This is a genomic window from Nocardioides eburneiflavus, assembly GCF_004785795.1.
Classification (GTDB): Bacteria; Actinomycetota; Actinomycetes; order Propionibacteriales; family Nocardioidaceae; genus Nocardioides; species Nocardioides eburneiflavus.
Window position 1 is genome coordinate 169,377 of sequence record NZ_SRRO01000001.1, and the last position, 56,367, is coordinate 225,743.

Annotated in this window: 54 protein-coding genes (2 of these 54 running past the window's edge); 19 read left to right on the forward strand and 35 right to left on the reverse strand. The window is 71.3% G+C overall.

The window, feature by feature from the left end; all coding sequences use genetic code 11:
* Window positions 1-595: the 5' portion of a sulfate ABC transporter substrate-binding protein gene (locus EXE59_RS00820; protein ID WP_135837205.1), read on the reverse strand. 443 nt of this gene lie to the left of the window's left edge; only the first 595 of its 1,038 coding nucleotides appear in the window; it begins with the start codon at window positions 593-595; its stop codon lies off the left edge, out of view.
* Between the two features lie 232 nt (window positions 596-827).
* Between EXE59_RS00820 and EXE59_RS00825 the strand changes: the two genes are divergently transcribed.
* Both EXE59_RS00825 and EXE59_RS00830 read left to right on the forward strand, forming a co-directional pair.
* The gene (locus tag EXE59_RS00825; RefSeq protein WP_210428839.1) at window positions 828-2,753 is read left to right on the forward strand and encodes a 2-oxoacid:acceptor oxidoreductase subunit alpha; all 1,926 of its coding nucleotides are present in this window, start codon (window positions 828-830) and stop codon (window positions 2,751-2,753) included.
* The gene (locus tag EXE59_RS00830) at window positions 2,753-3,886 is read left to right on the forward strand and encodes a 2-oxoacid:ferredoxin oxidoreductase subunit beta (RefSeq protein WP_135837206.1); all 1,134 of its coding nucleotides are present in this window, start codon (window positions 2,753-2,755) and stop codon (window positions 3,884-3,886) included. Before EXE59_RS00825 ends, EXE59_RS00830 begins: the two co-directional genes overlap by 1 nt.
* Before the next feature lie 28 nt (window positions 3,887-3,914).
* On the opposite strand, the gene EXE59_RS00835 is transcribed toward EXE59_RS00830, so the two are convergent.
* On the reverse strand, window positions 3,915-4,322 hold the full coding sequence (locus tag EXE59_RS00835; protein ID WP_135837207.1) for a hypothetical protein: 408 nt from the start codon (window positions 4,320-4,322) through the stop codon (window positions 3,915-3,917).
* 102 nt (window positions 4,323-4,424) lie between these two features.
* On the opposite strand from EXE59_RS00835, the gene rarD reads away from it, so the two are divergent.
* The 4 genes from rarD to EXE59_RS00855 all read left to right on the forward strand — a co-directional run bounded on the left by rarD (window position 4,425) and on the right by EXE59_RS00855 (window position 9,383).
* Window positions 4,425-5,333 (forward strand): EamA family transporter RarD, encoded by a 909-nt coding sequence (gene rarD / locus EXE59_RS00840; protein ID WP_135837208.1) that lies wholly within the window; start codon window positions 4,425-4,427, stop codon window positions 5,331-5,333.
* Window positions 5,334-5,596: 263 nt separating this feature from the next.
* Entirely contained in the window at window positions 5,597-7,000 is a 1,404-nt protein-coding gene (locus tag EXE59_RS00845) for an HNH endonuclease signature motif containing protein (RefSeq protein WP_135837209.1), read from the forward strand.
* Window positions 7,001-7,306: 306 nt separating this feature from the next.
* Window positions 7,307-7,726 carry a PPOX class F420-dependent oxidoreductase gene (locus EXE59_RS00850; protein WP_135837210.1) on the forward strand — a complete coding sequence of 140 codons (420 nt, stop codon included), beginning with the start codon at window positions 7,307-7,309 and terminating at the stop codon, window positions 7,724-7,726.
* 322 nt (window positions 7,727-8,048) lie between these two features.
* The gene (locus EXE59_RS00855) at window positions 8,049-9,383 is read left to right on the forward strand and encodes a phospholipase D-like domain-containing protein (protein WP_135837211.1); all 1,335 of its coding nucleotides are present in this window, start codon (window positions 8,049-8,051) and stop codon (window positions 9,381-9,383) included.
* A gap of 24 nt (window positions 9,384-9,407) precedes the next feature.
* Here EXE59_RS00855 and EXE59_RS00860 read toward each other — a convergent pair whose 3' ends face one another.
* From EXE59_RS00860 to EXE59_RS00935, 16 genes are all read right to left on the reverse strand, one after another.
* Complete coding sequence (locus tag EXE59_RS00860) at window positions 9,408-10,406, reverse strand: polyprenyl synthetase family protein (RefSeq protein ID WP_246056406.1); 999 nt, start codon at window positions 10,404-10,406, stop codon at window positions 9,408-9,410.
* The gene (gene nuoN, locus EXE59_RS00865; RefSeq protein WP_135837212.1) at window positions 10,403-11,995 is read right to left on the reverse strand and encodes an NADH-quinone oxidoreductase subunit NuoN; all 1,593 of its coding nucleotides are present in this window, start codon (window positions 11,993-11,995) and stop codon (window positions 10,403-10,405) included. The genes EXE59_RS00860 and nuoN overlap by 4 nt, the downstream gene beginning before the upstream one ends.
* Window positions 11,992-13,479: an NADH-quinone oxidoreductase subunit M gene (locus EXE59_RS00870; protein WP_135837213.1), complete on the reverse strand. Its 1,488-nt coding sequence runs from the start codon at window positions 13,477-13,479 to the stop codon at window positions 11,992-11,994. Before EXE59_RS00870 ends, nuoN begins: the two co-directional genes overlap by 4 nt.
* Window positions 13,476-15,386, reverse strand: coding sequence for an NADH-quinone oxidoreductase subunit L (nuoL, locus tag EXE59_RS00875; RefSeq protein ID WP_135841031.1), 1,911 nt, complete (start codon window positions 15,384-15,386; stop codon window positions 13,476-13,478). Before nuoL ends, EXE59_RS00870 begins: the two co-directional genes overlap by 4 nt.
* Before the next feature lie 94 nt (window positions 15,387-15,480).
* Window positions 15,481-15,774, reverse strand: coding sequence for an NADH-quinone oxidoreductase subunit NuoK (gene nuoK, locus EXE59_RS00880; RefSeq protein WP_135837214.1), 294 nt, complete (start codon window positions 15,772-15,774; stop codon window positions 15,481-15,483).
* Window positions 15,771-16,640: an NADH-quinone oxidoreductase subunit J gene (locus EXE59_RS00885; RefSeq protein WP_135837215.1), complete on the reverse strand. Its 870-nt coding sequence runs from the start codon at window positions 16,638-16,640 to the stop codon at window positions 15,771-15,773. Before EXE59_RS00885 ends, nuoK begins: the two co-directional genes overlap by 4 nt.
* The gene (gene nuoI / locus EXE59_RS00890) at window positions 16,637-17,206 is read right to left on the reverse strand and encodes an NADH-quinone oxidoreductase subunit NuoI (RefSeq protein WP_135837216.1); all 570 of its coding nucleotides are present in this window, start codon (window positions 17,204-17,206) and stop codon (window positions 16,637-16,639) included. Before nuoI ends, EXE59_RS00885 begins: the two co-directional genes overlap by 4 nt.
* Window positions 17,199-18,539 (reverse strand): NADH-quinone oxidoreductase subunit NuoH, encoded by a 1,341-nt coding sequence (gene nuoH / locus EXE59_RS00895; protein ID WP_425464528.1) that lies wholly within the window; start codon window positions 18,537-18,539, stop codon window positions 17,199-17,201. Before nuoH ends, nuoI begins: the two co-directional genes overlap by 8 nt.
* 14 nt (window positions 18,540-18,553) lie before the next feature.
* On the reverse strand, window positions 18,554-21,001 hold the full coding sequence (locus EXE59_RS00900) for an NADH-quinone oxidoreductase subunit G (protein WP_135837218.1): 2,448 nt from the start codon (window positions 20,999-21,001) through the stop codon (window positions 18,554-18,556).
* Window positions 20,998-22,305 (reverse strand): NADH-quinone oxidoreductase subunit NuoF, encoded by a 1,308-nt coding sequence (gene nuoF / locus EXE59_RS00905; RefSeq protein ID WP_135837219.1) that lies wholly within the window; start codon window positions 22,303-22,305, stop codon window positions 20,998-21,000. Before nuoF ends, EXE59_RS00900 begins: the two co-directional genes overlap by 4 nt.
* The gene (gene nuoE, locus EXE59_RS00910; RefSeq protein ID WP_135837220.1) at window positions 22,302-22,949 is read right to left on the reverse strand and encodes an NADH-quinone oxidoreductase subunit NuoE; all 648 of its coding nucleotides are present in this window, start codon (window positions 22,947-22,949) and stop codon (window positions 22,302-22,304) included. Before nuoE ends, nuoF begins: the two co-directional genes overlap by 4 nt.
* A complete protein-coding gene (locus tag EXE59_RS00915) occupies window positions 22,946-24,286 on the reverse strand; it encodes an NADH-quinone oxidoreductase subunit D (RefSeq protein WP_135837221.1) in 1,341 nt (446 codons plus the stop codon). The genes nuoE and EXE59_RS00915 overlap by 4 nt, the downstream gene beginning before the upstream one ends.
* On the reverse strand, window positions 24,286-25,092 hold the full coding sequence (locus EXE59_RS00920) for an NADH-quinone oxidoreductase subunit C (protein ID WP_135837222.1): 807 nt from the start codon (window positions 25,090-25,092) through the stop codon (window positions 24,286-24,288). The genes EXE59_RS00915 and EXE59_RS00920 overlap by 1 nt, the downstream gene beginning before the upstream one ends.
* Entirely contained in the window at window positions 25,089-25,643 is a 555-nt protein-coding gene (locus EXE59_RS00925; RefSeq protein ID WP_135837223.1) for a NuoB/complex I 20 kDa subunit family protein, read from the reverse strand. The genes EXE59_RS00920 and EXE59_RS00925 overlap by 4 nt, the downstream gene beginning before the upstream one ends.
* A 5-nt stretch (window positions 25,644-25,648) precedes the next feature.
* Window positions 25,649-26,008: an NADH-quinone oxidoreductase subunit A gene (locus EXE59_RS00930; protein ID WP_135837224.1), complete on the reverse strand. Its 360-nt coding sequence runs from the start codon at window positions 26,006-26,008 to the stop codon at window positions 25,649-25,651.
* Window positions 26,009-26,215: 207 nt separating this feature from the next.
* Window positions 26,216-26,905: a demethylmenaquinone methyltransferase gene (locus tag EXE59_RS00935; protein WP_135837225.1), complete on the reverse strand. Its 690-nt coding sequence runs from the start codon at window positions 26,903-26,905 to the stop codon at window positions 26,216-26,218.
* Between the two features lie 101 nt (window positions 26,906-27,006).
* On the opposite strand from EXE59_RS00935, the gene EXE59_RS00940 reads away from it, so the two are divergent.
* Complete coding sequence (locus EXE59_RS00940) at window positions 27,007-28,014, forward strand: L,D-transpeptidase family protein (RefSeq protein ID WP_168218350.1); 1,008 nt, start codon at window positions 27,007-27,009, stop codon at window positions 28,012-28,014.
* 9 nt (window positions 28,015-28,023) lie between these two features.
* Here the strand turns inward: EXE59_RS00940 and EXE59_RS00945 are convergent, their stop codons facing one another.
* A complete protein-coding gene (locus EXE59_RS00945; RefSeq protein ID WP_168218351.1) occupies window positions 28,024-29,211 on the reverse strand; it encodes an AMP-binding protein in 1,188 nt (395 codons plus the stop codon).
* Between the two features lie 118 nt (window positions 29,212-29,329).
* Here EXE59_RS00945 and EXE59_RS00950 point away from each other — a divergent pair, with 118 nt between their 5' ends.
* Window positions 29,330-30,583 carry an isochorismate synthase gene (locus tag EXE59_RS00950; protein WP_135837228.1) on the forward strand — a complete coding sequence of 418 codons (1,254 nt, stop codon included), beginning with the start codon at window positions 29,330-29,332 and terminating at the stop codon, window positions 30,581-30,583.
* 1 nt (window position 30,584) lies between these two features.
* Here EXE59_RS00950 and EXE59_RS00955 read toward each other — a convergent pair whose 3' ends face one another.
* Window positions 30,585-31,220: an MBL fold metallo-hydrolase gene (locus tag EXE59_RS00955; RefSeq protein ID WP_135837229.1), complete on the reverse strand. Its 636-nt coding sequence runs from the start codon at window positions 31,218-31,220 to the stop codon at window positions 30,585-30,587.
* A 135-nt stretch (window positions 31,221-31,355) separates the two neighbouring features.
* On the opposite strand from EXE59_RS00955, the gene EXE59_RS00960 reads away from it, so the two are divergent.
* Complete coding sequence (locus tag EXE59_RS00960; RefSeq protein WP_135837230.1) at window positions 31,356-32,561, forward strand: glycoside hydrolase family 16 protein; 1,206 nt, start codon at window positions 31,356-31,358, stop codon at window positions 32,559-32,561.
* 45 nt (window positions 32,562-32,606) lie between these two features.
* Here the strand turns inward: EXE59_RS00960 and menD are convergent, their stop codons facing one another.
* Genes menD through EXE59_RS00975 form a run of 3 tightly spaced genes read right to left on the reverse strand, consistent with a single transcriptional unit; the run spans window position 32,607 to window position 36,177 of the window.
* Window positions 32,607-34,211, reverse strand: a complete 1,605-nt coding sequence (gene menD / locus EXE59_RS00965) for a 2-succinyl-5-enolpyruvyl-6-hydroxy-3-cyclohexene-1-carboxylic-acid synthase (RefSeq protein ID WP_135837231.1) — start codon at window positions 34,209-34,211, stop codon at window positions 32,607-32,609.
* Window positions 34,208-35,158: an o-succinylbenzoate synthase gene (locus EXE59_RS00970; RefSeq protein ID WP_135837232.1), complete on the reverse strand. Its 951-nt coding sequence runs from the start codon at window positions 35,156-35,158 to the stop codon at window positions 34,208-34,210. Before EXE59_RS00970 ends, menD begins: the two co-directional genes overlap by 4 nt.
* Window positions 35,158-36,177: an AMP-binding protein gene (locus EXE59_RS00975; RefSeq protein ID WP_246056408.1), complete on the reverse strand. Its 1,020-nt coding sequence runs from the start codon at window positions 36,175-36,177 to the stop codon at window positions 35,158-35,160. The genes EXE59_RS00970 and EXE59_RS00975 overlap by 1 nt, the downstream gene beginning before the upstream one ends.
* Before the next feature lie 110 nt (window positions 36,178-36,287).
* On the opposite strand from EXE59_RS00975, the gene EXE59_RS00980 reads away from it, so the two are divergent.
* The 4 genes from EXE59_RS00980 to EXE59_RS00995 all read left to right on the forward strand — a co-directional run bounded on the left by EXE59_RS00980 (window position 36,288) and on the right by EXE59_RS00995 (window position 37,715).
* A complete protein-coding gene (locus tag EXE59_RS00980; protein WP_135837233.1) occupies window positions 36,288-36,575 on the forward strand; it encodes a DUF1330 domain-containing protein in 288 nt (95 codons plus the stop codon).
* A 4-nt stretch (window positions 36,576-36,579) separates the two neighbouring features.
* Window positions 36,580-36,762: a hypothetical protein gene (locus tag EXE59_RS00985; protein WP_135837234.1), complete on the forward strand. Its 183-nt coding sequence runs from the start codon at window positions 36,580-36,582 to the stop codon at window positions 36,760-36,762.
* 134 nt (window positions 36,763-36,896) lie between these two features.
* Window positions 36,897-37,532: a sigma-70 family RNA polymerase sigma factor gene (locus tag EXE59_RS00990; protein WP_135837235.1), complete on the forward strand. Its 636-nt coding sequence runs from the start codon at window positions 36,897-36,899 to the stop codon at window positions 37,530-37,532.
* A gap of 6 nt (window positions 37,533-37,538) precedes the next feature.
* On the forward strand, window positions 37,539-37,715 hold the full coding sequence (locus EXE59_RS00995) for a sigma-70 family RNA polymerase sigma factor (RefSeq protein ID WP_135837236.1): 177 nt from the start codon (window positions 37,539-37,541) through the stop codon (window positions 37,713-37,715).
* A 72-nt stretch (window positions 37,716-37,787) separates the two neighbouring features.
* Here the strand turns inward: EXE59_RS00995 and EXE59_RS01000 are convergent, their stop codons facing one another.
* A complete protein-coding gene (locus EXE59_RS01000; protein ID WP_135837237.1) occupies window positions 37,788-38,063 on the reverse strand; it encodes a hypothetical protein in 276 nt (91 codons plus the stop codon).
* A gap of 136 nt (window positions 38,064-38,199) precedes the next feature.
* Between EXE59_RS01000 and EXE59_RS01005 the strand changes: the two genes are divergently transcribed.
* Window positions 38,200-39,546, forward strand: a complete 1,347-nt coding sequence (locus tag EXE59_RS01005) for an IS256 family transposase (protein WP_425464498.1) — start codon at window positions 38,200-38,202, stop codon at window positions 39,544-39,546.
* A 63-nt stretch (window positions 39,547-39,609) separates the two neighbouring features.
* On the opposite strand, the gene EXE59_RS01010 is transcribed toward EXE59_RS01005, so the two are convergent.
* A complete protein-coding gene (locus tag EXE59_RS01010) occupies window positions 39,610-41,148 on the reverse strand; it encodes an HNH endonuclease signature motif containing protein (protein WP_135837238.1) in 1,539 nt (512 codons plus the stop codon).
* A gap of 305 nt (window positions 41,149-41,453) precedes the next feature.
* Between EXE59_RS01010 and EXE59_RS01015 the strand changes: the two genes are divergently transcribed.
* The 3 genes from EXE59_RS01015 (at window position 41,454) to EXE59_RS01025 (ending at window position 44,997) form a co-directional block, all read left to right on the forward strand.
* The gene (locus EXE59_RS01015) at window positions 41,454-42,809 is read left to right on the forward strand and encodes an MFS transporter (protein ID WP_135837239.1); all 1,356 of its coding nucleotides are present in this window, start codon (window positions 41,454-41,456) and stop codon (window positions 42,807-42,809) included.
* Window positions 42,793-43,668, forward strand: a complete 876-nt coding sequence (locus EXE59_RS01020) for a 1,4-dihydroxy-2-naphthoate polyprenyltransferase (RefSeq protein ID WP_135837240.1) — start codon at window positions 42,793-42,795, stop codon at window positions 43,666-43,668. The genes EXE59_RS01015 and EXE59_RS01020 overlap by 17 nt, the downstream gene beginning before the upstream one ends.
* Before the next feature lie 72 nt (window positions 43,669-43,740).
* Complete coding sequence (locus EXE59_RS01025; protein ID WP_135837241.1) at window positions 43,741-44,997, forward strand: GNAT family N-acetyltransferase; 1,257 nt, start codon at window positions 43,741-43,743, stop codon at window positions 44,995-44,997.
* Here EXE59_RS01025 and EXE59_RS01030 read toward each other — a convergent pair.
* Together EXE59_RS01030 and EXE59_RS01035 are read right to left on the reverse strand one after the other, a co-directional pair.
* On the reverse strand, window positions 44,984-46,069 hold the full coding sequence (locus EXE59_RS01030; RefSeq protein WP_135837242.1) for a DNA glycosylase AlkZ-like family protein: 1,086 nt from the start codon (window positions 46,067-46,069) through the stop codon (window positions 44,984-44,986). The genes EXE59_RS01025 and EXE59_RS01030 overlap by 14 nt on opposite strands.
* Before the next feature lie 16 nt (window positions 46,070-46,085).
* Complete coding sequence (locus EXE59_RS01035; protein WP_135837243.1) at window positions 46,086-46,349, reverse strand: DUF4229 domain-containing protein; 264 nt, start codon at window positions 46,347-46,349, stop codon at window positions 46,086-46,088.
* A 36-nt stretch (window positions 46,350-46,385) separates the two neighbouring features.
* On the opposite strand from EXE59_RS01035, the gene EXE59_RS23555 reads away from it, so the two are divergent.
* A complete protein-coding gene (locus EXE59_RS23555; protein WP_168218353.1) occupies window positions 46,386-46,562 on the forward strand; it encodes a hypothetical protein in 177 nt (58 codons plus the stop codon).
* Here the strand turns inward: EXE59_RS23555 and ccsB are convergent.
* The 6 genes from ccsB to hemL are packed head-to-tail and all read right to left on the reverse strand — an operon-like array spanning window position 46,479 to window position 52,441.
* Complete coding sequence (gene ccsB / locus EXE59_RS01040) at window positions 46,479-47,498, reverse strand: c-type cytochrome biogenesis protein CcsB (protein ID WP_246056409.1); 1,020 nt, start codon at window positions 47,496-47,498, stop codon at window positions 46,479-46,481. The genes EXE59_RS23555 and ccsB overlap by 84 nt on opposite strands.
* Window positions 47,495-49,126, reverse strand: a complete 1,632-nt coding sequence (gene resB / locus EXE59_RS01045) for a cytochrome c biogenesis protein ResB (protein WP_246056411.1) — start codon at window positions 49,124-49,126, stop codon at window positions 47,495-47,497. The genes ccsB and resB overlap by 4 nt, the downstream gene beginning before the upstream one ends.
* Window positions 49,123-49,872 carry a cytochrome c biogenesis CcdA family protein gene (locus EXE59_RS01050; RefSeq protein WP_135837244.1) on the reverse strand — a complete coding sequence of 250 codons (750 nt, stop codon included), beginning with the start codon at window positions 49,870-49,872 and terminating at the stop codon, window positions 49,123-49,125. Before EXE59_RS01050 ends, resB begins: the two co-directional genes overlap by 4 nt.
* Entirely contained in the window at window positions 49,865-50,431 is a 567-nt protein-coding gene (locus tag EXE59_RS01055) for a TlpA family protein disulfide reductase (RefSeq protein ID WP_135837245.1), read from the reverse strand. The genes EXE59_RS01050 and EXE59_RS01055 overlap by 8 nt, the downstream gene beginning before the upstream one ends.
* Before the next feature lie 2 nt (window positions 50,432-50,433).
* Window positions 50,434-51,111, reverse strand: coding sequence for a histidine phosphatase family protein (locus EXE59_RS01060; RefSeq protein ID WP_135837246.1), 678 nt, complete (start codon window positions 51,109-51,111; stop codon window positions 50,434-50,436).
* Between the two features lies 1 nt (window position 51,112).
* Window positions 51,113-52,441, reverse strand: a complete 1,329-nt coding sequence (gene hemL / locus EXE59_RS01065) for a glutamate-1-semialdehyde 2,1-aminomutase (RefSeq protein WP_425464499.1) — start codon at window positions 52,439-52,441, stop codon at window positions 51,113-51,115.
* Window positions 52,442-52,673: 232 nt separating this feature from the next.
* Between hemL and EXE59_RS01070 the strand changes: the two genes are divergently transcribed.
* Entirely contained in the window at window positions 52,674-53,804 is a 1,131-nt protein-coding gene (locus EXE59_RS01070; RefSeq protein WP_246056413.1) for a lytic transglycosylase domain-containing protein, read from the forward strand.
* 68 nt (window positions 53,805-53,872) lie between these two features.
* Here the strand turns inward: EXE59_RS01070 and hemB are convergent, their stop codons facing one another.
* Window positions 53,873-54,868, reverse strand: coding sequence for a porphobilinogen synthase (gene hemB / locus EXE59_RS01075; protein ID WP_135837248.1), 996 nt, complete (start codon window positions 54,866-54,868; stop codon window positions 53,873-53,875).
* A 42-nt stretch (window positions 54,869-54,910) separates the two neighbouring features.
* A protein-coding gene (locus tag EXE59_RS01080) for a bifunctional uroporphyrinogen-III C-methyltransferase/uroporphyrinogen-III synthase (RefSeq protein WP_135837249.1) crosses the window boundary here: on the reverse strand, window positions 54,911-56,367 show its 3' portion. 211 nt of this gene lie beyond the right edge of the window; 1,457 of the gene's 1,668 nt are visible here — the last part of the coding sequence; its start codon lies beyond the right edge, outside the window; its stop codon occupies window positions 54,911-54,913.

Consider the following 56,367-nt stretch of genomic DNA (forward strand, 5'->3'; position numbering starts at 1 on the left):
TCGGCAGCGACACGACGTTCTTGAAGAACTTGTCGACGTACTCGGTCGCCTCCTCCTCCGTGCCACCGTCGCTGATCACCTGGCCGTAGGCCGCGAGCGCGTTCCAGCGCGCCGCGCCGGAGGACGCGGGGTTGGGGGTGACGATCTCGACACCCGGCTTCACCAGGTCGGCCCAGGTCTTGATGTTCTTGGGGTTGCCGTCGCGGACACCGAAGACCACGACGGAGCGCGAGACGACGCCCTTGTTCTCACCGGCGTCCCAGTCGTCGGCCACGAGACCCTCGTCGACGAGACGGGTCACGTCGGTGGGCACCGAGAAGTGGACGTAGTCGGCCTTCAGCCCCGCGGCGACGGCGCGGCTCTGGTCGCCCGACGGGCCGTAGGAGGTCTGGAACTCCACACCCTCGCCCTCGGGGGTCTTGGTGAACTCGGCGGCGATGTTCTTGTTGGCGGCCTCGGGGACGGCGAAGCCGACGATGCTGATGGTCTCGGCCGCGTCGGAGTCACTGCTGCTGGCACCACCGGGCGCGCAGGCCGACAGGGCCAGTGCTCCGACGAGTGCGGCCGCGAGAGCGGCACGTGAACGGATCTGCATGGGGGGATCTCGACTTTCTGGATCGGTCTGTGCAATGTCGAGCAACATACATGACTTTATAGACGACAGTGACATTGACCGCGGTTCGGTCGCGTGTCGTGGATCACGCCCCTGCGTGAGCACCCGGCAGGAGGCGTCCATCACGTGGGGAGCGGGGTCCCGAGGCCCGCCGCGCGGCTAGTGTTGGTGGTTGGGAGAGGACTCTCGAGACACGTAGGAAGCAGGGCAAGAGGTGACCCAACCCGTCAAGCAGGTCAAGCAGCTCGACCGCGTCATCATCCGGTTCGCGGGCGACTCCGGCGACGGCATGCAGCTCACCGGTGACCGGTTCACCCAGGAGACCGCGGCCTTCGGCAACGACCTGGTGACGCTGCCCAACTTCCCCGCCGAGATCCGCGCCCCGCAGGGCACGTTGCCCGGCGTCTCGTCCTTCCAGGTGCACTTCGCCGACCACGACATCCTCACCGCGGGCGACGCCCCCGACGTGCTCGTCGCGATGAACCCGGCGGCGCTGCGCGCCAACCTCGGCGACCTGCACAAGGGCGCCACCATCATCGTCGACACCCACGACTTCACCGCGCGGAACCTGACGAAGGCCGGCTACACCGAGAGCCCGCTCGACGGCGACAGCCTCAGCGAGTACGCCCTGCACACCGTGGACCTCACCGGCATGACCGTCGAGGCGGTCAAGGAGTTCGGCCTCTCCCGCAAGGACGCGTCGCGGGCCAAGAACATGTTCGCCCTCGGACTGCTGTCCTGGATGTACGGGCGCCCCACCGACCCGACGACCGCCTTCCTGTCCAAGCGGTTCGCGAAGGTGCCCGACATCCGCGACGCCAACCTGGCGGCCTTCAAGGCCGGCTGGAACTTCGGCGAGACGACCGAGGCCTTCGCGGTCCAGTACGAGATCAAGCCGGCCGTCATGCCCCCCGGCACCTACCGCAACATCACCGGCAACCTCGCGCTGGCGTACGGCCTCGTCGCCGGCGGCGTGCAGTCCGGCCTCCCGGTGTTCCTCGGGACCTACCCGATCACCCCGGCCTCCGACATCCTCCACGAGCTGTCGAGGCACAAGTCGTTCGGCGTGATGACCTTCCAGGCGGAGGACGAGATCGCCGGCGTGGGTGCCGCGATCGGCGCGTCGTACGCCGGCCACCTCGGCGTGACGTCCACGTCGGGTCCGGGCGTGGCGCTGAAGTCCGAGGCGATCGGCCTCGCGGTGATGACCGAGCTCCCGCTCGTCGTCATCGACGTCCAGCGGGGAGGGCCATCGACCGGCCTGCCCACCAAGACCGAGCAGGCCGACCTGCTCCAGGCGATGTTCGGCCGCAACGGCGAGGCGCCGGTGCCGATCGTCGCGCCCCAGTCGCCGGGCGACTGCTTCGCCGCCGCCGTCGAGGCCACCCGGATCGCGGTCACCTACCGCACGCCGGTCCTGCTGCTGTCGGACGGCTACCTCGCCAACGGCTCCGAGCCGTGGCGGGTGCCGACGATCGACGAGCTGCCGGTCATCGACCCGGCCTTCGCCACGGAGAAGAACCACGGCTCTGGCGACGACGCTGAGTTCTGGCCCTACCTGCGCGACGACACGACCCTCGCACGTCCGTGGGCGATCCCGGGCACCCCCGGCCTCGAGCACCGCATCGGCGGCCTCGAGAAGGGCGACGGGCACGGCAACATCTCCTACGACCCGGCCAACCACGACTTCATGGTCCGTACCCGTCAGGCCAAGGTGGACCGGATCGCCGAGTCGATCCCGCTCGTCGAGGTCGACGACCCGTCCGGCGAGGCGAAGGTCCTCGTGCTGGGCTGGGGGTCGACCTACGGCCCGATCGGCGCCGGCGTACGCCGCGTGCGCAAGGCCGGCTACCACGTGGCGCAGGCGCACCTGCGCCACCTCAACCCGTTCCCGAGCAACCTCGGCGAGGTCCTCAAGGGCTACGACAAGGTGCTCGTGCCCGAGATGAACCTCGGCCAGCTCTCCCTGCTGCTGCGCGCGAAGTACCTCGTCGACGCCGTCGGCTACAACCACGTCCGCGGACTGCCCCTCAAGGCCACCGAGCTCGCCCACGCCATCGGCGAGCTGGTCGGACAGGCCGAGGGCATCGACGTCGAGCTCGGCGTGTGGGGCGAGCCCACCCAGAAGGAGCACATCTGATGAGCATCCCGACCGACCTGGGCCTGCCGGGCGTGCGTTCCGGCACCGAGGGCGTCCCGACCCTGCCCGAGGGAGCCCCGGCGCAGACCGGCAAGGACTTCACCTCCGACCAGGAGGTCCGCTGGTGCCCCGGGTGCGGTGACTACGCCGTGCTCAAGGCCGTCCAGTCCTTCCTGCCCGACCTCGGGCTGCGCCGCGAGAACATCGTCTTCGTCTCCGGCATCGGCTGCTCGTCGCGGTTCCCCTACTACCTCGACACCTACGGCATGCACTCGATCCACGGCCGTGCGCCGTCCATCGCGACCGGCATCGCCACGGCTCGCGAGGACCTCTCGGTGTGGGTGGTCACCGGTGACGGCGACGCGCTGTCGATCGGCGGCAACCACCTGATCCACGCGCTGCGGCGCAACGTCAACATGACGATCCTGCTCTTCAACAACCGGATCTACGGGCTCACCAAGGGCCAGTACTCCCCCACGTCGGAGACCGGCAAGGTCACCAAGTCGACGCCGATGGGCTCGCTCGACCACCCGTTCAACCCGGTGTCGCTCGCGCTCGGCGCCGAGGCCTCGTTCGTGGCTCGCACCATCGACTCCGACCGCAAGCACCTCACCGGCGTGCTCGCCGCGGCCGCGGCCCACCGAGGAACGTCGCTGGTGGAGATCTACCAGAACTGCCCGATCTTCAACGACGGCGCGTTCGACGCGATCAAGTCGCCCGAGACCAAGGCTGACGCGATCATCCCGCTCGTGCACGGGGAGCCCGTCACCTTCGGCACCGCCCTCGAGGACGGGCGTGGCGCCAAGGCGCTGGTGCGCGACACCGCGACGGGTGGCGTGAAGGTCGTCGCGACCGCCGACGTCGCGGCCGCGGACATCCTCGTCCACGACGCGCACAACCCCGACCCGTCCAACGCGTTCGCGATCTCACGCCTCACCGCGGCGGACTACCTCGACCAGTCGCCGATCGGGATCTTCCGCCAGGTCGAGCGCCCGACGTACGACGACGCCGCGCGCGAGCAGGTGACGGCCTCCGCCCCGGCACCCTCCGCCCCTGGAGATGACGACACCGCCGACCGCGCCGCACGACTGGCGGCGCTGATCGGCGGTGGCGACACCTGGACGGTCATCTGACCGCCCAGGTGCAGGCTCCGGCTGTCGGTCAGTCGAAGTAGAGCGTCCAGACCTTGCCCATGGTGGTGGCGTAGCCGTAGGAGTTCTCCACCTTCGAGCGCCACTTCCAGCGCCCGCGCTCGGGGGCGTAGATCCGCGTCTTGAACACGCCCGCCTCGTCGGTCTTGATCTTCTTGACGACCTTCCACTTGCAGGTGCCGCACTTCTTCTTGAGGATCTTCACCTTCTCGTTGGCGTAGGGCACCACCGTGCCGTCGGCCAGCGGCTGCATCACGGTGCCCTTGAGCTTGAAGGCGTTGTAGGAGACCTGCTTGGTGTCCGGCGGGACCTCGTCGATGATGCGCTTGGGGTGCGAGGCGCTCGCGCTCGCGCTGAGCACGCCAGCGACGAGCAGTGCGGCGACCAGGGCCGCCAGGACGGTGCGGAGTGTCCGCATGGTTGATTCCCCCTCGAGAAACGGTGATGTGACTGACCTGTCGGGGTTCCCCACCCCGAGACCGCACCATCGTAGGCGACAGCCCGCACCTAGACTCCCGGAGTGCCAGATAGCCGTCGCGGACTGATCTTCGGAGCGGCGGCGTACACGCTGTGGGGCACCTTCCCGCGCTACTGGACGCTGCTGGAGCCGGGCGGCGCGATCGAGATCCTGGCGCACCGCATCGTCTGGTCGGTGCTGACGATGGCGGTGATACTCGTGCTCGCGCGGCGGGTGCGCCACGTCCGTGCCCTGCTGCGCGACCGCCGCCGGCTGCTCCTGATCGCCTGCGCGGCCGTCGTGATCACCGTCAACTGGGGTGGCTACATCTGGGGCGTCAACAACGGCCGCGTCGTCGAGACGTCGCTGGGCTACTTCATCAACCCGCTCGTGACGGTGCTGATGGGCGTGCTGGTCCTCGGCGAGCGCCTGCGTCGCCTGCAGTGGGTCGCGATGGCCATCGCCTTCGTCGCGGTCGTCGTCCTCACTCTCGACTACGGCCGGCCGCCGTGGGTGGCCCTCCTCCTCGCCTTCTCGTTCGGCACCTACGGCCTGCTCAAGAAGCAGGCCGGCGTCGGTGCGGTCGAGAGCATCACCGTGGAGACGATGGTCATGGCGCCGTTCGCCGCGGCGTACCTCGGCTGGCTCGTGGCGGCAGGGCAGTCCAACTTCGGTACGCACGGAGTCGGGCATGCCTTCCTGCTGACCACGACCGGCATCATCACCGCGGTGCCCCTGATGCTCTTCGGCGCCGCCGCGATCCGCGTCTCGATGGTCTCGCTCGGGCTCCTGCAGTACCTCGCGCCGACGATCCAGTTCGCCCTCGGCCTGCTCGTCTTCCGCGAGGACATGCCCGCCAGCCGCTGGATCGGCTTCGGCCTGGTGTGGGTCGCGCTGACGATCTTCACCGTCGAGGCCGTCAACCACCGTCGCCGGCAGCTGCGGCTGGTGGCGCAGGCCAGCGCGGCCTGAGCACGCCCCCGTCGCTGGTCGAGCAGGGCGGCCGCTGGTCGAGCAGGGCGGCCGCTGGTCGAGCAGGTCGCGCACCGACCGTGTCGAAACCCCCTCCAAGCCGGTGGTCGAGGTGCGAGCCCTTCGAGACGCCTCGTCCCTCAGCTCCTCAGGATGAACTCCGCGAGCCTCGAAACCACGTTCAACCTCGTGGGCCACGCGCTCGTCCACAGCCTTCGCCAGAGCCGTGGTGACTGTCGGTGGGCTCCCCTAGGATCGAACACATGATCGACGAACTGGCTGCCGAGGCACGAGGGGTCGCGGACGACCTCTCACCCGCCGACCTGCTCGCCACGATCAAGGCCTCCCGTGACGTCGAGAACTCCGAGGCCGCCCGCCAGCTCGCTCTCGCTGCCCGCTGGGCCGACCTGCACCCGCCGGAGTCGATCCACGACGCGGCGTCGTTCACGGTGCCGGGGTCCCAGCACGAGGAGCCCATCGCGGGTGAGGGTGCTCCGCTGGTGGCGGAGTTCTGTTGCGCCGAGCTCGGCACCGTCCTCGGGATCACGTCGACGGCGGCGAAGAAGCTCATCGGCCACGCCCTCGAGCTCCGTCACCGCCTGCCGCGGTTGTGGGAGCAGGTCCACGCCGGGCAGGTGCCCGCTTGGCGGGCGAGGCTCGTCGCGGACACCACGATCCACTCCTCGCCCGCATTGACTCGTGAGGCGGCGGGGTTCGTCGACGCGCAGGTCGCGGCCGTCGCCGGACGCATCGGCACCGCGCAGCTCGACCGCCTCGTCGCCGAGACCATCAGGCGCTACGACCTCGCGGTCGCCGACCCCACGAAGGATCCCGAGGACGGCTACCTGCACGTCGACCCACGTCACGTCACCGTGGACACCGAGGACGTGCACTACGCCGGCACGATGCGGATCGAGGCCGAGGTCGACATCGCCGACGCCCTCGACCTCGACCGCGCCCTCGCCCACAAGGCTGAGGAACAGAAGGCCCTCGGATCCCTGCTGCCGCTCGACGCCCGACGCGCCAAGGCCCTCGGGGACCTCGCACGGACCCAGACTGCTCTGGATCTTGCCGGCGGCGACGCCGACGAGCCGGACCTGCCGGCCGCGCGTGCGGTCGTGATCCACGCCCACGTCGACGCCTCCGTCTCCGGAGACACCACGGTCTTCGGTCCCACGGGCCGGATGGAGAACGGGCAACGCCTCGTCCTGCTCGAACAGGTCCAGTCCTGGTGCGCCGACTCGCGGACCCGGGTCACCATCACGCCCGTCATCGACCTCAACACCACGCTGACCGCGCAGACGCGGAAGGTCCCGGCGACGATCCGCGAACAAGTGATCCTGAGAGATCGCACGTGCGTGTTCCCGTTCTGCTCCCGACCTGCCCGGCGCTGCGACGTCGACCACATCATCCCGTGGGACGACGACGCCCACGCCGAGGGCAGACCCCAACCCGGCCCGACGACCACGAGCAACCTGGCCTGCCTGTGCCGGTTCCACCACCGCCTCAAGACCCACTCCGCCTGGCGCTACGCCATGGTCGCGCCCGGGGTGTTCGAGTGGACCTCACCCCACGGCCACCGCTACCGCCGCGACCACACCGGCACCACCGACCTCGACCCACCCGGCATCGCACGACCCGGCATCCCACGACCCCGCCGACGATGACCCCGCCCCACACCCCGTCACACCTACCACGTGGCGGGGCCACAGGGACGTCCTGGCGAGAACAGCGCGCCGTGCAGCGGCGGCGCCCCCGTCCAGGGTCGACCCAGGCGTCCAGCTGCCCTCCGGCCCGACGCACTTCTGCGAACCGCCCTCAACGCGGCAGACGCCATTGGATCCGGCCGGGGCCTACGTTCACTCGCTCAGAAGGCTGTCCGCCTCGCCGAGGGGATCGAGGCCGACCGACCACGTGGAGGTGGAGCTGCAGGTGCGCGGCTGAGTTCTCGACCGCCGCGGCAAGATGTCGGCATGGAGATCGCAGACGCCCTCGCCGCCGTACGCCGCAACCACCAGGCAGTCCTGGTCACCATCAAGCGGGACGGCAAGCCGCAGCTGTCCAACGTCCTCGCCGGCGTCGGTGACGACGACGTGATCCGGGTGTCGATCACCACCAGCCGTGCGAAGTACGCCAACCTGCGGCGCACGCCCTGGGCGGCGGTGCACGTCGACGGTGACAGCTTCTGGTCCTATGCGGTCGTCGAGGGCGACGTCAGCCTCTCCGAGGTCGCCGCCCACCCGCACGACGCGGCGACCGACGAGCTGGTCGAGCTCTACCGCTCTCTGGCGGGAGAGCACGACGACTGGGAGGACTACCGCGCCGCGATGGTCCGTGACGGGCGCGTCGTCGTGAGGGTCACGCCCACACACGCCTACGGCCTGCTGCGCTGATGCTGAGCTCCCGGCCAGTCGACTCAGTGGTCACCGCCGCCTAGGGGCGCACCAGGAGACCCCGGGTACGGGACTGCCCGCAGTGGGCGGTCGTGCCCGACCACGGCGCGCATGGGTCGGCAGACCCACGTGCGCCCGGGACCATCAGGACCGGGACGACCCGACGACCCGTCCGCGGCCGTCTGCTCGGGCTGGGTGCCCGGGCGCGTCCGGAGAGTCCCGCGGCGGCTGAGACCGCGTGCTCGGGTGGAGGGACACGCGGCGGCGCGACGGTCGATCCAGGAGGCGGGAAGCTCCCGCCGCACGGGATCGGGTGATCGAGATGCGGACCTCACTTCTGGCGGCGACCATCGCGGTGGGGCTGGCGACGGCGTTGGCGACGCCCGCGCTGGGCGCGGCACTCGGGGGCGACCCCGTCAGCTCGTCGACGATGACCACGCGCGCCGCCGCCCAGGTGTCGGCCGCACCAGACGCACCGGCCGCACCGGCCGCGGAGCCCCCGGCGGCCTCCGTCATCTTCAACGACCCGACCGGCGACCGGGCCGCGCAGAACCGCATCGCCGACCACATCCGCCGCGCCATCGAAGCCACCCCGCGCCACGGCACGATCCGGATGGCGGCGTACAGCTTCGACCGTCCCGACATCGCCGACGCCCTCGCCAAGGCGTGCACGCAGCGCCAGGTCACCGTCCAGGTCGTCCTCAACGACAACTTCGTGTCCGGCTCGTCCCGCGAGCTGCGGCGGCTCCTGGGTGCGGACGCGCTGTCGAGCCGCGCCGCCTGCGACCCCGGCAGCGAGGCCGGACCGGGCGCGGCGCCGAGCTTCGTCAAGGTCTGCCACGCCAGCTGTCGGCTCGGCGACCGCGGGAACCAGCACATGAAGGTCTACCTGTTCTCCTCCAGCGGCGACCAGCCGCACGTGGTGATGCTGGGGTCCGCCAACCTGACCGGCTACGCCGCAGGGGTCCACTGGAACGACCTCGTCACCCTCACCGGCAGCCAGCAGCTGTACGACGACTACGGCCGGGTCTTCGACGAGCTCGCCGCCGACCGCCACGTCGAGGCGCCCGAGGTGCGGGTGACGCACGGCGACGTCACGACGAGCGTCGCCGCGGGAGCGTCAGCCACCCCCGACTCGGACGCCGTCGCCGAGCGCCTCGCAGGCGTCACCTGCGACGCGCTGCCGGGCACCGGGGAAGCCGGCCGGACCGTCGTCCGGATCAGCATGTACGGGTGGCGCGGCCAGCGTGGCCTCGACCTGGCGCAGGGGGTGGGCCGGCTGAGTCGTGCAGGATGCCGGGTCCAGGCCCTGGTGAGTGCAGCCGGGCCGGACGTCGTGGAGACGCTGCTGCGCGCCGGCGTCCGCGTCCGGAGCGCCTCCCTCGATGTCGACGGGAACGTCGCGACCGGGTTCGAGGACTCCGGCTGGGAGCACTTCGTCCACGAGAAGTGGATGTCGGTCGACGGCACCTGGGACGGCACGGCCACCCGAGCCGTGTGGACCGGCTCCGAGAACTGGTCCGACGTCTCCCTGCTCAACGACGAGCTGGTCGTCATGATCCCACGGCCCCGGATCCACGACGCGTACGTCGCGCACTTCGACACCGTCTGGAGCGGGCACTCGCGGGAGCTGGCGCCGGCACCCCAGCAGGTGTGAGCCGACGCCGCGAGCCGGCGTGGGTCAGGCCGTCCGGGTCGCCACGATGTCGGCGAAGGACTCGAGCGCCTCCCGGACGGGACCGGGGTCGAGGGCCTCGAGCAGCTTCTTGGCGCGGGCGGCCTCGGCGAGCACGTGGTTGCGCGCCCGGTCCATCGCGGGGTGCGTACGCATCAGCTCGAGCGCCTCGGCGTGCTCGGCGTCGTCGGTGAGCGGGCGACCGAGCAAGGACAGGAGGCGCGCGTCGGCCGGGTCGGTCGAGGCCTGCGCCATGAGGACCGGGAGGGTCGGCACACCCTCGCGGAGGTCCGTGCCGGGGGTCTTGCCGGACGCGTCGGACTCCGCCGCGATGTCGAGGATGTCGTCGGTCAGCTGGAAGGCCGACCCGACGATCTCGCCGTAGGCGCTGAGCGCCTCGACGACCTCGGGCCGCGCACCGCTGAACATCGCGCCGTAGCGCGCCGAGGTCGCGATGAGCGACCCGGTCTTGCCGGCGACCACGTCGAGGTAGTGCGCGAGCGGGTCCTCGCCGGGCCCGGGCGGGACCGTCTCCATGATCTGGCCCTCGACGAGGCGCGTGAAGGTCTGCGCCTGGATGCGTACGGCCTCCGGGCCGAGGTCGGCGGTGAGCTCCGAGGAGCGGCCGAACAGGAAGTCGCCGGTGAGGATCGCGACGTTGTTGCCCCAGCGGGCGTTGCCGGTGGGCGCACCGCGGCGCAGGTCGGCCTCGTCCATGACGTCGTCGTGGTAGAGCGAGGCGACGTGGGTGAGCTCGACGACGCAGGCCGCGGTGTGCACCTCGTCGGCGTCCGGGTCGGGCCCGGTCTCAGCCGCCAGCAGCACCAGCAGCGGGCGGAACCGCTTGCCGCCGGCCATCATGAGGTGGGTCGCGGCCTCGGAGACGAAGTCCGCACGCCCCCGGCAGTGCCCGGCGAGCAGCTCCTCGATGCGTGCCAGCCGCTCGACCAGCCGCTGCTCGAGAGCGGGGTCGACGACAGGCATGGCGAGGGGAGAGTCGGTCACCTGATGAATTCTCCCGCAACCGCCGCCAGGTCGAGCACCGGCCCCGGCAGCACACCGAGGACAAGGGTCACCGCCGCACCGACGGCGATGGTCGTCGCGGTCAGCACGGACGGGTACGCGACGCTCGGGCCGGCCCCGACGGGCTCGTCGAAGTACATGACCTTGATGACCCGGATGTAGAGGAACGCGGCGATGATGCTGGCGAGCACCGCCGCCACGACCACCGGCCAGGCGCCCGCGGCCAGCGCCACGGAGAACACCGCGAGCTTGCCGACGAACCCGGACGTGAGCGGGATGCCCGCCATCGCGAGGAGGAAGAACGCGAACACGGCCGCCACCACGGGCGACTCCTTGCCCAGGCCGGCCCAGCGGTCGATGGCGGTGGTCTCGCCACCGCCGTCGCGCACGAGGCCGACGACCGCGAAGGCGCCGATCGTCGCGAAGCCGTAGGTGGCGAGGTAGAACAGCACCGCCTGCACCGACGAGATCTCGCCGATGGCCAGCTGCTCGGAGGCCTGCACGCCCAGCACGCCGGTGAGGATGAAGCCGGTGTGCGCCACCGAGGAGTAGGCCAGCAGCCGCTTGATGTCGCTCTGCGTGATCGCGAGGGCGGCGCCGACGAGCATCGACAGGATCGCGATGATCCACAGCATCGGCTGCCACGACCAGCGATCGGCGCCGAGTGCGACGTAGAACAGGCGCATGATCGCCCCGAAGGCCGCGACCTTGGTGCCGGCGGCCATGAAGGCCGTGACCGGGGTCGGGGCACCCTGGTAGACGTCGGGGGTCCACGCCTGGAACGGCACGGCACCGACCTTGAAGAGCAGGCCGACCGACAGCAGCCCGGTGCCGATCAGCAGCAGGCTCGAGCTGCCCACGTCGTTGCGCACGGCCTCGTTGATCGCGGCGAAGTCCATGGAGCCCGCGAAGCCGTAGAGCAACGCCGCGCCGTAGAGGAAGAAGCCGGAGGAGAACGCGCCCAGCAGGAAGTACTTGAGCGCCGCCTCCTGGCTGAGCAGGCGGCGACGCCTCGCCAGGCCGCTGAGCAGGTAGAGGGGCAGCGACAGGATCTCGAGGCCGACGAACATGGTCAGCAGGTCGTTGGCGGCCGGGAACAGCATCATGCCGAACACCGCGAACATCATGAGCGGGTAGACCTCGGTGTGCTCCCGGTTGGCCGCGATCGACGCGGTCTCCGCATCGGTGCCCGGCACGGCGGCTGCCTGGCCGGCGAAGGCCGAGACGCCACCGTCGAGGTGGCGCTCGGCGAAGAGCAGGACCCCGGCGATCGACAGCGCGAGGACGAGGCCCCAGATGAACAGGCTCGGCCCGTCGACGGCGATGGTGCCGCCGACCGCGAGGATGCCGCGGGCGGCGCCCTCGTCGTACGTCTGCACGTCCTGGGCGACCAGCACCACGCCGACGAGGGCGAGGACGAGGCCGCCGATCGCGAGGACCACCTGCACGGGGTAGCGCAGCGTGCGCGGCAGGAACGCCTCCACGACCACACCGAGGCAGGCGACGCCGAAGACGACCAGCAACGGCCAGATCTCGAAGTACTCGATGCTGGGCTTCACGAACTCGGTCACTGGGGACCACCCTCCTGGCCGATGCCCACCGCCGCGAGGGAGTCGTGGACGAACGGGTTGATGACGTCGAGCAGCGGCATCGGGTAGAAGCCGAAGAGCACGAGCGCGAGCAGCAGCGGCGCGACGATGCCGACCTCACGCCGGTCGAGGTCGGCCACCGGGGCGACGCCGTCGCGGCCCGAGCCGGTCATGGTGCGCTGGTACATCCAGAGCGCGTAGAACGCGGCCAGGACGATGGCCAGCACGGCGACCGAGCCGACCAGCCAGTGGTGGTCGAAGGCCGCGATGATGACGAGCATCTCGGAGACGAACGGCGAGAGGCCGGGCAGTCCGCACGCGGCGAGGCCGGCGACCAGGAAGAAGCCCGCCAGCACCGGGGCGCTCTTCTCGACGCCCGCCATCTGGCGGATCGACGCCGTCCCCGTCCGGTGGATCAGGAACCCGGCGACCAGGAACATCAGCGCGGTCGCGATGCCGTGGTTGACCATGTAGAGGATGGCGCCGGAGCTGCCCGTCGGGCTGAACACGAAGATGCCCAGCACGATGAAGCCGAAGTGAGACAGCGACGTCAGGCCGATCAGGCGCAGGACGTCGTCCTGGCCGATCGCGACGAGTGCGCCGTAGATGATCGAGACGAGCGCGAGCACCACCACGACCGGCGTCGCCCACTGCGAGGCGTCGGGCAGCAGGCCGAGGCAGAACCGCAGCATGCCGAACGTGCCGATCTTGTCGAGGATGCAGACCAGCAGCACCGAGGTGCCGGTGGTCGCCTTCTCCGTGGTGTCGGCCAGCCAGGTGTGCACCGGGAACATCGGCGCCTTGATCGCGAAGGCGATGAAGAAGCCGACGAACAGCCAGCGCTGCGTGGTCTCGTCGATGTCGAGCGCTGCGAGGTCGCTGATCAGGAAGCTCGGGGTGCCGGCGTCGGCCGAGACGACGTAGAGGCCGATGACCGAGGCGAGCATGATGAGCCCGCCGGCGAGCTGGTAGATCAGGAACTTGGTCGCCGCCCGCCCCCGACCGGCCCGGCCGAAGCCGCCGATGAGGAAGTAGGCCGGGATGAGCGTGGCCTCGAAGACGACGTAGAAGAGCAGCACGTCAGTGGCGGTGAAGACCGCCAGCGACATCGCCTCGAGCGCGAGGGTCCAGGCGAAGAACGCCTTGACGCCCCTGTTGCCCTCCGCGTCGGCCTCCCGCGAGCTGGCGAGCATGACGATCGGCACGAGGACGACGGTGAGCAGCACCATCAGCAGGCCGAGGCCGTCGACGCCGAGGGCGTAGTGGACGCCGAGCGACTCGATCCACGTGCGGGTCTCCTCGAGCTGCATCCCCCCGCCCACGGAGTACCGGGTGGCGACGACGATGCCGACGACCAGGGTCGCCGCGGCGAAGCCGAGGCCGACCAGCCGTGCGAGCGCATCGGGCACGAGCGCCGTGACCAGCGCGCCGAGCAGGGGCAGCAGGATCAGGATGGTCAGGGTCATCGGAGGTTCACCGCCAGGAGAGCGAGGACGACCAGCAGGGCGCCACCGAGGAGGGACAGGGCGTAGGAGCGTACGAAGCCGTTCTGCACCCGCCGCAGGGTGGAGGACAGGCCGCCGACGGCGAGCGAGCCACCCTCGACGGCACCGTCGACACCGCGACGGTCGAAGGCGGTGAGCCCGCCGACGAGCCCGGCACCGGGGCGTACGACGACCGCGTCGTTGATGGCGTCGCCGTAGAGGTCGGCGCGCGCGGCACGCGTCGCGAAGGACACGTCCTGCGGGGCCTCGCGCGGGATCTCGCGCCTACCAACCAGGAACCAGGCGGCCGCGACGCCGAGCGCGACGACCGCGGTGATGATCAGCGTGATCACGATCGCCGGCAGCGGCGGCTCGTGGTGCTCGGCGTGACCCGTCACCGGCTCGAGCCAGGTGACGATCCAGTCGCCGAGCAGCAGCACACCGCCGAGCACCGAGAGGGCAGCCAGCACGATGAGCGGCACCGTCATCACCTTGGGTGACTCGTGCGGGTGGACGTCCTTCTCCCACCGCTTGCTGGTGAAGAACGTCAGCAGCATCAGCCGGGTCATGTAGAAGCCGGTGATGCCTGCACCGAGCAGGGCCAGCAGGCCGATCACGAGGTTCTCGGCGAGCGCGGACTCGATGATCTTGTCCTTGGACCAGAAGCCGGAGAAGCCCGGGAAGCCGATGATCGCGAGGTAGCCCATCGCGAAGGTCAGGAACGTGACCGGCATGGTCTTGTTGAGCGCGCCGTAGTGGCGCATGTCGACGTCGTCGTCCATCCCGTGCATGACCGAGCCCGCGCCGAGGAACATGTTGGCCTTGAAGAAGCCGTGCGTGAGCAGGTGGAAGATCGCGAACGGGTAGCCCACCGGGCCGAGGCCGGCGGCGAGCATCATGTAGCCGATCTGGCTCATCGTCGAGCCGGCGAGCGCCTTCTTGATGTCGTCCTTGGCGCAGCCGAGGATCGCACCCCACAGGAGCGTGACCGTCGCGACGACCACGACCGCGGTCTGCGCGACGGGCGTGAGCTCGTAGATGAAGTTGGCGCGGACCACGAGGTAGACGCCGGCGGTGACCATGGTCGCGGCGTGGATGAGGGCCGAGACCGGGGTCGGGCCCTCCATCGCGTCGAGCAGCCAGGACTGGAGCGGGACCTGCGCGGACTTGCCGCAGGCGCCGAGCAGGAGCAGCAGGCCGAGGGCGTTGAGCGTGCCCTGGTCGGCCTCGCCCGCCAGCTCGCTGACCGCGCCGAAGTCGGTGGTGCCGAAGGTCGCGAACATCAGCGCGATCGCCAGCGACAGGCCGATGTCACCGACGCGGTTGATGACGAAGGCCTTCTTGGCTGCGGCGGCGGCGGACGGCTTGTGCTGCCAGAACCCGATGAGCAGGTACGACGCCAGGCCGACGCCCTCCCAGCCCAGGAACAGGCCCACGAAGTTCGCCGAGAGCACCAGCGTGAGCATGGCGGCGACGAACAGGTTGAGGTAGCCGAAGAACCGGCGGCGGCGCGGGTCGTGCTCCATGTAGCCGATGGCGTAGACGTGGATCAGCGAGCCGACACCGGTGATGAGCAGCAGGAACAGCGCGGCCAGCGGGTCGTAGAGCAGGTCCATGCCGACGGTGAGCGACCCGGTCTCGAACCAGGTCCACAGCTGCTGGCCGACCTGGCGCGCCTCCGCGTCGCGGCCGAGCAGCGACACGAACAGCACCAGGCTGAGCACGAAGGACAGCGCGGCCATCGCCGTGCCGACGAGGTGCCCGTGCTTGTCGACGCTCGCCCGGAGCGACGGCGGGAGGAACGGCGCCACGCCGAGCAGCAGGACCGCGCCGAGCACGGGCAGCGCGATGACCAGCCACAGCAGGTCGAAGACGCCGCCGGCACCCATGTCGGGCGCGACCACGGGCGCGTGGGCTCCTTCCTCGGCCATGGGCAGGCCGACGGCGAGCGCCGAGTGGGACAACAGGTTCACGAGCGCTCCCTCAGTACTTCAGCAGGCTGGCGTCGTCGACCGAGGCCGAGCGTCGGGTGCGGAAGATGGTCATGATGATCGCGAGCCCGATCACGACCTCCGCGGCGGCCACGACCATCACGAAGAACGCGGTGATCTGGCCGTCGAGGTTGCCGTGCTGGCGGGCGAAGGCGACGAACGCCAGGTTGCAGGCGTTGAGCATCAGCTCGACGCACATGAACACCACGAGGGCGTTGCGGCGGGTGAGGACCCCCACGCAGCCGATCGTGAAGAGGATCGCCGACAGGACGATGTATTCAGTCACTTGTCCACGTCCTTCTGCACGTCCTTCTGCACGTCCTTCTGCACGTCCTCTTCGGTGGTCGCGGGCGCGCCGGCCTTCCCCGAGGTCTCGGGCATGCTGGTCGGGTCGCCGTGGCCGTCGAAACCGCCGATCTGGCGACGTACGTCGTCGATGTCGTCGGCGAGCGCGGGAGCCGAGCGGACGGTGCCGCGGGCGGCGAGCACCCGCGAGACCGACGACTCGGCGGCCGTGCCGTCGGGCAGCAGCGCCGGGGTGTCGACCGCGTTGTGACGGGCGTAGACGCCGGGCGAGGGCAGCGGGCCGAGGTGCTTGCCGTGCTCGGCGTAGTCACGCATGCGCTGCGCGGCGAGCTCGGCCTGGCCGGCCTTCGGCGTGAGCCGCTCGCGGTGCGCGAGCACCATCGCGCCGACCGCGGCGGTGATCAGCAGGGCGCTGGTGGCCTCGAACGCGAAGACGTAGCGGGAGAACAGGATGTTGGCGACGGCCGGCACGTTGCCGCCGGCGTTGGCCTCGTCGAGGCCGACCACGACCCCGAACGTGACCTGGCTGATGCCGAGCACCAGCACGGTGCCGAAGGCCAGGCCGAGGACGACGGCCATCACCCGCTGCCCGCGGATGGTCTCCACGACCGAGTCGGTGGCATCGACGCCGATCAGCATCATCACGAACAGGAACAGCATCAGGATGGCGCCGGTGTAGACGATGATCTGCACCGCGAAGAGGAAGGGTGCGTCGAGCACGGCGTAGAGGAACGCCAGGCTGATCATCACCACGGCCAGCAGCAGCGCGGCGTGCACGGCCTTGCGGACGAAGAGGATGCCGAGCGCGGCGGCGACCATGATCGGGGCGAGGATCCAGAAGGTCATCGTGTGGTCCCCCTGTAGTAGTCGCCCTCGTCGTCGCCGAGCCGCATCGGGTGGGGCGGCTGCTCCATGCCCGGCAGCAGCGGGGCCAGCAGGTCGGACTTCTCGTAGATCAGGTCGGCCCGGTTGTTGTCGGCCAGCTCGTACTCGTTGGTCATCGTCAGCGCGCGGGTCGGGCACGCCTCGATGCACAGACCGCACAGGATGCAGCGCAGGTAGTTGATCTGGTAGACGCGGCCGTAGCGCTCGCCGGGGCTGAAGCGCTGGCTGTTGCCGTCGGCGTCCGGCACGTCGCTGTTGGACGCACCCTCCACGTAGATGGCGTCGGCCGGGCACGCCCACGCGCACAGCTCGCAGCCGATGCACTTCTCCAGGCCGTCGGGCCAGCGGTTCAGCTGGTGCCGGCCGTGGAAGCGGGGCGCCGTCGGGAGCTTCTCGAACGGGTACTGCTCGGTGACGACCTTCTTGAACATCGTCCGGAAGGTGACGCCGAACCCGGCGATCGGGTCCCAGAAGCTCTCCTTGATCCCCTTGGACTCCTGGCCGGGGCTCTGGGGGGACTCACTCATGGTTCTCCTCCGCTGCAGCGGTGACGGTGGTGCGTCCTCCCGACGAGTGGGCGAACGTCAGCGGCGCGGCGGCTCCGCGTACGGCGCCTCCCGCCGGCATCGGCGGGACGGGGAACCCGCCGGCGAACGCGTCGTGCGGCTCCTCGCTCGCCTCGACCGGGGCCTCCTCGGCCTTCTTCTCGCCGACGAACATCAGCCCGATGGTCAGCACGAGCAGGACGGCGATCGCGGCCACCAGGTAGGTGCGGTCGATGTTGCCCTCGAGCGAGATGACGCGGATGGTGGCGACGGCCACGATCCAGGCCAGCGAGACCGGGATGAGGACCTTCCATCCCAGCGCCATGAACTGGTCGTAGCGCATGCGGGGCAGCGAGCCACGCAGCCAGACGAACAGGAAGATGAAGATGAAGACCTTGCCGAAGAACCACAGCAGGGGCCAGTAGCCGCTGTTGGCGCCCTCCCACACGTGCTCGATGCCCCACGGAGCGGCCCAGCCCCCGAGGAACAGCGTGGTCGCGATGGCCGACACGGTGGCGAGGTTGATGTACTCGGCGAGGAAGAACAGCGCGAACTTCAGGCTGGAGTACTCGGTGTGGAAGCCGCCGACCAGCTCGCCCTCGGCCTCGGGGAGGTCGAAGGGGGCGCGGTTGGTCTCGCCGACCATCGAGATCATGTAGATGACGAAGGACGGCAGCAGGATCAGGCCGAACCACAGGCGGTCCTGCGCGGCGACGATCTCCGAGGTCGACATCGACCCGGCGTAGAGGAAGACCGCGACGAGCGCGAGGCCCATCGCGACCTCGTAGGAGATCATCTGTGCGCTCGAGCGGAGGCCGCCGAGCAGCGAGTAGGTCGAGCCGGACGACCAGCCGCCGAGGACGATGCCGTAGATGCCGATGGAGGCGATGGCGAGCATGAAGAGCACGGCCACCGGCATGTCGGTGAGCTGCAGCGGCGTCTGGTGTCCGAAGAAGTTGACCGTCGGCCCGAGCGGGATGACGGCCCAGGTGACGAACGCCGGCACCACCGCGATCACCGGCGCCAGGAGGAAGACGACCTTGTCGGCCGCCTTGGGGACGATGTCCTCCTTGAGCGCCAGCTTGACGCCGTCGGCCAGCGACTGCAGCAGGCCGAAGGGGCCGTGCACGTTGGGTCCGACGCGGTGCTGCATCCGGGCCACGACGCGACGCTCGAACCAGATGTTGAAGAGCGTCAGCAGCACCAGGATCACGAAGATGAGGACGGCCTTGAGCAGGATCACCCACCACGGGTCCTGGCCGAACGCGTCCAGCTCCGGGGCGGGCAGGTCCGCCGCGAGCGGCAGGACGCTCATCACTGCACCGTTCATCAGGAGGCTCCCTTCAGGGTGACCGTGCTGCCGGGCGAGGCCAGGTCGGCGAGGACGCCGCGACCGAACGACCGGGCCGGGACCCAGACCACGCCGTCGGGCAGGTCGGCGACCACGACCGGCAGCGTCACGCTGCCCCGGTCGCCGGTGATCGTGACGAGCTGCTCGCCTGCCGTCCTGGCCTCGAGCATGCCGAGGGCCGACTCGTAGGTGGCGCGGCTGACGCGGGCGACCGGCGTACGGGCAGTGGCGCGCAGGTGCACCTCGCCGTCCTGCATCGAGCCCAGGTCGATGAGCTGCTTCCACGTCGCGAGCGCGAGGGCGACCTCACCCTTCTTCGGGCCCTTGGGTGCCTTCGCGGCCTTCGGCGCCTTGCCGGCGTCGAGGGCGGGCCGGGCACCGTCCCACGGGCCGAGCGCCTGCATCTCGGCGCGCACCTCGGCGACCGTACGGAAGCCGAGCGGGCGGCCGCGCCCCACCGCGGCGAGCTCGTCGGCGATGCCGGCGAGGACGCGCAGGTCGGGCAGGGAGGCGGGGTTGGTGAAGACGGCGTCGAAGGAGCGGGGGCGCCCGTCCCATGTCACGAAGGTGCCGGCCTTGTCGGTCACCGGGGCGACCGGCAGGACGACGTCGGCCACGCGGGTCACGTCGGTCTCGCGCAGCTCGAGGCTGACCACGAAGCCGGCCGCGTCGAGGGCGGCGCGGAAGGCGGCCGGGTCGGCGGTGTCGTCGGGGTCCACACCGCCGACCACGACGCCACCGAGGTCACCCTTGGCGAGCGCGGCGACGATGGCGTCGCCGTCACGGCCGGCCTTGGCGGGCAGCGACTCCACGCCCCACGCGGCGGCCACGTCGACGCGGGCCGAGGCCTCGCCGACGGGGCGACCGCCCGGCAGCAGGGTCGGCAGGGCGCCGGCCTCGACAGCACCGCGGTCCCCGGCGCGGCGCGGCACCCAGGCGAGGCGGGCGCCGGTGCCGGCGGCGAGGTCCGCGGCGGCGCTGAGCGCCCCGTGGGTCTGGGCCAGGCGCTCGCCGACGAGGATGATCGCGTCCTTGGTGACCCCGTGCTCGGCGTCCTTGAGCGAGCCGATGGCCTCGACCTCGGCGCCCGGGGCGGCGGGCACGAGGCGGCCGTTCATCTTGGCCAGGCCGCGCGAGGTGAAGGGCGCGACGGAGACGACCTGCGTACGGCCTCGCCTTGCTGCCTTGCGCAGCCGTAGGAAGATCGTGGCGGCCTCGTCCTCGGGCTCGAGGCCGAGGAGCACCACGACCGGCGCGGCCTCGAGGTCGGCGTAGGTCACGTCGCCGGACAGCGCGACGTGGGAGGCGAGGAAGCTGGCCTCCTCGGCGCTGTGCGGGCGGGCGCGGAAGTCGACGTCGTTGGTGTCGAGGGCGACGCGGGCGAACTTCGCGTAGGCGTACGCGTCCTCGGCGGTCAGGCGGCCACCGGTGAGGACCGCGGCGGCGCCGGCGTCGCGGAGCCCGCGGGCGGCGACGGCGAAGGCCTCGGGCCACGACGCGGGGCGCAGCTCACCGTCCTCCCGGATCTGCGGGTAGGTGATCCGGTCCTCGACCTGGGCGTAGCGGAAGGCGAAGCGGTCCTTGTCGCTGATCCACTCCTCGTTGACCTCGGGGTCGTTGCCGGCCAGGCGCCGCATGACCTTGCCGCGCCGGTGGTCGACGCGGATCGCAGCACCGCAGGCGTCGTGCTCGGCCACGCCCGGCGTGGAGACGAGGTCGAAGGGGCGCGAGCGGAAGCGGTAGTCGGCCGAGGTGAGGGCACCGACCGGGCAGATCTGGATCGCGTTGCCGGAGAAGTAGCTCTCGTAGGGCTCGCGCTCGTAGATCGCGACCTGCTGGAGCGCGCCGCGCTCGGCCAGGGCGATGAACGGGTCGCCCGCGATCTGCTCGGAGAAGCGGGTGCAGCGCGCGCACAGCACGCACCGCTCGCGGTCGAGAAGGACCTGGGCCGAGATGTTGATCGGCTTGGGGAAGGTGCGCTTGACGCCGCCGGACTCCGCGAAGCGACTCTCCCCGCGGCCGTTGCTCATGGCCTGGTTCTGTAGGGGGCACTCGCCGCCCTTGTCGCAGACCGGGCAGTCGAGCGGGTGGTTGATCAGCAGGAACTCCATGACGCCCTGCTGGGCCTTGTCGGCCACCTCGCTGGTCGCCTGGGTGTTGACCACCATGCCCTCGGCGACCGGCAGCGTGCACGAGGCCTGCGGCTTGGGGAAGCCGCGGCCGTTGCCGGCGTCGGGGATGTCGACCAGGCACTGGCGACAGGCGCCGACCGGGGCGAGCAGCGGGTGGTCGCAGAAGCGCGGGATCTGCACGCCGACCTGCTCGGCGGCGCGGATCACCAGGGTGTCCTTGGGGACGCTCACCTGCACGCCGTCGATGGTCAGGGTGACCGTCTCGACCTCGGTGCGCTCAGGGGTGGTGGTCATGCGTCAGCTCCGACAGGTGAGAAGACGGTCGAGGCTGCCGGGTCGAACGGGCAGCCGCCGTGGGTGAGGTGCGCGAGGTATTCGTCGCGGAAGTACTGGATCGAGCTCGAGATCGGACTGGTGGCGCCGTCGCCGAGCGCGCAGAACGAGCGGCCCAGGATGTTGTCGCACTGGTCGAGCAGCAGGTCGAGGTCGGCCTCGCTCCCCTGCCCCTTCTCCAGCCTGGCCAGGGTCTGGGTGAGCCACCAGGTGCCCTCGCGGCACGGCGTGCACTTGCCGCACGACTCGTGCTTGTAGAACTCCGTCCACCGCAGGACCGCGCGGACCACGCAGGTGGTCTCGTCGAAGAGCTGCAGCGCGCGCGTGCCGAGCATCGAGCCGGCCGCGCCGACCGCCTCGAAGTCGAGCGGCACATCGAGGTGCTCGGGCGTCAGGAGCGGGGTGCTCGATCCGCCGGGCGTCCAGAACTTCAGCTCGTGGCCCTCGCGCATGCCGCCGGCGAGGTCGATGAGCTCGCGCAGGGTGATGCCGAGCGGGGCCTCGTACTGGCCAGGGTTGGTGACGTGGCCGGACAGGCTGAAGATGCCGAAGCCGTTGGACTTCTCGGTGCCCATGCCGGCGAACCAGCCCGGGCCGTTGACGATGATGCTCGGGACCGAGGCGATCGACTCGACGTTGTTGATGACGGTCGGGCTCGCGTAGAGGCCGGCGACCGCGGGGAACGGCGGGCGCAGGCGCGGCTGGCCGCGGCGGCCCTCGAGGCCCTCGAGCAGGGCCGTCTCCTCGCCGCAGATGTAGGCACCGGCGCCGGCGTGGACGATCAGGTCGAGGTCGTAGCCGGAGCCGTGGATGTTCTTGCCGAGGTGGCCGGCCAGGTAGGCCTCCTGCACCGCGCGCTGGAGACGGCGGATCACGTGGAGGACCTCGCCGCGCACGTAGATGAACGCGGTGTTGGCGCGGATCGCGTAGGAGCTGACGATCACGCCCTCGACCAGCGTGTGCGGGCTGGCCATCATGAGCGGGATGTCCTTGCAGGTGCCCGGCTCGGACTCGTCGGCGTTGACGACGAGGTACTTGGGCTTCGGGTTGTCCTGCGGGATGAAGCCCCACTTCATGCCGGTGGGGAAGCCGGCGCCGCCGCGGCCGCGCAGGCCGGACTCCTTGACGGCGTCGATGACGTCGTCGGGCGCCATCGCGAACGCCTTGTCGAGGGCGGCGTAGCCACCGCGCTCCTCGTACGCCGCGAGCGTCCAGGCGCGCTCGGCGTCCCAGTTGTCGGTGAGGACCGGGGTCAGTGTGCTCACTTGTCTCCCTCCGGAGCCGTCCAGCCGTTCTCGCGCGCGATCTTCAGGCCGGCCAGCGAGGCGGGACCCGCGGCCGGGCCCTCGTCGGCGCGGTCGTCGGGGAAGCCCGCGAGCACACGCTCCGCCTCGCGCCAGGTGCACAGCCTCGGGCCGCGGGTCGAGTGGACCTCGTTGCCGGCGCGGAGGTCGTCGACGACCTGCACCGCGGACTCCGGCGTCTGGTTGTCCATGAACTCCCAGTTGACCATCATCACCGGGGCGTAGTCGCACGCCGCGTTGCACTCGATGTGCTCGAGGGTGACCTTGCCGTCCTCGGTCGTCTCGTCGTTGCCGACGTCGAGGTGCTCCTTGAGCCGCTCGAAGATCACGTCGCCGCCCATCACCGCGCACAGCGTGTTGGTGCAGACGCCGACGTGGTAGTCGCCGACGGGCTTGCGCTTGTACATCGTGTAGAAGGTCGCGACACCGTTGACCTCGGCGGCGCTGATGCCGAGGATCTCGGCGCACGCCTCGATGCCCTCGGGGGTGACGCGCCCCTCGACGGACTGCACGAGGTGCAGCATCGGGAGCAGGCCGGAGCGGGCCTCGGGGTAGCGGGCCGCGATCTCACGCAGCTCGTCCCAGGTCTTGGAGTCGAGACTCATCGGTCGACGCCTCCCATCACGGGGTCGATGGAGGCGATCGCGACGATGACGTCGGCGACCATGCCGCCCTCGCTCATCACGCTCGTCGCCTGCAGGTTGGTGAAGGACGGGTCGCGGAAGTGCGCGCGGAAGGGACGCGTGCCGCCGTCGGAGACGACGTGGGCGCCCAGCTCGCCGCGGGGCGACTCGATCGGGACGTACGCCTGGCCGGCCGGGACCCGGAAGCCCTCGGTCACCAGCTTGAAGTGGTGGATCAGCGCCTCCATCGACTCGCCCATGATGTGGCGGATGTGGTCGAGGCTGTTGCCCATGCCGTCGCTGCCGATGGCGAGCTGGCTGGGCCATGCGATCTTCTTGTCGCCCACCATGACCGGGGCACCTTCGAGGCCGGCGAGGCGGTCGGCGCACTGCTCGACGATCCTGAGCGACTCCCACATCTCGTTGAGGCGGATGCGGAAGCGGCCGTAGGAGTCGGCCGTGTCCCAGGTCTGCACCTCGAAGTCGTAGTCCTCGTAGCCGCAGTAGGGCTGCGTCTTGCGCAGGTCCCAGGCGTAGCCGGTGGAGCGGAGCACCGGGCCGGTGAGGCCGAGCGCGAGGCAGCCGGCGAGGTCGAGGTGGCCGACGCCCTCGAGGCGGCCCTTGAAGATCGGGTTGGCGTTGCAGAGCGCGGCGTACTCGGGCAGGCGCTTCTTCATCAGGGCGATGAAGTCGCGGATCTCGTCGAGGGCGCCGGGGGGCAGGTCCTGCGCGACGCCGCCGGGGCGGAAGAACGCGTGGTTCATCCGAAGGCCGGTGATCAGCTCGAACAGGTCGAGGACGAGCTCGCGCTCGCGGAAGCCGATCGTCATGACCGTCAGGGCGCCGATCTCCATGCCGCCGGTCGCGATCGCGACCAGGTGGGAGGACATCCGGTTGAGCTCCATCAGGAGCACGCGCATGACCTGCGCCTTCTCCGGGATGTCGTCCTCGATGTCGAGCAGGCGCTCCACGCCCAGGACGTAGGTCGCCTCGTTGTAGAACGGCGAGAGGTAGTCCATGCGCGTGCAGAACGTGACGCCCTGCACCCAGGAGCGGTACTCCATGTTCTTCTCGATGCCGGTGTGGAGGTAGCCGATGCCGCAGCGAGCCTCGGTGACCGTCTCGCCCTCGAGCTCGAGGATGAGCCGGAGCACGCCGTGCGTGGACGGGTGCTGCGGCCCCATGTTGACCACCACGCGCTCCTCGGCGGACTCGCCGATGCTCTGCGTGATCGAGTCCCAGTCCTGGCCGGTGACGGTGAAGACCTTGCCCTGGCTGGTGTCGCCGGGCGCTGCGTAGAAGTCCTGCTCGGTGGTCATCAGTTGTAGCTCCTGCGCTGGTCCGGCGGAGGGATGGAGCCGCCCTTGTACTCGACGGGGATGCCGCCGAGCGGGTAGTCCTTGCGCTGCGGGTGGCCCGGCCAGTCGTCCGGCATGAGCACCCGGGTGAGAGCGGGGTGGCCGTCGAAGACCAGCCCGAACATGTCGTACGTCTCGCGCTCGTGCCAGTCGAGCGTGGGGTAGATGCTCACCAGGCTCGGCAGGTGCGGGTCGCTGTCCGGCGCGGTCACCTCCACGCGGATGCGCCGGTTGTGGGTCATCGAGGTGAGGTGGTAGACGGCGTGCAGCTCGCGTCCGGTGTCCTCGGGGTAGTGCACGCCGCTGACGCCCGAGCAGAACTCGAAGCGCAGCGCCTCGTCGTCGCGCAGCATCTGCGCCACGAAGGGCAGGTCCTCGCGGCGTACGTGGAAGGTGATCTCGCCGCGGTGCACCACGACGCTCTCGATGGCCGCGGTCAGCTCGGTGGCCTCCAGGCGGGCCTCGAGGGCCCCGGCGACCTCGTCGAACCAGCCGCCGTAGGGCTTCTGCGAGGGCGCCGGGAAGACGGTCGCGCTCACCAGGCCGCCGTAGCCGGAGGTGTCGCCGGTGCCGGAGGTGCCGAACATGCCGTGGCGGACGCCGACGGAGCGCACCTCGCCCGTCGGGGCCGGGACGTTCTCCGGGGACTGCTCGGGAGCCGGCTGCTCGACGCCGCTGCCGGTGCCGGCCTCGGCCTTCGCCGCCTCGAGGTTGCGCTCCTCCGCGGGACGAGCGGCCTTGTTCTCGTCGGTCTTGTCGTCGCTCACCGGAGGAGGCCCTTCATCTCCGAGGTGGGCAGGGCGCGGAGGGCAGCGGTCTCGAGCTCGGCGATCTCGTTGGTGCGGTTCACGCCCAGCTTGGTGGTCTGCACCTGGTCGTGCAGCTTGAGGATCGCGTCGATGAGCATCTCCGGGCGCGGCGGGCAGCCGGGGAGGTACATGTCGACCGGGACGACGTGGTCGACGCCCTGCACGACGGCGTAGTTGTTGAACATGCCGCCCGACGAGGCGCACACGCCCATCGCGAGCACCCACTTGGGCTCGGGCATCTGGTCGTAGATCTGGCGCAGGACGGGAGCCATCTTCTGGCTGACCCGGCCGGCGACGATCATCAGGTCGGCCTGGCGGGGGCTGGCCCGGAAGACCTCCATGCCGAAGCGGGCCAGGTCGTACTTCGGGGCGCCCGTGGTCATCATCTCGATGGCGCAGCAGGCCAGCCCGAAGGTGGCCGGCCAGAACGACGCCTTGCGCATGTAGCCCGCGACGCCCTCGACGGTCGTCAGCAGGACGCCGCTGGGCAGCTTCTCTTCAAGTCCCATGGTGTTCAGTCCCAATCCAGTCCGCCGCGTCGCCACACGTATGCGTAGGCGACGAAGACCGTGCCGATGAAGAGGACCATCTCGACGAGGCCGAACAGGGCCATCTGGTCGAAGTGGACGGCCCAGGGGTAGAGGAAGATGATCTCGATGTCGAAGACGATGAAGAGCATCGCGGTGATGAAGTACTTCACCGGGATCCTGCCGCCGCCGATCGGCTGCGGCGTCGGCTCGATGCCGCACTCGTAGGAGTCGAGCTTCGCCCGGTTATAGCGCTTCGGCCCGGTGAAGGCACTGATGACCACGGAGAAGACGGCGAAACCCGTCGCGAGCAGTGCGAGGGCGAGGACCGGCGTGTAGAGCTCCATCGATTCCCTTCCGGTGGACCTGCGCCGTCACCGAGAATGTGACTTTGTGAATGGCTTCACGAGTGGCGCGGGCCACAGTCTAGGACTCCGGTGTCACGTACGTCACGCGGGGGTCCGGACCAGTCGGCGGTCCCCCATTGCCACCCTGACCTGCGGATTTAGGTGAGGTGGACGTGCCCTAAATCGGCCCGCCGTGGCCCGGGTCCGTCAGGCGGTGGCGCGGTGCAGGGCGACGATGCCGCCGGTGAGGTTGCGCCACTCGGGCCGCTGCCAGCCGGCCTCGGCGACCAGGTCGGCGAGCCCGGCCTGGTCGGGCCAGGCGCGGATCGACTCGGCGAGGTAGACGTAGGCGTCGGCGGCGCTGGCGGTCAGCGAGGCGATCGCCGGCAGCGCGCGCATGAAGCCGTCCATGTAGAGGCTTCGGAGCGCGCCGTTGGTGGGCGTGCTGAACTCGCACACGACCAGGCGCCCGCCCGGTCGGGTCACGCGCAGCATCTCCGTGAGCCCGGCGACCGGGTCCACGAAGTTGCGGAGCCCGTAGGAGATGGTGACCGCGTCGAAGGTGTCGTCGAGGAACGGCAGGCGGGTGCCGTCGCCGGCGACGAAGGGCAGCGCGGGCCGGTCCTTCTTGCCCTGCTGGAGCATGCCGACGGAGAAGTCGCACGGGACGGCGGTGGCGCCGCGGTCGAAGAACGGCTCGCTCGAGCAACCCGTGCCGGCGGCGAGGTCGAGCACGAGGTCCCCGGGACGCGGGGCGACGGCCTCGACCATGGAGCGTCGCCAGCTGCGCTGGATGCCGGCCGTCATCAGGTCGTTGGTGAGGTCGTAGCGCCTGGCCACGGTGTCGAACATGCGACGTACGTCGGTCGGTTGCTTGTCCAGGTCAGCGCGGGCCACGCGCCGAGCGTAGGCGTCCGTTCCCCGGGACGTGCAACGCGGGGGCGTCGTACGGCGTCCCTATGATCGACCCGTCGTCGGCTCCCCGGGGGAGGAACCACATGCCACGCCGTCCTGCACGTCGCCTCGCGCAGCGTCTCGTCGCGCTCCTGCTCGCCCTGCTCGTCGCCCTGACCGGCCTCGCCGCGGTCGGCACGACGAGCGCCACGGCTGCGGCCCGCGCCGACTTCGCCCCGATGCGGATCGGGGACACCGGCTGGCGGGTGCGCCAGCTCCAGAGCCGCCTGCACCAGCTCGACCTGCACTCCGAGGTCGTCACCAGCCGCTTCGACCGCGAGACCCGCGCCGGCGTGGCGACCTTCCAGCGGCGCCGCGGCTGGGACGCCGACGGCGTCGTCGACGAGCGCACGTGGCTCAAGCTCACCTCGATCACCACCGAGCCGACCACCGAGGCGCTGCACAACGTCTACACCCCCGGCCGCCCGCTGCTCCAGCGCGGCGACACCGGCATGTGGGTACGCCAGGTCCAGGCCAGGCTCTCCCAGGTCCGCTGGTTCGAGGGCCGGGTGACCGGACGCTACGCCCGCTCGACCGTCACGGCCGTGGAGGGCTTCCAGGCCAAGCGGCGCATCCCGGTCACCGGCCAGGTCGACCGCCGTACGCTCACCCGGCTCAAGGAGATGACGCGTACGCCGACCCGGGCCGAGCTCTTCAACATCGTCGCCACCGGCCCGGCACTCGACCCGCGGTGCACGACCGGGCGCGCGATGTGCGTGGACAAGACCTCGCGGTCGTTGCGGTGGGTGGTCGACGGCGTCGTGCTCAAGACGGTCGAGGTGCGCTTCGGCTCCGACGAGCTGCCCACCCGCGAGGGGGCGTTCGCGGTGTTCCGCAAGTCGCGCGACCACGTCTCGAGCCTGTACGACACCCCGATGCCGTTCGCCATGTTCTTCTCCGGCGGCCAGGCCGTGCACTACTCGCCCGACTTCGCCGCCAACGGCTACGACGGCGCGTCGCACGGCTGCGTCAACGTGCGCGACCGGGCGGCGGTCGCGTGGCTCTTCGACCGGGTCCGGATCGGCGACGAGGTGATCGTCTACCGGTCGTGAGGCGCGCGCTCAGGCGCTCGGCGCACCCGCGAGGGAGAAGGCGGAGTCGAGGCCGTCCCCCGCACGCCCGCGGCGCGGCAGGGACACGTCGGGCGCCTGCACCTGGGGCGCCGCCGGGACCTGCACCACGGCGTGCTCGCTCGCCAGCTCGAGCTTGACGGCGGGGTGGTGGGCGATCCGGCCGATCCGGAACCCGAGCGAGGTCGCGAGGCCGCTGATCGTCCGGTTGACACGGGTGTCGAGCACGAGCACGCGCAGCCGGCCGCCCCACCACGGCCCCAGTGCCGCCACGTCGGCAGCGAGCTTCCTGGCCCGCGAGCCGAGCCGGGCCTCGGCCACTTGTGCCGACATCGCGTCGAGCACGTCGCGCGGCGTCGGGTGCCATGCGGCACCACCGACGGTGGCGGCCTCGAGCAGGTCCTCCAGCACGCGGGCGCTGGCGTGGTCGAGCAGGACGTGGGTCGGTGCCACGTGGGCGAGCGCCGCCTCGAGGCCCGCGGACGACTCCACCCACGCGAGCGTGCACCCGGAGGTGAGGTGGGCCTCGCGCGTGAGGGTGGTGAAGCGGTCGGTCGCGGCCCCGGTCAGGAGCACGACGTCGTCGGCTGCCAGACCCGACAGGGTGCCCGAGCACTCGGGACGGAACAGCCAGGCCGAGCTCTTCTCGCGGGGCAGCCCGATCACGGCGCCCGACGCGGCACCCGTACGGGCCTTCGCCACCCAGGTCAGCAGGTCGGGCTGGCGCTTGCGGCGCTCGAGGCCCATGCCCCGCAACCGCTCCCACGAGCGGTCGTCGCACTCGAAGAGCTGGGCGTCGGCCAGGGCGGCGCGGCGCAGCAGGCTCAGTCGGCTCTCCTCGTCGACCACGACCAGGCGCACCTGCACCTCGTCGAGGAGTCGTCCCACCTCGGCGGGGTCGAGCACGTCCGGCAGCAGCAGCGGCACGGCGCCGGCGACGCGGGTGGCGAGCTCGAGCTCGAGCTGGCGGATGCCGGTCGGGACGCGGATGACGACCACCTGGCCCGGGTTCACCCCGGCCTCGATCATCCCGGCCGCGCCGTCGATGACGCGACGGTAGAGCTCGTTCCAGGTCAGCGAGACCCACGCGCCGGCACGCTGCTCGAGCACGGCGACCTCGAGCGCGCGGTTACGCGCGTGCCGTTCCAACCGGACGAGAGGAGGTTCGTCGACGGGCACGGGTGGGCTCCTTGCTGGCTGTGTGTCGATGCAACGTAGGTGACGGACGCCTCTCCTGTTCGCCGTTTGGCCGATCTCCCGTCACCGTCCTGTGCGCCCCGGCGTAGGCTCCCCCCTCGTGACGACCCCCGCGTCCGCTCCCTCCACCGGACCCGCTGCGCCCCTCGTCGTGCGCACCGTCCCCGTGGACCTCGCGGACCTCCCGCTCCTCGACCTGCTCCCCCGTGAGCAGCCGGTGAGCTGGCTGCGCCGCGGCGAGGGCCTGGTCGGCTGGGGTGTCGCCGCACGCCTGGAGACCTCGGGACCGACCCGCTTCAGCGACGCGGTGAAGTGGTGGTCGGAGACCGTCGCGCGCGCCGGCGTCGAGGACCACGTCGGCGAGCCGGGCACCGGCCCGGTCTGCTTCGGCACCTTCGCCTTCGCCGACGAGCCGGGCGACTCCGTGCTCGTCATCCCCGAGGTCGTCGTCGGCCGGCGCGGCGACCGGACCTGGCTGACGACGGTGTCCGTCGACGCCCCGACGCTGGCCCCCACGCCCGATCCCGCCGCCCCGGTCGGTCTGGTCTTCTCCGACGGCGCCCGCAACGGCGAGGAGTGGATGTCGGTCGTCGCCGAGGCGGTGCGCCGCATCGGTGCCGGCGACCTGGAGAAGGTCGTCCTGGCCCGCGACCTCATCGCCACCACCGACGAGCCGCTCGACGTCCGCTGGCCGCTGCACCGCCTCGCGTCGCAGTACGAGATGTGCTGGACGTTCCACGTCGACGGGCTGTTCGGCGCCACCCCCGAGATGCTGGTACGACGCGAGCGCGGCCTGGTGACCTCCCGCGTGCTCGCCGGCACCATCCGGCGTACGGGCGACGACGAGCGCGACCTGGCCCTGGCCGCGACCCTGGCCCGCTCCTCGAAGGACCTCGAGGAGCACGAGTACGCCGTGCGCTCGGTCGCCGACGCCCTCGAGCCGCACTGCTCGTCGATGAACGTTCCGGAGGCGCCGTTCGTCCTGCACCTGCCCAACGTCATGCACCTCGCCACCGACGTCAACGGCGTCGTGCACGACGTCGCGACCTCGCTCCAGCTGGCCGAGTCGCTCCATCCGTCGGCCGCCGTGGGCGGCACCCCCACCCCCGAGGCCACGCGCCTGATCGCCGAGATCGAGGGAATGCCGCGCGACCGCTACGCCGGCCCCGTGGGCTGGATGGACGCATCGGGCGACGGCGAGTGGGGCATCGCGCTGCGCTCGGCGATGGTCACCGACGGGGGCGTACGCCTCTTCGCGGGCTGCGGCATCGTGGCGAGCTCCGACCCCGAGGCCGAGCTGGCCGAGTCGCAGGCCAAGTTCGTGCCGGTGCGCGACGCGCTCGAGGCGGGCTGAGTCAGAGGTCCTGGCCGGGCTCGCGCCGCTCGAACGCCTGGCCCTCGGGCAGCAGGTTGGCCATGTGCGAGGCGACCATGTCGAGACCGACGTCGCTGTAGACGCGGTCGTGGATCGCCAGCGACCGCGGTGCGGCGACCTCGCGCACGAAGTCGACGGCCTCGCTGACCTTCAGCCAGGGGGCGCTCACCGGTGCGAGCAGCACGTCGACCGCGCGGCCGGGCGGCGTCAGCGCGTCCCCCGGGTGGTAGGCGCTGGCCCCGCCCGACTCGAGGACGTAGCCGGAGTTGTCGAAGCGGTCGTAGTCGGGGTGGATCACCGCGTGCTTCTCACCCACCACCTCCACGGCGGTGCCAGCGACCTCGAGCCGGTCGCCCGGGAGTACGACCGTGACCCGGTCGGCCACGTCGGGCGCCTGCTCGCGCAGCAGCCGCGCCACGGCGGCGATCGTCCAGATCGGCACGTCGCGCGAGCGCAGGTGGTCGGGGTGCACGTGGTCGGGGTGCTCGTGGGTGATCAGCACGGCGTCCGCGCCGTCGAGCGCGGCGGCGTCGGTGAACACCCCCGGGTCGATGACGACGACGCCGCCGTCTCCCTGGATCCGCACGCAGGCGTGTCCGAACTTCGTGATCCGCATGCCTCCACCCTAGGCGCGTCGAGATCGCGGGGAATCGTCCGACGGGAGGGGCTGAAGGTTAAGGTGGTGCCGCCTCCGACGGGTGGAGTGCCCTGGGGGAATCACCAATCGCACCCGAGACGAAGAGAGTCCTACATGTCTGCACGCCGCGTGCTCGCAGGCAGCGTCACCGCGCTGCTCCTGCCCGCGTCCCTGCTCCTGACGGTCGAGACCGGCTCGGCCTCCGACTCCGCGGCTCGCCCCGCGTCGACGTCGGTGACCAAGAAGGCCAGCCAGAAGATCTCCCTGGAGGTGCTCCCGCAGATCGTCCAGCAGGGCAAGCGCACCGCCAGCGCGAACTCGGCCAAGGCCGGCGTCACCGCCACCATCAGGCCGGTCAAGGTCGGCCGCAAGGTCGTCCTCGAGCAGCTCAACGGGTCGTCCTGGAAGAAGGTCGGCACCGCCAAGCAGGAGAAGTCGGGCCGGGCCCACTTCTCCGCCGTCGCCTCGAAGGGCGGCGCGGCCGTGACCTACCGGGTCACCGCCATGAAGTTCAAGGGGCTCAAGAAGGTCACCAGCAAGACCGCCGACACCTCGCAGTGGCTGGTCCCGACCTTCACCGACGAGTTCTCCGGCAGCACCCTGAACCCCGTGTGGAGCATGCGCGGCCAGGACTACGAGCCCACCAGCAAGCGGGTGTGCTCCAAGGGCGACCCGAAGGCCGTCAAGGTCACCGGCGGTGCCCTGCGCCTGAGCGTCATCAAGGACCGCGCCCGCAAGGGCAAGTGCCTGGCGAAGTCGCGCAAGCTGAAGAAGAGGATCGCCTACCGCCTCAACGGCCACGTCGGCACCAACGGCGACAGCGGGTTCTCCTTCAAGTACGGCGTCGCGGCCGCCCGCATCAAGATGCACAAGAGCCAGGGACAGCACTCCAGCTTCTGGTCGCAGCCGACCAACGAGAACGGCCCGCACTCCGACGGCCACGAGATCGACGTCATCGAGTACTTCGGCGACAAGCACCCGCAGGGCGGCCTCACCAGCTTCATCCACTGGTACAAGGGCAAGCGCCTGATCAAGACCGGCTCGTGGATCAAGGACTCGAAGTCGTTCCTGGACAACAAGCGCGACGGCTGGTCGAAGAACTACCACGTCTTCTCCGTCAAGTGGGATCCGCGCAAGATCGTCTTCTACATCGACGGCCAGGAGACCTGGCGCACCTCGAAGCACGTGTCGAAGGAGCAGCAGTACCTCATCCTGAGCCTGCTCGCCTCCGACTACGAGGCGCTGGAGATGAGCGACAAGAAGCTGCCGCAGCACATGTACGTCGACTGGGTCCGCGTGTGGGAGACCCCGCAGTCCTGATCGGCTGATCAGCCACGCACCACCACGATCCGCGCGTTGGTCCCCTCAGGGGGCCAGCGCGCGGATCTTTTCGTCCAGGGCCCGCCGGTTGTCACGGCGTACGCGCGCCTCGACGACCTCGATGCCGCCGTTGGGCGAGGCGAGGGCCTGCCCGAGCTCGGGCAGGCTGGTGACCCGCAGGTGCGGCACCCGGGCCGCCGCGCACAGGCTGGCGACGTCGACGCCGTGGGGCGTGCCGAAGAGCGTGTCGAAGCGCTCGGCGTGCTCGGGGGCGCCCTGCTCGAGGGTCGCGAAGATCGAGCCACCGTCGTCGTTGACGACCACGACCGTCAGGTCCGGGCGCTCCTCCCGCGGGCCGAGGAACAGCCCGGTCGTGTCGTGCAGGAAGGTCACGTCGCCCATCAGCGCGAGCGCGCGTGACGACTGCGGGCGGCCGACGGCGGCGCCGATCGCGGTCGAGATGGTGCCGTCGATGCCCGCCAGGCCGCGGTTGGCGATCACCTTGCGGCGCCCGCCCACGTCGTACGGCGCGACCATCAGGTCGAGGTCGCGGATGGGGTTGGACGCGCCGACGACGAGCAGGCCGCGCGGCGGCAGGGCGCGGCTGACCGCGCCGGCCACCTCGTGGGGCGTCAGGTCGGGCTCGGCGGCGAGGAGTCGGTCGAGCTCCCGGGAGGTCGTTCGGTCCGCCTCCCGCCAGGCCTCGAACCAGGCAGGGTCGTCCGACGCCGTGGCGTCGACCTGGTCCACCTCGCAGGCCACGGCGAAGGGCCGGTCTGCCCACCGGCCACGGTGCCGCACCGACACGACCTCGACGTCGTCGCGGGCGAGGAGGAGCGAGACCGGCCGGGAGAGGGTCGGGTGGCCGTACACCACCACCCGCTCGACCTGGCGGCCCAGCTCCCCGGCCAGGAGCAGCCGGTAGGTGCGGATCACGCTGTCGCCGGTGCGACAGCCGCTCGACGGCTCGGCGAGGAGGGGCCAGCCGGCCTTCTCGGCGAGGACCCGGGCGGGTGGACCGGCGTCGTCGCCGGCCACCACGACGGTCCCCGGACCGGGGTCGAGGACCATCCGTTCCATCGGGAGGCCCAGGGCAGGCACGGCCCAGTCGGGCACCTCTCCCCCGTCCCAGCCCCCGTCGTCGGGCAGCAGGGGGTCGTCGAGCTGGACGTTGAGGTGGACGGGTCGCCGGCCGTCGTGGGTGCGGAGGAAGGCCAGCAGCTCGTCGAGGTCAGCGGCGGCCACGTCGAGGGTCGGCGCGAAGGTGCCGAAGATCCCGACCTGGTCGGTGGTCTGGTTGGCGCCGGTGCCGCGCAGCCGGGCCGGCCGGTCGGCCGTGACCACGACGAGCGGGACCCCGGCGTGGGCGGCCTCCATGACGGCTGGGAGCAGGTGCGCTACCGCAGTGCCGGAGGTGCAGGTGACGGCGGCGGGCCGGTTGCCGACCTTGGCCAGGCCGAGGGCGAGGAACCCCGCCGTACGCTCGTCGACCCGCGTGTGGAGGCGCAGGCCGCCCGCCTGTGCCGCGTCGTACAGCGCGAAGGACAGGGCTGCGTTGCGCGAGCCGGGGGCGACCACGACCTCGCGTACGGCGGACCCGCGCAGCGCGGTCACCACCGTGCGCGCGAGCCGGGTCGAGGGGTTGGTCATGTCGGCTGATCCTGCCCCACCGACGCCAGCCGGGCGCGCCAGTGGTCGGTCCGGTCGGCGGGCGCGGCGAGCCGGGCGAGTGCGTCGAGGTCCACCTCGGGCCGGCCCACGCGCAGCATCCCGTCCACCGGGAGCAGGGGCTCGACGGCGACGTCGTCGGTCAGCATCTGCACGGTCGCGAGCCCGCTGGCGTGGTGCAGCTCGGGCAGGGCGGCGGCCAGGGCGACCCCGGCCGCGATGCCGACGCTCGACTCGATCGCGCTGGAGACGACGACCGGGAGCCCGATGTCCTCCGCGATGCGCAGGCACGCGCGTACGCCGCCGAGCGGCTGCACCTTGAGGACCGCGACGTCCGCGGCCTCGAGGTCGCGGACGCGGTAGGGGTCCTCGGCCCGGCGGATGGACTCGTCGGCCGCGACCGGCACGCCGACGCGACGGCGTACGACGGCCAGGTCCTCGACGGTCGTCACCGGCTGCTCGACGTACTCCAGGCCGCCGGCGGCCCGGTCGATCGCGGCGATCGCGCGCACCGCCTCGTCGACGTCCCAGGCGCCGTTGGCGTCGACCCGCACCAGGCCGTCGGGCCCCAGCGCGTCGCGTACGGCCTCCACGCGCGCCAGGTCGTCGGCGAGCGTCTGGCCGCGCTCGGCGACCTTGACCTTGGCGGTGCGGCAGCCGCCGGCGCTGACGATGGCGTGCGCGTGCTCGGGGTCGGTCGCGGGGACGGTCACGTTGACGGGGACGAGCTCGCGCAGCGGCGCCGGCCAGCCCTCGTCGGCCGCCTCGCGCGCGCACGCGAGCCAGGGCCGCGAGGTGGCGTCGTCGTACTCGAGGAAGGGCGAGAACTCCCCCCACCCCGCCGGGCCGCGCAGCAGCACGCCCTCGCGCACGGTGATCCCGCGGAACCTGGTGCGGAGCGGGATGGAGAAGACGTGGAGGTCGCGCATCAGAGGCCGGCCCGGATGGCCTGCCGGTCCACCTTGCCGTTGGGCAGCAGCGGGAGGCTGTCGACCCAGCGGAACTCGCGGGGCGCCCACGAGCGGGGGTGCTCCATGCTGATCCAGTCGCGCAGCTCGGCGTCGGGGACGTTGCCGACCAGCACGGCGACGAGCCGCTGGCCCCACTCGGGGTCGGGGACGCCGAAGACCTCGGCCTCCTGCACGAGGAGGTGCTGGCGCAGGCGGGCCGCGACCGTGGCGAGCGGGATCTTCACGCCGCCGCTGATGACGACGTCGTCGATGCGTCCGGTGACCTGGAGCCGCCCGTCCTCGTCGAACCGGCCGGCGTCGGAGGTGAGGAACCAGCCGTCGACAACGGTCGCGGCGGTGAGCTCCGGGTCGTCGTGGTAGTGGCTGAAGAGGGTGGGGCCCGCGATCCGTACGCGTCCCTCCGCGCCCAGGGTCACGCCCACGCCGTCGAGCGGGACGCGGTCGTAGACGCAGCCGCCCGCGGTCTCGGACGACCCATAGGTCGCGACCAGGTGGACGCCCTGCCCCTCCACCCGCCTGCGCAGGTCGGGGTCGAGCCCGCCACCGCCCACGAGGACGGTGTGGCACCGCGCGAGCGCGGCGACCTGCTCGGGGTTGCCGATGATCCGGTGCAGCTGGGTGGGCACCACGGAGACGAAGGTCGGGGTGTCGCTGTGGTCCGCGGCGACCGCGCGGCCGATGTCGAGGCCGTCCACGACGTACGGCTCGTGGCCCGCGACGAGCGAGCGCACGATCACCTGCACCCCCGCGACGTACGACGACGGCAGCGCGAGCAGCCACCGGCCGGACTCGCCCAGGCGGCGCGCGGACGCCTCGACGCTGGCCAGCACGGCGCGACGCGGGAGCACCACGCCCTTGGGCCTGCCGGTGGACCCGGAGGTCTCGATGAGCAGCGGGTCGGGGCGCTCGGCCTCGAGCCAGCGCGACAGCTGCCGGATCGCGACCGAGGGCTCGTCCGAGGGCCGCAGGTAGCTCACACGCGAACGCTAGCGGCTCCGCCCCACCGGAGCGATGCCGCGGGAGGTCGCAGGAGCTGGTGGACGCCGTGCTCGGCTGGTCTCCCCCGCACCCGGCATAGGCTCGCGACATGGCTGCCTACTGGATCACCACCTACCAGGCCGTGCACGACCCCGCGAAGGTCGCGGCGTACGCCGAGCTCGCGGGCCCCGCGCTGCGCGCCGCGGGCGGGACGTTCCTGGTGCGCGGGATGCCGGAGGCGACCTTCGAGAAGGGCGAGGCGACTCGCACCGTGGTCGTCGAGTTCGACTCCGTCGACGCCGCGGTCGCGGCGCACGAGAGCGAGGCCTACCAGGCGGCGCTGCGCGCCCTCGACGGCGGCGCCGACCGCGACATGCGCGTGGTGCCGGGGGCCTGACCCGATGGACGCCTACCGCCTCGTGTTGACCGTCCTCGTGATGGCCGCGGTGGTCGTCGCCATCCTGCTGTTCGAGAAGCGCCGCGCCCAGGGGATCGAGCGCGACACCCGGGACATGGCCCGGGGGCGGGAGCAGCACGACGAGGGTCCCGGCGACAGTCCCACCGACCCGGGCCCTCCCCGGTAGGGAAGGCCCCCTCGAAGGGGTGGTCGGCGGGTTGAAACGGGTCGCGGCCGAACGGTAGAAGGTGTGCCCACACGGCTCGCTGGAGACCACGGTGAGCTCCTCCTGACAACAGGAAGGCCACGACCGTGGTCAGCGTGCAGGTCACCCCACAAGAGCTCGAAGCAGCGCACCACGCACCTGACGGGGCCCACCCGTCCGGCGGCACCCCCAACCGACACCTCACGTCGGCCGGGTCGGCTCCGCCCGCCGGAGTGGCGAGGCGCGACCTCCTCACCGACGAGCTGATCGAGGCCCACCTCGAGGTCGCCAGGTCGATGGCCCTGCGCTACCGCAACAGGGGCATCGACCTCGACGACCTCGAGCAGGTCGCGCTCCTCGGCCTCACCAAGGCCGCCCACAGGTTCGACCCGGACGCCGGGCACGACTTCATGGCGTTCGCCGTGCCCACCATCCGCGGCGAGCTCCGTCGCCACTTCCGCGACTCCGGGTGGATGGTGCGTCCCCCACGCCGGGTCCAGGAGCTCCAGGCACGGATCGGGCAGGCGCAGGACGAGCTGCTCGCACTCCACGGCTGCTCGCCGAGACCCAGCGACATCGCCGCCCACCTCGACGTCGACGTGAGCGAGGTCGTCGACGCCCTGTCGGTCGATGGCTGCTTCGCTCCAGCGGCCCTGGAGACGCCTGTCGGCGACGGCACCAGCACGCTCGCCGACTTCCTCGGCTCGACCGACGAGGCGTACGGCGCGGCCGAGGCGGCCGTCATGCTCTAACCCGCCGTGCGGCAGCTGTCGGCCCGGGACCGTCGCATCGTGTACCTGCGCTTCTACGAGGAGCGGTCCCAGGGGGAGATCGGTGAAGCAGTGGGCCTCTCGCAGGCGCAGGTGTCCCGCGTCCTGAACCGCATCCTCAAGGACATTCGCAACGTGCTGGGCGGCGAGCTGCCGGTGGCGTGAGGGTGGCGGGGAGCGCTGAGATGCCGGGACGGAGTGAGGATCGCGCAGCCGGCACGTTCGTCGTCGCTGGCTCTACTGGGAGTTGATGCCTGCATCCAGCACCAGGATGACCAGCTCGCCGCACAGCGCCAGGAACGCACCGAACCCTGCGACGACGCCGTGGCGGATCGACCGGCGCACGATCCCCAGCACCACGCCGATCACCATGACCGTCACTGTGATCGCCATGACCCATGTGAAGAACCCTGACGTCAGGTAGGGACGGTCGACCACGAACCACGCACCGATCGCCACGGCGACGTGCAGCCAGAACCCGGACCAGAACAGCGGGGTCGTGTCAGTCTGCACACGATCATCCTGCATCTGCCCACTCTCACACGACATGCGCGTGCCACAGGCCCGATCACCGGTGGTGTGGGACTGTCCGAACAACGGTGTAAGTGGCTCGACACGCTGACCAGCTGGTTGGCGAGATGGAGTCACGATGACCGAAACACTGAGTTCTGTGAGCCCACCCGAGGATGTGGCGGTGTCACCGCCGGACGTTGCGCAGGAAGGTGACCCTGGCTTCGAGGGGTCTGCTCAGCCATCTGCTGAGGAGCTCGAGATCGCCCGCGAGCTGGTCCGCACGGCGCGGTCTCGTGGGGTCGCGTTGACCGGCCCGGATGGCATGTTGAAGGCCCTGACCAAGACCGTGATCGAGACGGCGCTGGACGAGGAGATGTCTGAGCACCTGGGCTATGGCAAGCACGAGGCCGCCGGCCGCAACAGCGGGAACTCCCGCAACGGGGTTCGGACCAAGACGGTGCTGACCGACAACGTCGGACCGATCAAGATCACCGTCCCGCGTGATCGCGATGGCACCTTCAGCCCGGTGATCGTGGCCAAGCGCCAACGACGCCTCGGTGATGTCGACACGATCGTGTTGTCGCTGGCAGCCAAGGGCCTCACGACCGGTGAGATCAGCGCTCACTTCGCCGAGATCTACGGGGCCTCGCTGTCGAAGGACACAATCTCGAGGATCACCGACAAGGTCGTGGCCGAGATGGCCGAGTGGACCTCGCGGCCCCTGGAGAAGGTCTATGCCGCGGTGTTCATCGACGCGATCTACGTCAAGATCCGCGACGGCCAGGTCGGGAACCGTCCGATCTACGCCGCGATCGGTGTCGACCTCGCCGGCCACAAGGACATCCTCGGCATCTGGGCCGGCACCGGTGGCGGGGAGTCAGCGAAGTTCTGGCTTCAGGTCCTGACCGAGCTGAAGAACCGCGGCGTGGAGGACATCTTCTTCGTCATCTGCGACGGCCTCAAGGGCCTGCCCGACTCCGTCGGAGCGGTGTACGGCCAAGCCGTTGTGCAGACGTGCGTGATCCACCTGATCCGCAACACCTTCCGCTACGCCTCGAAGAAGTACTGGGGACAGATCGCCACCGATCTGAAGCCGATCTACGGTGCCCCGACCCGGGAGGCGGCCTGGCGGGCGTTCGAGGAGTTCGACGAGAAGTGGGGCAAGCCCTACCCCGCGATCAGTGGCCTGTGGCGATCGGCGTGGGAGCAGTTCACCCCGTTCCTCGACTACGACGCCGAGATCCGCAAGGTGCTGTGCTCGACCAACGCGATCGAGTCGTTGAACGCCCGCTACCGTCGCGCGGTCACGGTGCGGGGCCACTTCCCGACCGAGCAGGCAGCGATGAAGTGCCTCTACATGGTCACCAGGTCGCTGGACCCCAAGGGCACCGGTCAGACACGATGGACGATGAGGTGGAAGCCAGCACTCAACGCCTTCGCCATCACCTTCGCCGATCGGATGCCGGCCCCGGAGAACCTCTAACAATGGAACCGCTGCTTACACCGTTAGTCGGACAGACCCGGTGGTGTCGGGCGTGCGGGGCGGTCAGGGTCTGGACCGTGGCTCTGGTCCTGGTCTCGGTCCTGGTCTCGGTCGGGGGCGGGGTGGGTCGGTGACGATGCGCCTGCCGGAGGGCAGGGTCCACTCGTACGCGCCGTCGGGTCGTCGGTGGTAGGTGAAGGCGCCGAACGTCTTGGCCCGGTGGTGTCGCCGGCACAGGGGCGCGAGGTTGGCCGGGTGGGTCTGGCCGGGTGGCCCGCCCTCGTCGAGGGGGACGTACTCGACGATGTGGTCGAGGTCGGCCCGCCCGGAGGGACGGCTGCAGCCGGGGAACACGCAGGTGGCGTCCCGGAGCCGGACTGCGGCGGCCATCGGCGCGGGCGGGTCGTGCTGGTCGACCGCGGGCATCGGGCTCGTTGCCGGGTCGAGGTCGAGGACGGGCTGGATGGTCACTGTGCCGGCGGTGAGCAGCCACGTCTGGAGCCGGCCCAGCAGCATCGGGCCGAGCTCGTCACTGCGCGCCACCCCACAGGCATCAACGGTCTGGGAGTCAATGCCGTGGGCGAGGAGGTCGCGGTCGGTGAGGTGCAGCACCAGCCGCACCTCACCCGACCGACCCGCCCGGCCTGACATCTTCGAGGGGGTGTCGGTGGTGGGTCGGCGGAACGGGTCCGGGGTCGCGTAGGCGGCCTCGTCGGCCACGCACACGCTCTCGTCGCGGTCGGGGTCGACGTCACGGTCGGGGTCCGCGACATCCGCGGCGGCCAGGATGTCGAGGGCCTGCTGCGGGTCCGCGAGGAGCCCGACCGCGTGGGCGCGGCGGACGCCGAGGTCGCCGGGGTGACCCAGGGCTCGCATGGTGGTCGACATGGTCGACACGGTGTGGTCGAACGCGACCGCATCAGCCACGTCGAGGCTCATGAACACCTCGCTCACCCCCGGTGCACCCTGCTCGTGGTGCACCTCGACGCGCCGGGACTCCAGCGCGTGGTCGTGGTCGGCGATCGCCCGGTCCGGGTCCGCGTACAGGCGGGCCTCGTGGACCAGGACCCCGATGCGGTGCGGGTTCAACCGACGCGGCTGCCACACCAGCAGCCGGTCCGCGTGACCGGCCGCGACCAGGTCGAGGTCGCGCGAGACCCGCGCCGCCTCCCGCCCCAGCCGCACCGGCACGACCAGCGACCGCACCAGCGTCCACAGCCGTGGCAGGCGGTGGGCCAGGTCGAGCACGTCACCCAGCAGCGCCAGCGTGGCCTCGTGGGACTGCTCCAACACCCCCGACAGCTCGACCACCGCGAACTCCGCGACCAGCGGGGCACCCTCGCCCGCGATCGGCAGGGGACGCTCCCCGAACAACGCCGCCGGCGACCCCGGCGCGTGGATCGTCTCCGAACGCCACCCCGCCGCCACCTCCTCGTCGGACACGACGTGCGCCTGCGCCCACGCCAGCGCGGACTCCAGCACCTCGACCTCGACACGACGCTTCGCCGTCATCGCCGCCGCCGCCCGGTCCAGCACCGCACGATCCAGCACCGCACGATCCAGCACGGGGCTGGTGGCGGGGGCCGGAGCGGTGGTGGACATGGGTCCAGTCTCCCAGAGCCCACCGACACCCCGACCTGCGAGAACAGGGTTGTGGAGAAGTATTTCCGAACAGGTCTGCGCACCGGGTCAGGGGTCTCGTGACGGTCGCTGCGCGACCTCCTCGACCAGCGAACGGTCGCCCGGGTCTCGATACACCGGGGCTCGTTCCTCGCCCGGCTACTCGACCACCGAAGCAGTGACCGGCTGCCCGGCCACCGAGGGGTGACCGAGAGCACGCCGCCACCCACTGCCCCGACCGAAAATCGCAGGACGACTGTCGGTCCCCCGGGCGAGAATGACCGGCGATGCTCACGGCCCTGAAGAACTACGCCACGCCCCCGTCCCCCCTCGCGCGGAGGCTGTCGGTCCAGTCCCTGCTCTTCGCCTCCGGCGACGGCGCGTTCCTCGCCGGGTCGGCGGTGTTCTTCACCCTCGTCGTCGGCCTCTCGCTGGCCGAGGTGGGCATCGGACTCACCATCGCCGCGGTGGCGAGCTTCATCGTCGCCGTGCCCATGGGCAAGCTGGTCGACCGCTTCGGCCCGAAGCGCATGTGGACCCTGTCGGCGTCGATCCATGGCGTGCTGTTCCTGGCGTGGCCGTTCATCGACAGCTTCCCCGAGTACGTCGCGCTCGCCGTCGTGATGGAGGTCGCCGGCACCCTGGGCGGCGCGGCCCACGGTGCGTACGTCATCGACATCCTGCCGCCGGCCGAGCGCGTCGAGTCGCGCGCCTACCTCTACTCCGCGCTCAACGTCGGCTTCAGCATCGGCGCCTTCCTCGGCGCGGGCGCGATCGCCTTCGGCACCGACGTCCTGCGGTGGGCACCCGTGGTGAGCGCGCTGCTGTTCCTCCTCAACGCCCTGGCGATCCCTCGGCTCCCCGACGCCAGCCACGACGTACGCAGCTCCGAGCCACGGGTCAAGCCCGAGGGCATCCCCGCGATCCGCAACCGCAGCTGGATCGCGGTCACCTTCTTCACCGGCGTCATGTGGACCAACCAGGTGCTGCTGCACACCGTCATCCCGGTGTGGCTGGTCACCGAGACCGACGCACCCAAGGTGCTGGTCGCGGTGCTCTTCGGCACCAACACGGTCATGTGCATCGTGCTCCCGCGGCTCGCGTCGCGTGGCATCCGCAACGTCGAGACCGCCCTGCGCGCCGTACGCCTCTCCACCCTCTTCTTCGTCCTGACGTGCCTCGTCACCCTGGCCACGCACGAGACGACCGGCTGGCTGACCATCGTGCTGTTCTTCCTCGGCCACATCGTCCTCACCTGGGCCGAGCTCTTCCTCTCCGCCTCGGGCTGGACCCTCGAGGTCGAGCTGATGGACCCCCGTCGCCGCGGCGACTACCAGGGCGTCTCCGAGCTCGGTGGCACGCTCGGGCGGTTCTGGGCACCCGCGGCCTACGGCTTCCTCGCGATGGAGTGGGGCGCCCTCGGCTGGCTCACGATCGCGGCGATCGTCGTCGTGGCAGCGGCCGGCCTGCACAAGTCGGCGCACGCAGGTCGACGCTTCCTCGAACAGCACGTGCCCGCCGACGTCCTGGCCGACGCCCGGGCGAGCGACCCGGAGCACGTGGATGTCGCGGTCTCGCAGGAGCCCTTGCCGATGGAGCCCGACGCACCCCTGCCAGAATCCACCGGTGACCTCCACCGCTGACTGGATCGCCGGCGCCCGGCCCCGCACCCTCCCCGCTGCGGTCGCGCCCGTGCTCGCCGGCACCGGCGTCGCGGCATACGTGGACCAGGCCGTGTGGTGGAAGGCGCTGCTCGCGCTGGTCGTGAGCCTCGCGCTGCAGGTCGGGGTCAACTACGCCAACGACTACTCCGACGGCATCCGCGGCACCGACGCCGAGCGGGTTGGTCCGATGCGCCTCGTCGGCTCGGGCGCGGCGACGCCCCGCGCGGTGAGGCTCGCGGCCTTCGCCGCCTTCGGCGTGGCCGCCGTCGCCGGCCTGGTCCTCGCGGCGACCACCGCCTGGTGGCTCGTCGCCGTCGGGCTCGTGTGCGTCGTGGCCGCCTGGTTCTACACCGGCGGCGACAGGCCCTACGGCTACCTCGGCCTCGGCGAGGTGATGGTCTTCGTCTTCTTCGGCCTGGTCGCCGTGGTCGGCACGACCTACGTCCAGACCTCGACCTGGGAGTGGCCCGCGCTCTACGCCGGCGTCGGCATCGGCGCCCTGGCCTGCGCCATCCTCGTCGCCAACAACCTGCGCGACATCCCCACCGACACCGTCGCCGGCAAGCGCACCCTCGCCGTACGCCTCGGCGACGAGCGCACCCGCTACCTGTACGCCTTCCTCGTCCTCGCCGCCGCCGCCGCGGTCGTCGCGGTCGCCGCCGCGACGACGTGGTGGGCGCTGGTCGGGCTCGGCTTCCTGGCCCGCGCGGGCGTCCCGACGCGGGCCGTCCTCGGCGGGGCGCAGGGTCCGGCGCTCATCCCGGTCCTGGCCGCGACCGGCGCCTCGGAGCTGATCTGGTCGGTGCTGGTCGCGGCGCCGCTGCTCGTGGTCTCGTGACGGGGCTCCGTCCCTCCTCGACCAACGGATAACCCGTGGCCCGTCCGGGCCCGCGCTCACTAGCGTGGCCGGGTGGACTACGCCTTCGACATCCTCGACTTCTCCGACGACTCCCCCGCAGCCGCCGCGCGGCGCCGCGGCTGGATCGAGGCGGTCCTGCGCGGCTTCAGCGAGGACCGCCCCGACGACGACGCCGTCGAGAGGTGGGTCAAGCACTACCGCACCGACGCGGTGATCGTGCGCGGCGCCTGGCTTCCCGAGGGCGAGTTCGGCGCGGGCCCCATGCCCGTCGCCACGTACGCCAGCCTCGACAAGACGCTCAACGCCGGGCGCGAGCTGCTGCCGCTGCGGATGATCACCGACGTCACCACGAGTGCCACGCATCGCCGCCAGGGCCTGCTGCGCCGCATGATCGAGGACGACCTCGTCGACGCCGTCGCCGCCGGCGTGCCGATCGCCGCGCTGACGGCGGCCGAGGCCACGATCTACGGTCGCTGGGGCTTCGGCCCGGCGACCTTCCGCGTGGGCGTCGAGGTCGACACCACTCCGGGGTTCGGGTTCCGCGACCTCGCCGACGCCGGTCGCGTCGAGCTGGTCGAGCCGGCCGACGCGTGGCCGCACGTCAAGGCCGTCTTCGACACCTTCCACGCTCGCCAGCGCGGCTCGGTCGCGTGGCCCGCCCCCTACGAGGACATGCACACCGGCGCCTGGGACCCCAGCAGCGGCGGCCCCAACCGCAAGCTCCGCGCGGCCGTGCACCTCGACGCGACCGGAACCGTCGACGGCTTCGTCCTCTGGAAGCCCGGCGAGGACCACACGGTCAAGGTCGACGAGATGGCGACGCTCACGCCGCAGGCCCAGCTCGCCCTCTGGTCGTTCCTGGGCAGCATGGACCGGGTCGCCAAGGTCACCTTCAACCTGTTCCACCCCGACGACCCGCTCATGTGGGCGCTCACCGACCTCAACCGGGTGAGGACGACCGAGGTCAAGGAGTTCCTCTGGCTGCGGCTCCTCGACGTGCCGCGCTGCCTCGCCGCCCGGCCCTGGTCGGCGGAGGGCTCGGTCGTGGTCGAGGTCGACGACCCGCAGGGCCACGCCGCCGGCCGCTTCACGGTCACCACCAACGACGGCGTGGCGACCGTGACCCGCACCGACGACGAGCCCGACGTACGCCTCACGTCCGAGACCCTGGGCTCGCTCTACCTGGGCGCGGTCCCCGTGCGCACGCTCCATCGCGCCGGTCGCCTCGACGGCTCGGAGGAGTCCGTACGCCGCCTCGCCGCGATGGCCGACCTGGGCGAGCCGGCCTACAGCCTCACGGGGTTCTGAGCTCGAGCGCCCTGCCCAGGAGCGAGCCCAGGCGACCGGCCTCGGCCGACAGCTCCTCGGACGGCGGTACGGTCGCCTCGAGCGCGTCGCCGTCGACCCGCCACGTCCCCGCGACGACCCCGTCCACGAGCACCGGGTTGACACCGCGGGTCATCTCGGTGCCGTGACCGTGGGGGACGACCCACGCGTCCTTGGTGCCCGGTCCCACCACCCAGTTGTCCTTGCCGGGCAGGAGCACCACGGTCGGCTCCGCGCGCGTGAGGGCCAGCTCGTCGATGCGCTCAGCCACCTGCCAGCGGGGCTCGCCGCCGACGTCGACCTCGACGAGGTCGTCCCGCACCGCGTGCCACCACTGCTCGAGTCGCTTGCGCCCGGCGCTCAGGCCCTCGCCCAGCCAGTGGTGCACGTGCTCCGGGGCCGTGGGGCCGTACGCGTCGACGTACTCCAGGACCGTGCGCGGTCCCGCCTCGTCGAGGTCGGGGATGCCCGCCCACCCGGGCGCCGCGCCCGGGCTCTGGAGCACCAGCGGGCCGGCGAGGTCGGGCCCGAGGGCGATGTCGCCCTGCCAGGCGAGCGGCTTGAGCAGGGTGTGGTTGGGCTCGGCGAACTCCCGCGCCAGGTGCCCGAAGCGCGCGGACCCGGTCAGGGCGTCGGCCACGGCACGGGGCGGCACCGGGCCGTCCGCGACGACCTCGCGGACCGCTGCGCGCAGGTCGGGCCAGTCGTCGGCCGCGAGCCGGTAGTGCTCGACCCAGCTCCTCCGTGCCCACTGCCGTCCGGCTGCACGGACCGCGAGGTAGGCGCCGGCCGTGTCCGGGGCCATCACCTGCACCGACCCGCGGAACGAGAAGGTCCTCATCAGCCGGCCGTCGGCCAGCGCCCGCTGCACCTCCCCGGGCGGACCGGGCGACGCGAGCCGTCGGCGTACGGACAGGTCGGGGTCGGCGCCGAAGACCGACACGGCCGCCAGGGTCCGGACGACCTCGGTCGCGTCGGCAGCCCCGACGAGCAGGTGCTGCCGGCCAAGCCGCCAGGCGAGCGCCTGGCCGCGGGTCACGCGCAGCGTCGCCATGGCGTGGACCCGAGGGTCAGTCCCGGTCTTCGCGGGCCTTGCGCTCCTCGAAGGCGGCGGACGCCCGGGATGCGCGCGCCTCGACCCGCCGGGCGAAGGCCTCGCGCTGCCGGTCGAGGATGAAGAACGAGGCCACGCCGGAGATCAGGAATGCGAGGATGATCGCCCAGAACAGGTTGTAGCGACCGTCGAAGGCCAGGGCCATCAACCCGACGACGACACCGAACGAGGCCATGAACAGTGCGAGCCGCATGACCGTGTAGACGACGAACTCCTTCACGCCACCAGACTAGGACGTGGCGACTACATTGGAGGAATGCTGAAGGTCCTGCTCGTCGTCGCGGCCATCGCCGTCGTCGTGTGGTTCCTGGTCAGGCTGATGCTGCGCCGGCTCGACGGAGGTACGTCGTCACGTCCGCGCGTGATCGGACCCGATGACGACCCCGACTTCCTCCGCGGCCTCGACCGGCCCCGCGAGCCCGACGACGACTGACGTCTCGGGTGCGGCTCCCTCCGCGTAGGAGTGCTGGCTGGAGGAGCTGAAGAAGTTGATGCCGATGAAGTTGAACCACAGCGTCGCCGCACCGACCAGCGCCAGCATCGCGGCGTTGCGCCCACGCCAGCCCGCGGTCGCGCGGGCGTGGAGGTAGGCGGCGTAGACCACCCAGGTGATGAAGGCCCACACCTCCTTGGGGTCCCAGTTCCAGTAGGCGCCCCACGCCTGGTGCGCCCAGATCGGGCCGGTGATCAGGACGGCGAAGGTCCACACCGGGAAGCCGAAGGCGTGCATCCGGTAGGACAGCCGGTCGAGCACCTTGAGGTCGGGGACGCGGGCGAGGTAGCCGGTGGTGGAGGTCGAGCGGGCCTTGGCCAGGTAGAGCCCGGACAGCAGGGCGCCGACGGTGAAGGCACCGGTGGAGATCACCGCGGCGACGACGTGGATGACCAGCCACGGGGAGTTGAGCGCGTCGGGCAGGGGAAGCACCGTGTCGTCGAGCCCGAGGAACGCCGCCATCAGGGCAGCCACGACGAAGGTCGTCGCCAGCGGACCTAGCCACTCGATGTCGATGCGGAGCGTGGAGAGCACGAAGATCAGCGCGACCACGAAGGTGCCGGAGATCGTGAACTCGTACATGTTGCCCCACGGCACCCGGTTGGGGTCGGCGGCGAGACCGCGGGCCACGAGCGCGGCGAGGTGGACGACGACGGCGAAGACCGTCAGGACCAGCCCGAGGCGGGCCGCCACCGCCGTACGAGGGGGGGCGACGAGGACCGCCCGCGCGCCGACCGCGGCCTCCTGCTCCTCCTCCTCGGGAGCCGAGCGCAGGCCGGCCAGCTCGAAGAAGTAGGCCAGCATCGCGAGGAAGTAGAGCACCGCGGCGCCGATGACGCCCCGGTAGCTGAACACCTCGAACCACTCGTCGGTCACGACTCGTCCTCCTTGGTTGTCCTGCCCTGCAGTGCCGCCACGACGTCGCCCATCTCGGCGGCGCCGTCCTCCGGGTCGCCGGCGGACGAGCGGTCCAGCCGTGCCACCTCCACGAGCGTCGTGCCGTCGTCCTGGCGCCGCGCGCGCACCCACATGCGTCGGGGGCGGATGAACAGCGAGCCCAGCAGGCCGAGCAGCGCGAGCACCACGCCGGCCAGTGCCACCATCTTGCCCGGGCTCCGACTGACCTGGATCTTGTTCCACCGCTGGAGGCCGTCGAACGAGACCGTGCCGAGATCGTCGGGCAGGGTCACCGTGTCGCCGGGCCTGAGGTCCATCCGGAACGGCTGGCCGTCGTCCTTCACGACCTGGGTGGCCTTCGCCTTGTCGAGCACGTAGACCGACGCCGGGGTGCCGTCGTCGAGGCCGAGGTCGCCGGTGTAGACGAACAGCGAGACCAGCGGGTCGAACGCGTCGCCGAAGACCGACGCCGGCATCGTCAGGTTGCCGTCGGCGTCGCGGCCCATCGCGAACGTCGGGTAGAAGGTGCCCTCCAAGCCGATCTGCGCCGGGCTGGCGTCGGGGGCCTTGATCACTCCGAACGACTCGAACGTCTGGGCGTTGGTCGGCAGGAAGACCGACGGCCCGCTGTAGGCGACCTCGCCGCCTCCGTCGCGGATCGTGATGACGGGGGCGTAGCCGTGCCCGATGAGGAAGACGTCGGTGCCGCCGATGCTCAGCGGGTGGTTGACCCGGAGGTCGTAGGACTTCGTCTCGCCCCCCGGCTCGGTCTCGTAGGCGAGCTCGGCGACGAACTCGCGCGCCATCCCGGCCCGCTCGCCCTCGGTCAGCCACTCGACCTCGAAGTCGGTGATGCTGAAGGAGAACGGCTCCATCACGTCGGGGTCGAAGAGCGCGCCCGGCGCGAAGTCGTCGTACTGGGTGAGGTTGTTGGAGAAGCCGTAGTCCTCGCCGTTGAGCATGATGACGCCGCCCTTGTAGCCGAACAGGCTGCCCACGGCGACGCCGACGAGCACGACGATGACCGCGAGGTGGAAGACCAGGTTGCCGGCCTCGCGCAGGTGGCCGCGCTCGGCGGCCACCGAGTCCTCGCCGGCGTCGACCCGGAACCGCTTGCGGCGCAGCGCCTTGGCGGCGCGGTCCAGGACGATCTCGGGGTCCTCGTCGGTCGGGTACGACGTGCTCTCGGGCAGCCGGGACAGGTGGCGCGGCGCCCTCGGCGGGCGGGCGCGCACGGCACGGGCGTACACGAACAGGCGCGGGACGATGCAGCCGACCAGCGAGATCATCAGCAGGATGTAGATGGCGGAGAACCACACCGACCCGTAGACGTCGAACAGGTCCAGCCGCTCCCAGATCGGCGCGAGCCGCGGGTGGTTGTCGCGCCACTGCGAGACCGCGAGCGAGTCGATGTTCTCCTGCGGGATCACCGACCCGGGGATCGAGGCGAGCGCCAGGAGCAGCAGCAGGACCAGTGCCGTACGCATCGACGTCAGCTGCCGCCACGACCACCGCGCGAGCTCACGCGCGTCGAGGTCCGGGGGCAGTGCGGTGGCCTGGCGGTCGTCGGACGGCCGGTGGCGCAGGTCGGGCTGGAGGTCGGTCACACCGGCACCGCGAATCCCTGGACGACCTGGAGCTGCAGCCACTGCACGAGTCGGTCCCACCAGCCGCTGACGAGGAGGAGGCCGACCACGATCATCATCACCCCGCCGAGGCGTACGACGAGCTGCTGGTGCCGACGGATCACGGCGAAGGCGCCGAGCATGCGGCGGTAGGCGAGTGCGGCCGCGATGAAGGGCAGGCCGAGCCCGAGGGCGAACACGCCGGAGAGCAGGGCGCCGCGACCGGCCGTCGCCTCGTTGACGGACAGCACGTTGATCGCGGCCAGGGTCGGCCCGACGCAGGGCGTCCAGCCGACGCCGAACAGGAAGCCGATCAGGGGCGCCGCGGCGAGCCCGACGGCGGGCACCCGGTGGATGCGCCAGTCGCGCTGCAGGAAGCCGAAGCCGCCGAGGAACGCGATGCCGAGCAGGATCGTGATGACGCCGAGCACCACGTTGAGCTGGCGGGTGTGGGTGAACAGCCACGCCCCGGCCGCCCCGGTGAGGCTGCCGAGCAGCACGAAGACCAAGGAGAAGCCGATCACGAACAGGGTCGCGCCGAGCACCAGCCGGCTGCGTCGCGCCTGGTCGAGGTCGCCGCCCGAGATGCCGGTGGCGTAGGACAGGTAGCCCGGCAGCAGCGGGATCACGCAGGGGCTGAAGAACGAGACCAGACCAGCGGCGAGGGCCACGGGCAGGGCCAGCACCATCGACCCCGACAGGGCCGTCTCCCGGAACCAGTCACTCATCGAGGACCGCCTCGACCAGGGAAAGGAGGGTCTGCGTGGTGGGGATGCGGCCGTTGACGGAGGCGGCGATCCGGCCCTCGGCGTCGAGGACGACCGTGCTCGGGATCGACCGCGGGGTCAGCGTGCCGGCGAAGGGCAGCAGCGCCGCGCCGTCGGCGGAGTAGACGGACGCGTAGGGCACGTCGAGGTTGCGGACGTAGGCGGCGGCGTTGTCGCGCGAGGCGTCACGGATGTTGAGCCCGACGAACTCCACCCGGTCGCCGAGTTCGGCGGCGGCCTCGTTGAGGTCGGGCTGCTCGACCCGGCACGGTGGGCACCACGAGGCCCAGACGTTGACCACGACGGGCTTGCCGCGCAGGGCGGCCAGGTCGACCTCCTCGCCGTCGAGGTCGGTGCCGGTCAGCGCGATCGGCTCGCCGCGGTCGACGGCCTTGACCTCGGTCGGCGCGCCCGCGCCGGAGATGTAGCCCTTGTCGCCCGTCCCGGACAGCCCGGAGCAGCCCGCGAGCACGAGCAGGCAGGCGAGCGCCACGAGGGGCGCAGCGAGGCGGCGCAGCATCGTCAGGGCCGGTCCTCCCGCGGCGCGCCCCCGGCCGAGAACGGGGCGGACCGGTCGCCGACCGGGATCAGGTCGCCGGCCGGCTCGGAGTAGCGCACCTGCACGACGCGGTCGTCGTCGAAGACCACGCTGGTCAGCGAGCACAAGGTGCACTGCCGGGTCTTGGGGTGGTGGAGGTAGCTGCGCTTCTCGAGGAACAGCCGCGTCGTCCAGATCGGCAGCTGGTGGGACACCACGACCGCCTCGTGACCGGCCGCCGCGTCGCGCGCGTCGTGCACGGCCGCGACCATCCGGCCGGCGATCTCGTCGTACGGCTCCCCCCACGACGGGCGGAACGGGTTGTACATGTGGCGCAGCAGGTCGGGACGCTTGAGGAACGTCCTGGCGCCCGCGCCGAAGTTGACGCCCTGGAACTTGTTGCCGGACTCGATGACACGCGGGTCGACCTCGGGGGTGATCCCGAGCGTGGCCGCGAGCGGGGCAAGGGTCTCCTGGGCACGCTCGAGGGGCGAGGTGCGCAGGTGCACGATGTCGCGGTCGCCGATCGAGTCGGCGATGCGCCGGGCCATCTGCTGGCCGAGGTCGGAGAGGTGGAACCCGTCCATCCGGCCGTAGAGGATGCCGTCGGGGTTGTGGACCTCACCGTGCCGGAGCAGGTGGACGATGGTCTCGACACCCATGTCAGTGGCCTCCCGCCATCGCGGCCGCGAGGGCGGCGTCCGGTAGTGCGTCGACGATCGTCGAGATAGCCCGGTCGTCGTGGGCCGCGGAGACGAACCACGCCTCGTAGGCGGACGGCGGCAGGTAGACGCCCTGGTCGAGCATCGAGTGGAAGAAGGCGGCGTACGCTGCCGTGTCCTGCCGGCTCGCCTCGGCGAAGTCGCGGACGGCGGCGTCGCGGAAGAACACCGAGAACATGGTGCCGGCCGCCTGCACGACGTGCGGCACGCCGGCGGCCAGCAGGTGCTCGGCGACCGCGTCGCGGACGGTGTGCGCGGTGGCGTCGAGGTGGGCGTAGACCTCGGGGGTCGCGAGCCGGAGGGTGGCGAGCCCCGCGGTGGTGGCCACGGGGTTACCGGACAGCGTGCCGGCCTGGTAGACCGACCCCTCCGGCGCGAGGTGCGCCATCAGGTCGGCCCGGCCACCGAAGGCCGCAGCGGGGAAGCCGCCACCCATCACCTTGCCGAAGGTCATCAGGTCGGGCGTCCAGCCCTCGATGGCGCCGTCGAGGCCCCAGCCGCCCTGCTCGGTGGCCCGGAAGCCGGTCATCACCTCGTCGCTGATGAACAACGCGCCGTGGGCACGGCAGGTCTCGGCGAGGAAGGCGTTGAAGCCGGGAGCCGGCGGGACGACGCCCATGTTGCCGGGGAAGGCCTCGGTGATCAGGCAGGCGATGCGCGGACCGTGGGCCTCGAAGGCGGCGAGCACGGCCTCGCGGTCGTTGTAGGGCAGCACGAGGGTCTCGGTGGCAGCGGTCGCGGGCACGCCGCTGGTGCCGGGGACCGCGTGCGTGGCGACGCCCGAGCCGGCCTCGGCCAGCAGCGCGTCGACGTGGCCGTGGTAGCAGCCGGCGAACTTCACGATGACGTCGCGGCCGGTGGCTCCGCGTGCGAGGCGGATCGCCGACATGGTCGCCTCGGTGCCCGAGGAGACGAAGCGGACCCGCTCGACGGGGGTGCGCCGCACGATCTCCTCGGCGAGCTCGACCTCGGGCTCGGTCGGAGTGCCGTACGACGTGCCGCGCGCGACCGCACCGGCGACGGCCGCCTGGACGTCGGGGTGCGCGTGGCCGAGGAGCATCGGTCCCCACGAGCAGATCAGGTCGACGTAGTCGTTGCCGTCGGCGTCGGTGAGCCAGGCACCCGAGGCCGAGGTGATGAAGCGCGGGGTGCCGCCGACGGCGTTGAAGGCCCGGACGGGAGAGTTCACTCCTCCCGGCGTCACGGCCCGGGCTCGCTCGAACCAGGCCTCGCTGGCCGCGGTCGTGGAAGGGGTCGTCACGGAGGTCACCGGGTCATTGTCACGCAGGGGCGCAAAGGGATCCCAGTCGAGGGCCGCAGAGAGTCCCCGGCTGTGGGTTGGCGCACAGGTGACCGGCGCGTAACTTGGAGTGACAGTTCTTCGTTAGCGAGGTGTGGATGTGCCCGGAGGGGGCATCATGACACCAGTTCGACCAAGGGGAGAGCGCGACATGTCGAGTGCAGGCCGGCTTCACCGAGCGACCGCCATCATTCCGCTGGCGGTGCTGTCCGCTGCGTGGACGGCCAGCCTCACCGGTGGCATCGGCTCGGCCAGCGCCGACCCCGACGGCCCCCGTACGCTCCCCGACGGCACCGTCCTCCCCGCCTCCGCGATCGAGGCCCCTGCGAGCGTCGGCGACGATGCCGTCACCCGCGCCGCGGCCCTGACGCCCGGCTCGGCCAGCGACATCCCCCAGGCCGCACTGTCGGCCTACCAGCGCGCCGAGGCCGTCATCAACGGTGCCGACAAGGGCTGCAACCTGCCGTGGGAGCTCATCGCCGCGATCGGCCGCGTCGAGTCCGACCACGGCCGCTTCGGCGGCAACGTGCTCGACGAGCAGGGCGTCGCGCAGCCCGGGATCTACGGCATCGCCCTCAACGGCAAGAACAACACGCAGGACATCGCCGACACCGACGCCGGCCAGTACGACAACGACACGCGTCACGACCGCGCGGTCGGTCCGATGCAGTTCATCCCCTCGACCTGGGCGGTCGTGGGCGTCGACGGCGACAGCGACGGCACCCGCAACCCGCAGGACATCGACGACTCCGCCCTCGCGACCGCGGTCTACCTGTGCTCCGGCGACGACGACCTGTCCTCCGAGCAGGGCCAGCGCGCCTCGGTCTACCGCTACAACCACTCCAACGCCTACGTCGACCTGGTGCTGGAGATCATGCAGGCCTACATGGACGGCGACTTCAGCGCCGTGCCGACCTCCACGCTCACGAGCGGCGTGATCGTGCCCGAGACGACCGGCTCGTCCGGCACCGGCGGCAAGGGAGGCAACGGCGGCAAGGGGGGCAAGGGCGACAAGGACGACGACTCGCCGACCAAGGACCCGACGCCCACCCAGACGCCGACCTCGACGCCCACCCAGACGCCGACCTCGACGCCGACCCAGACTCCGACGCAGACGCCCACCAAGGACCCGACGACCAACCCGACGACCTCGGTCCCGACCAGCGTGCCGACGCTCAGCCCGACGCTGCCGCCCCTGCCGACGGCGACGGTCAGCAACACGCTGACCTACGCAGAGGCAATCGCGCAGTGCACCGCCCAAGGCATCATCGACCTGCCCCTGACCGGGACCAACGAGCTCGAGGACTGCGCGAACGACCTGCTGAACCCCTGACCTCCGGCCGGGCCGCGCAGCGTCATACGAACCGTACCTATCGGTGCGTGTGATGTACGCGTGGAAGTTCAGCGGCGGAGCAGGCGCGCGGCCTCGGAGGCCCAGTAGGTGAGGATCACGTCCGCGCCGGCGCGGTGGATCGAGGTGAGGGTCTCCAGGATCGCGGCCTCGCGGTCGATCCACCCGTTCGCGGCCGCGGCCTCGACCATGGAGTACTCGCCGGAGATGTTGTAGGCGGCGACCGGCACGTCGACCGCGTCGCGCACCCGGCGGATGACGTCGAGGTAGGCCAGGGCGGGCTTGACCATCACGATGTCGGCCCCCTCCGCCACGTCGAGCAGGACCTCGCGCACGCCCTCGACGGCGTTGGCCGGGTCCTGCTGGTAGGTGCGGCGGTCGCCCTGGAGCGAGGAGTCGACGGCCTCGCGGAACGGGCCGAAGAACGCCGAGGCGTACTTCGCGGAGTAGGCCAGGATCGAGACGTGGCTGTGCCCGGCCGCGTCGAGCGCCTCCCGGACGACGCGGACCTGTCCGTCCATCATGCCGCTGGGGCCGACCATGTCGACGCCGGCCGCGGCCTGGGCGAGCGCCATCTGGCCGTACGCCACCAAGGTCCGGTCGTTGTCGACCTCGCCGTCGGGGGTGAGCAGGCCGCAGTGGCCGTGGTCGGTGAACTCGTCGAGGCACAGGTCCGACATGACCGTCAGCTGGTCGCCCACCTCGGCGACCACGTCGGTGATGGCGAGGTTGAGCACGCCCCCGGGATCGATGCCGCCGGAACCGGTGGCGTCCTTGTGCTCGGGGATGCCGAAGAGCATCACTCCGCCGAGGCCGAGCTCGGCCGCCTCGGAGGCGGCCTGCTTCAGCGAGTCGCGGGAGTGCTGGACGACCCCCGGCATCGACGAGATCGGCCGCGGCTCGTCGAGTCCCTCACGGATGAAGACCGGCAGCACGAGCGAGCTCGGCACCACGTGGTGCTCGGCGACCATCCGGCGCAGGGCCGGGGTGCGCCGCAGCCGCCGGGGACGGACGGTCGGGACCTGGACAGGGGTTTCATCGGTCACGGGTGCATCCTTCCCCAGTGGCGGTGACGGCGGCGGTGACGGCTACTTGGCGCGGGCCTTGCGACGACCCGACGCGGTGCGCTCGCTGGGCCGGGTGACCGGCTCGCCGGCCTCCAGCATCGCGAGGCGGCGGGCCGCACCGAAGTCAGCGAGCGCGTCCACCAGGACCTCCACGTCGGGCGTGGGCGCGAGGACGTCGACGCGCAGGCCGTGCTCCTCGGCGGTCTTGGCGGTCTGCGGACCGATCACCGCGATGATCGTCGACGGGTGCGGCTTGCCGGCGATGCCGACGAGGTTGCGCACCGTGGAGGACGAGGTGAAGACGACCGCGTCGAACTTGCCCGTCTTGATCGCGTCGCGCACCGGCGCCGGCGGGGGCGTGGCGCGTACGGTCCGGTAGGCCGTGACGTCGTCGCACTCCCAGCCGAGGTCGATCAGGCCTGCGACGAGGTTCTCGGTGGCGATGTCGGCGCGGGGCAGGAAGACCCGGTTGATCGGGTCGAGCACGTCGTCGTACGGCGGCCAGTCCTCCAGCAGCCCGGCAGCGGACTGCTCGCCCGACGGCACCAGGTCGGCGCGCAGGCCCCAGTCGGCGATCGCCTGGGCGGTCTTGTCGCCGACGGCGGCGATCTTGAGGCCCGAGAAGGCACGCGCGTCGAGGCCGTACTCCTCGAACTTCTCGCGGACGGCCTTGACAGCGTTGACCGAGGTGAAGGCGATCCACTCGTAGCGGCCCTCCACGAGGCCGCGGACGGCCTTGTCCATCTGGAGCGGGTTGCGCGGCGGCTCGACCGAGATGGTCGGCACCTCCTCGGGCACCGCTCCGTACTCGCGCAGGCGACGCGACAGCGAGCCGGCCTGCTCCTTGGTGCGGGGCACCAGCGCGCGCCAGCCGAAGAGCGGCTTGGTCTCGAACCACGACAGCGTCTCGCGCAGGTCGACGACGTCGCCCACCACGATGATCGCCGGCGGGGCGACCCGCGCCGCCCGGACGTCGGCCGCGACCGAGGCGAGGGTCGAGGTGAGGGTCTGCTGCTCGGTCGTGGTACCGACGCGGGTGACGGCGACGGGCGTCTCGGGCGAGCGGCCCGCCTCGACGAGCGCGGCGGCGGTCTCGCCGATGCTGCCGACCCCGGAGAGCAGGACGAGGGTGCGGTCGTCGGCGTACGCGCTCCAGTCGACCTTCTCGCCGCAGGTGACCACGGCCATCTCGCGGTGCCGCTTGGTGGTCAGCGGGATGCCGGCGTAGGCCGGGACGGCGCTCACCGACGAGACGCCCGGGACGACCTCGAAGCCGACGCCGGCCTTCACGCAGGCCTGCGCTTCCTCGGGACCCGAGGCGTAGAGGAACGGGTCGCCGACCATGAGGCGCACCACACGCTGCTTCTTGCCGTGGCGCACCACGACCTTGGCGCGGGCCGCGTGGGTCAGCGGCTGGCCGTCCTCGCCGAAGCCGCCGTCGACGATCTCAGGGCCGCCAACGAGGCCGTCGGGGCCCT

Coding starts and splice junctions, on each gene's coding strand:
- EXE59_RS01055 (WP_135837245.1), bottom strand. CDS start 50,431: ATGCTGCGCCGCCTCGCTGCGCCCCTCGTGGCGCTCGCCTGCCTGCTC.
- menD (WP_135837231.1), bottom strand. CDS start 34,211: ATGACCAACCCCTCGACCCGGCTCGCGCGCACGGTGGTGACCGCGCTG.
- EXE59_RS00970 (WP_135837232.1), bottom strand. CDS start 35,158: ATGCGCGACCTCCACGTCTTCTCCATCCCGCTCCGCACCAGGTTCCGC.
- EXE59_RS00915 (WP_135837221.1), bottom strand. CDS start 24,286: ATGACCACCGAGCAGGACTTCTACGCAGCGCCCGGCGACACCAGCCAG.
- EXE59_RS00985 (WP_135837234.1), top strand. CDS start 36,580: ATGGACGCCTACCGCCTCGTGTTGACCGTCCTCGTGATGGCCGCGGTG.
- EXE59_RS00830 (WP_135837206.1), top strand. CDS start 2,753: ATGAGCATCCCGACCGACCTGGGCCTGCCGGGCGTGCGTTCCGGCACC.
- EXE59_RS01030 (WP_135837242.1), bottom strand. CDS start 46,069: ATGGCGACGCTGCGCGTGACCCGCGGCCAGGCGCTCGCCTGGCGGCTT.
- EXE59_RS00835 (WP_135837207.1), bottom strand. CDS start 4,322: ATGCGGACACTCCGCACCGTCCTGGCGGCCCTGGTCGCCGCACTGCTC.
- EXE59_RS00930 (WP_135837224.1), bottom strand. CDS start 26,008: ATGGAGCTCTACACGCCGGTCCTCGCCCTCGCACTGCTCGCGACGGGT.
- EXE59_RS23555 (WP_168218353.1), top strand. CDS start 46,386: ATGCTGAAGGTCCTGCTCGTCGTCGCGGCCATCGCCGTCGTCGTGTGG.
- nuoE (WP_135837220.1), bottom strand. CDS start 22,949: ATGAGTCTCGACTCCAAGACCTGGGACGAGCTGCGTGAGATCGCGGCC.
- EXE59_RS00955 (WP_135837229.1), bottom strand. CDS start 31,220: ATGCGGATCACGAAGTTCGGACACGCCTGCGTGCGGATCCAGGGAGAC.
- EXE59_RS00855 (WP_135837211.1), top strand. CDS start 8,049: ATGCGGACCTCACTTCTGGCGGCGACCATCGCGGTGGGGCTGGCGACG.
- EXE59_RS01010 (WP_135837238.1), bottom strand. CDS start 41,148: ATGTCCACCACCGCTCCGGCCCCCGCCACCAGCCCCGTGCTGGATCGT.
- EXE59_RS00845 (WP_135837209.1), top strand. CDS start 5,597: ATGATCGACGAACTGGCTGCCGAGGCACGAGGGGTCGCGGACGACCTC.
- EXE59_RS00870 (WP_135837213.1), bottom strand. CDS start 13,479: ATGACCCTGACCATCCTGATCCTGCTGCCCCTGCTCGGCGCGCTGGTC.
- EXE59_RS00925 (WP_135837223.1), bottom strand. CDS start 25,643: ATGGGACTTGAAGAGAAGCTGCCCAGCGGCGTCCTGCTGACGACCGTC.
- EXE59_RS01050 (WP_135837244.1), bottom strand. CDS start 49,872: ATGAGTGACTGGTTCCGGGAGACGGCCCTGTCGGGGTCGATGGTGCTG.
- EXE59_RS00960 (WP_135837230.1), top strand. CDS start 31,356: ATGTCTGCACGCCGCGTGCTCGCAGGCAGCGTCACCGCGCTGCTCCTG.
- EXE59_RS01015 (WP_135837239.1), top strand. CDS start 41,454: ATGCTCACGGCCCTGAAGAACTACGCCACGCCCCCGTCCCCCCTCGCG.
- EXE59_RS00900 (WP_135837218.1), bottom strand. CDS start 21,001: ATGACCACCACCCCTGAGCGCACCGAGGTCGAGACGGTCACCCTGACC.
- nuoH (WP_425464528.1), bottom strand. CDS start 18,539: ATGAGCGTCCTGCCGCTCGCGGCGGACCTGCCCGCCCCGGAGCTGGAC.
- EXE59_RS00940 (WP_168218350.1), top strand. CDS start 27,007: ATGCCACGCCGTCCTGCACGTCGCCTCGCGCAGCGTCTCGTCGCGCTC.
- EXE59_RS00980 (WP_135837233.1), top strand. CDS start 36,288: ATGGCTGCCTACTGGATCACCACCTACCAGGCCGTGCACGACCCCGCG.
- nuoL (WP_135841031.1), bottom strand. CDS start 15,386: ATGGGTGCCGGCGGCGTCTTCGACCTGCTGTGGCTGGTCATCGCGCTG.
- EXE59_RS00885 (WP_135837215.1), bottom strand. CDS start 16,640: ATGACCTTCTGGATCCTCGCCCCGATCATGGTCGCCGCCGCGCTCGGC.
- EXE59_RS01005 (WP_425464498.1), top strand. CDS start 38,200: ATGACCGAAACACTGAGTTCTGTGAGCCCACCCGAGGATGTGGCGGTG.
- EXE59_RS00850 (WP_135837210.1), top strand. CDS start 7,307: ATGGAGATCGCAGACGCCCTCGCCGCCGTACGCCGCAACCACCAGGCA.
- nuoI (WP_135837216.1), bottom strand. CDS start 17,206: ATGAGTGAGTCCCCCCAGAGCCCCGGCCAGGAGTCCAAGGGGATCAAG.
- EXE59_RS01060 (WP_135837246.1), bottom strand. CDS start 51,111: ATGGGTGTCGAGACCATCGTCCACCTGCTCCGGCACGGTGAGGTCCAC.